The following is a 57,671-nucleotide window of genomic DNA, read 5'->3' on the forward strand; positions in this document are numbered from 1 at the left end:
TAATAACCAAGTAAATTTGTACAACGAAAGATACTTACCCCCATAGTAGTCATTCAAAATACATAATTAAGTTGCATTTCGTATTTGCCGTTAAGTACAGAAAAAAACGCTTAACTGGAAATTTGGATCAAGACATCAAACAAATAATGTTTAATATTTCAAAACAAAAAGGCTTTACAATTGATACGATGCAAACCGATGTAGATCATATCCATATTTTAATGGATATTGCCCCTAGATTATCCGTATTTTATGTAATGCACCAGCTAAAACAAATTGCTACTTTTAGAATTTACCAAAAACATCGGTCTTTTCTAAAATTACATTTTTGGAAAGAGAATACCTTTTGGTCTGGGTACTTTTTTTTTCTACTGGAAATGCATCCACCGAAACAATTCGAAAATATATTGAAACACAGGGGTAAGCACTGTACGTTCGCTTACATCCCCGAGCCTAAAGGCATCGGGGTTTTACGCTCAAATAGATAAATTATATTACTTCTTTTAACATAAACTTCTAAACTGTTCTATTGAAAGAATAAATCAAAATGGTAACTTTGCTTTTTTGCAAAAATTATGTTAGACAAAGACAATACCATTGAAGTTCAAGGCGCTCGCGTTCACAATCTTAAAAATATAGATATTTCAATTCCCCGTGAAAAACTGGTCGTTATTACCGGTCTTTCGGGCTCTGGAAAATCCTCCTTAGCTTTCGACACTATTTATGCCGAGGGGCAGCGCCGCTATGTAGAAACATTCTCCGCTTATGCACGGCAATTTCTGGGTGGTTTAGAACGTCCCGATGTGGATAAAATTGACGGGCTTTCACCAGTAATTGCCATTGAACAAAAAACGACCAGTAAAAGTCCTCGTTCCACCGTAGGAACAATTACTGAGATCTATGATTTCCTTCGTTTGCTTTACGCCCGGGGTGCTGATGCGTACAGCTACAACACCGGAGAAAAAATGGTTAGTTATAATGATGAACAAATCAAAGATTTGATTATTCAGGATTTTAAAGGAAAACGCATCAACATTTTAGCTCCGGTTATTCGAGCGAGAAAAGGACATTATGCAGAGCTTTTCCAACAAATTGCAAAACAGGGTTTTCTTAAAGTTCGGGTGAATGGTGATATACTGGATATTACTTTAGGAATGAAATTAGACCGTTATAAAACACACGATATAGAAATTGTAGTGGATAGAATGGTGATTGATGATACCCCTGAAAATGAAAAACGGCTGACTGAAAGCATCAACACAGCGATGCATCATGGGGAAAATGTATTAATGGTTTTAAATCAGGATACGAATGAAGTACGGTTTTTCAGCCGAAATCTGATGTGTCCAACTACCGGAATCTCCTATCAAAATCCTGAACCCAATTTATTTTCTTTCAATTCTCCAAAAGGCGCTTGCGATCATTGCAATGGTTTAGGAACGGTAAATGAAATTAATACAAAAAAGATTATTCCAAACCCGAAATTATCGATAAAAAATGGCGGTTTTGCTCCATTGGGAGAATACAAATCATCTTGGATTTTTAAGCAATTGGAAATTATAGGAGAAAAATATGGTTTCAAATTGACTGATGCCGTGGAAAACATTCCGGAGGAAGCGATGGAAATGATTCTGAATGGGGGAAAAGAAAAATTCACCATTAACTCTAAAGATCTGGGAGTTGCCAGGGAATATAAAATTGATTTTGAAGGGATTTCACATTTCATAAAAAACCAACATGACGAAAGTGGTTCCACAACTATAAAACGTTGGGCAAAGGAATTCATGGACGAAATAAAATGTCCTGTTTGTGAAGGTTCCCGTTTGAAAAAAGAAGCAATGTTCTTTAAAATTAATGAAAAAAATATTGCCGAATTGTGTGATATGGATATTTCAGATTTAACCGCCTGGTTTTATGATTTAGAAAACCATTTATCTGATAAACAAAAAATTATCGCTACTGAAGTAATCAAAGAGATTAAGGACAGACTGAACTTTTTAATGAATGTAGGTTTGGATTATTTGGCTTTAAGCCGAAGTTCAAAATCACTTTCGGGTGGTGAAGCACAACGCATTCGTTTAGCTACTCAAATTGGTTCCCAGTTAGTTGGTGTTTTGTATATTCTGGATGAGCCGAGTATTGGCTTACACCAAAGAGATAACGATAAATTGATTCATTCTCTGGAACAATTACGAGATATTGGAAACTCCGTAATTGTTGTAGAACACGATAAAGACATGATCGAACGTGCTGATTATGTGATTGACATCGGACCAAAAGCAGGAAAATATGGAGGAGAAATAATCAGCAAAGGAACGCCTGCCGAAATACTGAAACACCATACCATAACGGCGATGTACATGAATGGTGAAATGAAAATTGAAGTTCCTGCAAAACGTCGTGAAGGAAATGGAAAATTCTTAAAACTGACCGGGGCAACAGGAAATAACCTGAAAAATGTTTCGATAGAATTGCCTTTGGGCAAAATGATTTGTGTGACCGGAGTTTCCGGAAGTGGAAAGTCAACCTTGATTAATGAGACGCTCTACCCTATTTTAAACGCATATTATTTCAATGGCGTCAAAAAACCACAGCCGTATAAAAAAATTGAAGGATTGGAACATATCGATAAAGTGATTGATATTGACCAAAGTCCTATTGGAAGAACACCCCGCTCGAATCCGGCAACATACACCGAAGTTTTTACCGAAATCAGAAATCTGTTTACGATGACCTCTGAAAGTATGATTCGGGGTTATAAAGCAGGACGGTTTAGTTTCAATGTGAAAGGCGGTCGCTGTGAAACCTGTGAAGGTTCTGGTGTACGAACCATTGAAATGAATTTTTTGCCAGATGTGTATGTGGAGTGCGAAACCTGTCAGGGAAAGCGGTTTAACAGAGAAACTTTGGAAATTCGATTCAAAGGAAAATCCATTTCAGATGTGTTGAATATGACAGTGGATGAAGCGGTTCCATTTTTTGAAATGATTCCGAAGATCTACAGAAAAGTGAAAACCATTCAGGATGTTGGTTTGGGATATATTACCCTTGGTCAACAAAGCACTACGCTTTCTGGTGGTGAAGCACAGCGCATTAAACTGGCGGGAGAATTGTCTAAAAAAGATACCGGAAATACTTTTTATATTCTGGACGAACCCACAACAGGCTTGCATTTTGAAGACATCCGTGTATTAATGGAGGTAATCAACAAACTGGTTGATAAAGGAAATACGATTTTGATTATAGAACACAATATGGACGTGATTAAACTGGCGGACTACATTATAGACATTGGTCCTGAAGGTGGAAAAGGTGGCGGACAGCTCATCGCCAAAGGAAGTCCCGAAGAAATTATAAAAAATAAAAAGAGCTATACAGCGCAGTTTTTGAAAAAAGAGTTACTTTAGTATTCAGGAGCCTTAACTCTGCTTGAAACACGATCCTTTCGCTGCCATTTTCACAGTAAGGAAAGAGGTGAAAGACAGGAGATAGCTGCTAATTCCTCAAAAAAGGAATCATAAAATAGTTACCAATTTTAGAATAGAAAAAATGAGATTAGAAGATTTTGATAATGACGAAGATAAAGTTATCCAGGACAGACTGAAAAGAAAGACCTGGAACGAAATAAGAACGAATGACAGTTGGGCGATTTTTAAAATCATGGCTGAATTTGTGAATGGTTATGAGAGTATGGGACGTATAGGACCCTGCGTTACCATTTTTGGTTCTGCAAGAACAAAGCCGGAAGATGCTTATTATTTGCTTGCTGAAAAGATCGCCTATAAAATAAGTAAAGCCGGTTATGGCGTGATTACTGGCGGAGGTCCGGGAATTATGGAAGCAGGAAATAAAGGTGCACATTTGGGAGGGGGAACATCGGTGGGACTGAATATTGAATTGCCATTTGAACAACACTTCAACCCGTATATCGACAGCGATAAAAACCTTAATTTTGATTATTTCTTTGTTCGAAAAGTGATGTTCGTTAAATATTCTCAAGGATTTGTCGTGATGCCGGGAGGTTTTGGAACCATGGATGAACTGTTTGAAGCGATGACTTTAATACAAACTAAAAAAATTGCGAAATTCCCAATAATATTGGTTGGAACCAGCTTTTGGTCAGGATTAATCGAATGGATAAAAACGGTTTTAATAGAAAAAGAACACACCGTAAGCGTTGAAGATCTGAATCTGTTCAAGATTGTGGATACTGAAGATGAAGTGGTTGAGGTGTTGGATAAATTCTATAAAAAATATGATTTAACCCCGAATTTTTAATTAATAAGCTGTCTCACCGACAGCTTTCTTTTTTCAGTTAATTTTTTAAGATAGTTTTATTACGTTTTAGCCCAATAAATAAGTATATTTATTTTTTATAATTTTAATGCCAACACTTGAAATCATTATTTAAAATCGTATTTTATGTTTTTGTTTTACTACTGTCGATAAAACAATATGGACAACATCATTCCAAAATGATTGTTGAATTGAATTCAGAGAGTAAGACATTAAATGTTCAGCAAGAAATTACTTTTCTTAATCAGTCAAATGACACCCTGACTTCAATTGTTTTAAACGATTGGAACAATGCCTATTCTGATAAAAATACTCCTTTGGCCAAACGTTTTTCGGACGAGTTTTATAGAGGTTTTCATTTGGCTAAAGAAGAAGAACGAGGAAGTACAAATAATTTAACCATTATTGATCCAAATCTGTTATTTCTTACATGGGAAAGAACGGATAATAATCCAGACTATATTGAAGTTAAATTAAGAGAGCAATTACTTCCTAATCAGAAAACCACGTTACATCTTACCTATATTTCAAAAATTCCAAGTGATAAATTCACCAAATACGGATTTAATTTTAAAGGCGAAATGAATCTTAAAAACTGGTTTCTTACTCCTGCCCGGTACGAAAACCACGATTTCATCCGCTACAGCAACAACAATTTAGATGATATTGCCAATGCTGTTTCCCGTTATGATATCGAGCTGAAAATACCTAAATATTTAGATCTTACCACTGATTTAAATAGTAGTTTGCCAAGCAAGACTGGAAATTTTTCAAACTATAAATTGTGGGGGAATAACCGAACTGATTTTAGTCTTTTTATAGAACCAAAATCCAGTTTCATTAGTTTTAAAAATACTAGTGAAGTACTGACGAATCTCAAAGAAAATAAAATAAGTGCCATTCAAAAAGCAGTTATTGTGCACCGTGTAACGGATTATGTAAATACGCTTATTGGAAAATATCCACATGAAAAGATACTAGTTTCTCAAACTGATTATGAGAGAAACCCTTTTTACGGACTGAATCAATTGCCTTCCTTTTTAAGTCCCTTTACAGACGAATTTATTTTCGAGATTAAATTTCTGAAAACCTATCTGAATTCCTACTTAAAGACTAGTTTGCGTTTAGATCCAAGAAAAGACAACTGGATTTACGATGGGATTCAAGTGTATGCCATGATGAAATACATTGATGAAAACCACCCGAATACCAAAATGTTTGGAAGTGTTTCAAAACTTCGATTATTAAAAAGCTATAACATAACCAACTTAGATTTTAATGAGCAATACAGCTATTTTTATATGCTAATGGCTCGAAAAAACTTAGACCAGCCACTTGGTGATCCAAAAAACAGTTTAATAAAATTCAACGAACAAATTGCCAGTAAATACAGGGCCGGGTTGAGTCTAAGATTTCTGGACGATTATTTGGAGCATGAGGAAGTAAACAATAGTATTCGTCAATTCTATGTCAAAAATAAGGAAAAACAAGTTTCGAGAACCGATTTTGAAACAATACTAAAATCCAATGCGGACAAAGATATTAACTGGTTTTTTAAAACAATAATCGGTTCACGCGAAATCATTGATTACAAATTTACAGGTGTTTCAAAAACACAGGACAGCATTACATTTTCTGTAAAAAATAAAACTAATGTTTTGGTTCCGGTTCCTGTTTATGGACTAAAAAAAGGGGAAGTAGTCTTTAAGAAATGGCTTGACGCCCCTGACTTAGACAGCACTTTTACGGTGGAGAGAAAAAATGCAGATAAAATCGTTTTGAATTACAGCAATGAAGTTCCAGAATACAATTTAAGAAATAACTGGAGAAAATTAGAAGGTTTTTTTCCAAACAATCGCCCTGTTAAATTTGTATTTATGAAGGATTTGGAAGACCCTTATTACAATCAGGTGCTGTACGTTCCTTCCCTTACCTATAATTATTATGATGGACTTAGTCCAGGATTAAGGCTTCATAACAAAACTATTTTAGACAAGCCCTTTATATTTGATATCAACCCCGCTTATTCTACAAAAACAGATAATTTGTCTGGTTCGGCCGCTTTTTCAGCCAATCAAAATTATAGAAACAGCGCGCTGTACAACGTAAGATATTCTGTATCTGGTTCCTATTTTCATTATGCGCCAGATGCCTCCTATCTTAAAATAAATCCAATGGTTCAGTTACGAATCAGGCAAAAAAACTTTAGGGACAATAGAAAACAACAGATCATGTTTCGTCAGGTATTGGTGAATAGAGAAAAGAGCGCCTTAGTTATTGACAATGCAACGGAAAATTATTCGGTTTTTGATGCAAAATACTTCAATACAAGAACTGAGGGCACCAATCATTTAAGTTTCATGTCTGATGTGCAACTATCCGCTAATTTTGGAAAAATTGCGAGTGAAATAGAGTACCGAAAATTATTTGAAAATAATCTACAGATTAATTTGCGATTGTATGCCGGTAGTTTTTTATACAATACAAGCGCTTCAGACTTTTTTAGTTTTGCATTAGACCATCCAACCGATTATCTATTCGATTATAACTATTATGGGAGATCCGAAAGCAAGGGTTTTTACAGCCAGCAATTTATATTGGCCGAAGGCGGCTTTAAATCAAAGCTGGATACCCCTTTTGCCAATAAATGGATCACTACGTTAAACGGAAGTTTCAATATTTGGAATTGGCTGGAACTATACGGAGATATTGGCCTTATTAAAAATAGAAACCAAAATGCGAGATTCGTCTACGATAGTGGAATTCGCCTGAATTTAGTAACAGACTATTTTGAGTTGTATTTTCCTATATATTCTAATAGAGGATGGGAAATCGCGCAAAATAACTACAACGAAAAAATACGATTTGTAGTTACATTCGCTCCAAAAACATTAATCAATCTTTTTAATCGAAAATGGTTCTAATCCAACATATAAACCAGCACGTGTTGAATTATTCTTAAAAAAATAACCATTTAGATACACATAATAAAAAAATACATATGCTAAATAGAAATTGACTACTAATAATTAAATTATATTTCTTTTAAGGAATTATGAAAATAGCTAGTTTTTAATTAAATTTGCAGCACAAAGTTATACTTTCAATTATGATAAAAGAAAAAATCAATACTACCCTGACATTTGAAGATTTCAAAACTGAAGTATTAAGTGACTATAAAATAGCAACAATTAGCAGGGAATGTAGCCTGTTAGGACGCAAAGAAGTATTGACCGGGAAGGCTAAATTTGGAATATTTGGTGATGGTAAGGAAGTGCCTCAGTTAGCCATGGCGAAAGCCTTTAAAAATGGAGATTTCCGTTCCGGTTATTATCGAGATCAAACTTTTATGATGGCCATTGGTGAATTAACCATGCAACAATTTTTTGCGGGCTTGTATGGACATACTGATATTGAACAAGAGCCAATGTCCGCAGGAAGACAGATGGGCGGGCATTTTGCAACGCATAGTCTGAATGAAGATGGAACCTGGAAAGATTTAACCAAGCAAAAAAATTCAAGTGCTGACATCTCTCCTACCGCAGCACAAATGCCCCGATTATTAGGATTAGCGCAAGCATCAAAAATATACCGTCAAGTTTCAGGAATTACCAATGCAGCAAATTTTTCTGTCAATGGTAATGAAATTGCTTGGGGAACAATAGGTAATGCCAGTACGTCTGAAGGATTATTCTTTGAGACTATAAATGCTGCCGGTGTTTTACAGGTGCCTATGGTTATGAGTGTTTGGGATGACGAATACGGTATTTCCGTTCATGCCAGATATCAGACAACTAAAGAAAGTATTTCTGAAATTTTAAAAGGATACCAACGAGAAAATAACACCAACGGTTTCGAAATACTAAAAGTAAAAGGTTGGGATTACGCTGACTTAATTGCCACTTATGAAAAGGCCGCTACTATCGCCCGTGAAAAACACATTCCGGTTCTCATTCATGTAAACGAATTGACCCAGCCACAAGGACATTCCAGTTCAGGATCTCATGAGCGATATAAAGACTCGAACCGATTGGCATGGGAAAAAGATTTTGATTGCCTTCGTCAAATGAAACTATGGATGATAGCTGTCAATGTCGCCTCTCCGGAAGAAATTGAAGCGATTGATTTACAAGCTAAAAAAGATGTTTTTGAAGCTAAAAAAGCGGCATGGAATGCTTTCATTGAACCTATAGTTGAAGAACAAATAGAGCTGGTTTCTTTACTGCAAAAAATAGCTCTAACAAGTAAAAATAAAGAAAGGATACTAAAACTAATTGCTGATTTAAACAGTATAAAATCGCCTTTGAAAAAAGAGATTCTTGTCACTGCCCGAAAAGTGTTGCGTTTAGTACTAAACGAAAAGGGTCAGGAAGAACTATCGCTTTGGATCACTTCGTACACCAATAAAACCCAACAAAAATTCAGCAGTAACCTATTCTCTGAGACGGACTTAAATGTATTTTCAGTAGAGAAAGTTGTACCTGAGTATTCCGAAAATGCTAAAGAGGATACTGATGGCCGCATGATTTTGCGTGACAACTTTGATGCTATTTTTACAAAACACCCTGAGACACTAATTTTTGGTGAAGATGCAGGAAACATTGGTGATGTAAACCAAGGCTTAGAAGGAATGCAGGAAAAATACGGAGAACTTCGTGTTGCCGATGTTGGAATTCGTGAAGCGACTATCATTGGTCAGGGTATAGGAATGGCATTAAGAGGTTTACGTCCTATTGCTGAGATTCAATATTTGGATTATTTATTGTATGCTATTCAAATCATGAGTGATGATTTGGCGACATTGAGATACCGTACTGTAGGAAAGCAAAAAGCGCCTTTAATCATACGCACCCGTGGTCATCGATTGGAAGGAATCTGGCATTCTGGTTCTCCAATGGGAATGATTATAAATGCGGTAAGAGGAATTCACGTTTTGGTTCCAAGAAACATGACTCAGGCAGCTGGCTTTTATAACAGTTTATTGGAATGTGATGAGCCTGCCTTAGTGATCGAATGTTTGAATGGCTACCGTTTAAAAGAAAAAATGCCGTTGAATTATGGCGAATTCAAAACACCAATTGGTGTTGTGGAAACGTTGAAAGAAGGTACCGATATTACACTGGTTTCTTATGGTTCCACTTTAAGACTGGTACAACAGGCTGCAAAAGAGCTTCTCGAGGTCGGTATTGATTGTGAGATTATCGATTTACAGTCTTTATTGCCTTTTGATGTCAATCAGGATATAGTAAAAAGCGTAGCTAAAACGAATCGCCTTTTAGTAATTGACGAAGATGTTCCAGGTGGCGCTTCGGCATATATTTTACAACAAATTATAGAACAACAAGATGCTTATAATCATTTAGACAGTAAACCTCAGACTTTAACTGCAAAAGCACACCGACCAGCTTATGGCACGGACGGTGATTACTTCTCTAAACCATCTACAGAAGATATTTTTGAAAAAGTATATGGAATGATGAATGAAGTAAATCCTTCGGAATATCCAACTCTGTATTAAAACGTAATTATTTATAAATTGAAATCCCAATCTAATTTTAGGTCGGGATTTTTTTATTCTAACTAATCGTTTATTTTAAAAATTAAAATAGTAAATTGTGAATCAATTCAGTAGTCAGTAACCAAAATAAAAAATAAGATGAAAAAAATAACATTATTTTTAGGAATACTATCCATCCTTGCCATTGTTTCCTGTAAGAAAAAAGACGACAAGCCTTTTCCTCCTCAAGTGGAGACTTCAAATGCAAAAACAACTTCCACTCCCGCAGTTTCTGGAGAAGTGAAAGACAGTACCTCTATAAAAGTAGGTACTGATGGTGTAAATGTTACTACTAAAGACGGAGCTACTAAAACCAGTGTCAATGTTTCTGGAGGTGAAGCAAAAATTGAGATTAAAAAGTAACATTCAATTATTCTCTTAATTAAAAGTTATAATGCCAATGTAAATTTTTTATGTTGGCATTTTTTATTTTATTTTAAACCTTATTAAAAAACAATAGAAAATGAACACTTTGGAAACTATTTTAAAAACCATACAAAATGTCAAGGTGCTAGATGATTCCATCGACTATAAAAGTTATTTTCCTTTGGATTTATCAACTCTTAATATTGAATTATCAAAACTGGATGTTAGTAACTCCATTGATTTCGAAAAATATATTGAAAATTATTTAACAGCAAGCAAAACACAAGTCGCTTTTGGAGGATATAACGAAGAACGCAATTTATACAAACGAAGCTCCGTTTTTAATGACCCTAAAACAGAAGAACGGAATATTCATATTGGATTAGATTTATGGACAAAAGCTGGGACTCGGGTATTAGCTGCTGTTGATGGAACCATTCACAGTTTTAATTACAATGCTGGTTTAGGAGATTATGGTCCAACCCTAATTTTAGAACACAAAATAGAAAATCAATTTTTTTATACTTTATACGGTCATCTCTCGTTAGAAAGTATTAGTGAAATTGCAATTGGGGCTATTGTTAAAAAAGGACAACAAATAGCGACTTTAGGCAATTCAGTAATTAATGGAGATTATTCACCACATTTACATTTTCAAATTATAAAAAATATCGGAGATAATTTTGGAGACTATCCGGGAGTTTGCAGCAGAAGTGATTTGGATTACTATCTAGAAAACTGTCCAGATCCTAACTTATTATTAAAAATTACATAAATTATGAAAAAGATAATTCTCATACTAAGCATCATTTTGCTTAATGGTTGTAAATCTAAAACCGTCGTTGCTCCTGTACCTGAAGAGGCCAAGATAGTAAAACTAACATTTTCTGAAGTCAGTGAATCTCAAAAAGACAAAGCTTATCAATTAGGCAAAAGGGTACTGATGACTTGCAATACTTCCAAGTTCAAACCTTTTAACGAAAGTGAAGCAACAGCTTCGGTTATTAAAAATACAACCGAAGAACGATTGACAAAAACATGCACCCGATTCCGTCAATATTATGGCACTTTCAAAGATTTACAATTAGTTGAAATCTATAAAAATAACAGTGACCAAACCACTATTTTTCGTTACAAAGCACTGTATACAAAGAAAGTTGCCAACAAAGAACTTCGCGTTTCAATCAATCAAGAAAACAAGGTTTCGTCTATTAAATCACTTGATTGGGTAGATACTTTTCAAAACAAATAAGTCATTCCGCAATGGATCGCTGCAAGAGTTTTAGCAGCAGATAGGGGTGAAATTGTTCAATGATTAAATGAAACTCTTTTTATATGTTTAAAAAAATAATTAAAGAAAGAAACACCATTGCTATTCACTGCGGTTATATCGCCAAAATTATAGTAGCGCTTTTTAAAAACAGTCGAAGAGTTAGCAACTAGAATGTTATGACCTTTTATCCAAAATTATTGATGCATTTTTAGGCATCAGATAAGATGTTAGCTGTTTGATTCTCTCACTCTCCATCAAGAATACATCACAAAATACTGCATCTAACCTATTTCCGTTTTTCATCACAGCTTGAACTGCGCCTTCAGCAATTACAATATTATCCTCTTCAACTATTCTAAGAATTTGAATCGTTGGAGCACCGACAAAGTTTTCGTTCTCAATTTCTTTAGCAAACTCTTCTTTGCCAACATGTCTATAGATTCCTGCCATTTCCCAAACAATATCTTCAGTTAAACAAGAAAGGATTTTCTCATGATCGTTTTCTATAAAACCTTTCATATATTTTTCTACAATCTTTTTATTTTCTGACATACAATTAAGGGTTGATTATTAATACGGTTTTCTTACGCTTGCAGCTAACATTCCCTTCTACATGAGGATTGGAACTAAAACAAGATTTATTTTTTGGTTGCCACTAAGCTTCCAAATACAAAACCTTGAAATTATTTCAAGAATAGTGCTTATCCCGCCAATACTATTTTATAGAACGAAAAGGCCTCTTTGTCGTCACTTATTTGTAAATTTAAAAAATAAAAAATGATAATCAGATGTAATTGTATTAAAAACAAACCTCATTTGAATTACTCTTTTTTCTCCGAGCCCTCCATTATTAAAGCTATATTGCAATTAATAATGTGTGAATTATATAACTTTATTCGTAAGTTATATAAGTCTTTCTAGCGAAATATATCCGATTTTTACATAATCTGTTAAAAAAAATAATTTGAAACTATACATCAAATACATGGTCAGTAATCGCTGTAAAATGGCGGTAAAAGAGGAATTGAAAAAACTTGGACTACACTTCATTGTTGTTGATTTAGGCGAAGTCGAAATCATGGAAAATATTTCTATGGATCAACGGGGGAAACTTAAATTGTCACTATTAGATTCTGGACTTGAATTGATGGATGACAAGAAAGCGATGCTTATTGAGAAAATAAAAAATGTGATTATTGAAATGGTCCATCATTCCACTGAAAATATAAAAGTGAATTTTTCTGATTATCTAAGTGAGAAATTAAACCACGATTATACCTACTTGTCCAACTTATTTTCGGAAGTGCAAGGAACAACAATCGAGCAATTTATCATCTCCCATAAAACGGAACGGATAAAAGAATTAATTATCTATGGCGAATTGAACATTACTGAAATCGCCTGGAAAATGAATTATAGCAGTGTTGCTCATCTCTCTAGTCAGTTTAAAAAAGTTACGGGACTGTCCCCTTCCCATTTTAAACAATTGAAAGACAAAAGACGAAATCCAATCGAAGAAATTGGAAATGTAAATGAATAAATTGTAAAGTACAGTATGCACAAATCTCAATATACCAGAAATTTAATTGAAGCCAATTTAGGTCCTTTCGTTACTATTAGTTCTGAAGGAAAAATTACGGATGTTAACGAGGCATCGATAAAAATTACTGGACTTTCACGAGAAGCATTAATAGGTACCGATTTTTCTGATTATTTTACAGAACGAAATAAAGCTAAAAAAGGATACCAGCAGGTTTTTGAAAAAGGATTCATCGCCAATTATCCGCTGACAATAAAACATAAAAACGGAAAATTAACAGAGGTTTTATACAACGCTTCCGTTTATAAAGATAAAGAAGGAAATATTCTTGGAATTTTTGCAGTGGCAAGGGATATCACATCTGAAAAATTAGCTTCACAATATCCTCTTAGTCTGATTGAAGCAAGTCTTGATCCATTGGTTACCATCAATACCTATGGCAAGATTACGGATATGAACGAGGCATTGGTGAACATTACGGGCATCTCCCGGAAAGAACTTACCGGGTCAGATTTCTTTGATTATTTTACCGAAAAACAAAAAGCACGGGAAGTCTATCAGGAAGTATTTGAAAAAGGATCTGTCGCTGATTCTCCCCTTACCCTCAGACATAAAAACGGAAAATTGACTGATGTACTATTCAACGGTTCCGTTTATAAAGACAACCAGGGAAATGTACTGGGAGTAGTTATTGTCGCAAGAGATATTGCCGGACAAAAATGGGCATTAGATTTGCAAATTGCTAATAAAGAGCTCGCTTTTCAAAATAAAGAAAAAGAAAAACGCGCTGCGGAACTCATCATTGCCAATCATGAACTACTATTTCAAAACGCCGAGAAGGAAAAACGGGCTGCTGAATTGGCAATTGCTAACAAAGAGCTTGCTTTTCAAAACGATGAAAAAGAAAAACGAGCTAATGAATTAATCATTGCCAACAAAGAACTCCTCTTTCAAAATGATGAAAAAGAAAAACGAGCAGCTGAATTAGCAATTGCTAACGAAGAACTTGCTTTTCAAAACGATGAAAAAGAAAAACGAGCGAACGAATTAATCATTGCCAACAAAGAACTTCTTTTTCAAAATGATGAAAAAGAAAAACGGGCAGCAGAATTAGTTATCGCCAATAAAGAACTTGCTTTTCAAAACGATGAAAAGGAAAAGCGAGCTGACGAATTAATTATTGCCAACAAAGAGCTGCTATTTCAAAATAATGAAAAAGTGAAAAGGGAAATTGCAAACAAAGAGCTTGAAGAATTAAGCTACGCAGCAAAATTAGCTTCACAATATTCTCTTAGTTTGATCGAAGCAAGCAGGGATCCTTTGGTCACAATAAATACCAGGGGGAAAATTACCGATATGAATGAGGCTTTGGTTAATATTACAGGTATCAACCGTGCAATATTGATTGGTTCTGACTTTTTTGATTATTTTACGGAACCGCAAAAAGCCCGTGAAGTCTATCAGGAAGTATTTGCTGAAGGTTCAGTTGCTGATTCTCCGCTTACCCTTCGCCATAAAGACGGAAAATTAACAGATGTATTGTTCAACGGTTCTGTTTATAAAGATGATGGAGGAAATGTATTGGGCGTGGTAATTGTTGCACGAGATGTAACGTCACAAAAATTAGCCTATCAATATGCAAGAAGTCTTATAGAAGCCAGTCTTGATCCGTTATTTACGATTAGTCCGCAAGGAAAAATTACCGATATGAATAATGCATCGGTAAAAGTAACCGGAGTCACCCGGAAGCAATTAATCGGGACAGATTTTTTTGATTATTTTACAGAACCAAAAAAAGCACGTGCAGGTTACCAGGAAGTTTTTGACAAAGGTTTTATTGCCGATTATCCACTAACTATTAAGGATCATAAATCAACCGACATATTATTAAATGGTTCCGTCTATAAAGACTCGCAGGGAAATGTACTTGGAGTTGTTGTCGTCGCAAGAGACATAACTGATCAAAAAAGAATTGCTACTGAATTGATTGAAGCAAGAGTTTTTGCTGAATTAGCTACTGAAATTGCAGAAGAAGCAAAAATTAATGCAGAAAGTGCCACTATTATTGCTGAAAATGCAGTAAAGGCAAAACAGCAATTTTTGTCCAATATGAGTCATGAAATTCGTACGCCGATGAATGCTATTATTGGATTTACAAAAGTGGTGCTAAAAACCGATTTGTCAACGAAACAAAAAGAATATTTAAACGCGATAAAAATGAGTGGTGATGCATTAATCGTGCTTATCAACGACATACTGGATTTGGCAAAAGTAGATGCCGGTAAGATGACATTTGAGAAAACACCCTTCAAAATGAAGTCTTCCATAGCAGCGATGCTTCATTTATTTGAAACAAAAATTCAGGAGAAAAATTTAAGTCTGGTTAAGGAATATGACAGTAAAATTCCCGATGTTCTCATAGGTGATCCCGTTCGTTTGCACCAAATTATTTTAAATTTGGTAAGCAATGCCGTAAAATTTACAACAAACGGAAAAATTACGGTAGGGGTTCATTTATTGCATGAAGATGAAGATAAAGTAGTTATCGAATTTGCCGTAACAGATACCGGAATTGGTATCTCCGAAGATAAAATAGGTAAAATATTTGATAATTTTCAACAAGCATCCAGCGGTACTTCAAGATTGTACGGAGGAACAGGATTAGGGCTGGCCATTGTAAAACAATTAGTAGAACCACAGGGAGGCAGTATTCGAGTAAAGAGCACCGTTAATATAGGCTCTACATTTAGTTTTACCTTAAGTTTCCAAAAAACGAATGCTGATGCTGAATTAGAAAATGAGCTGATGGAATTAGATACAGAAATAAAAAATATAAAAGTGTTAGTGGTTGAAGATATTCCTCTCAATCAATTATTGATGAAAACACTATTAGACGATTTTGGTTTTGATCGTGATATTGCCGAAAATGGTAAAATAGCCATCGAAAAACTAAAAGAAAAGGACTACGACATCATTCTGATGGACTTACAAATGCCTGAAATGAATGGATTTGAAGCTACAGAATACATTCGTAAGACCATGAATTCAAAAATCCCAATTATCGCTTTAACGGCTGATGTCACTACAGTTGATTTAGATAAATGCAAAGCAGTCGGAATGAATGACTACCTCGCAAAACCAGTTGATGAGAGACTATTGTATAGTAAGATAGTTGGTATCTTAAAGAAACCAAAACTTACAAAACTCAGTGCGAAACTGAATGAAAACCTGGATAAAAAAGATGCTACCAAGAAAAAAATAAGATGCATTGATCTGGTGTATTTAAATCAAAGAACAAAATCGAATCCGACTTTAATGATGGAAATGATTTCACTTTATTTAGTGCAGACACCTCCTTTACTCGATACAATTAAACAAAGTTTAGCAGATCAAAACTGGTCTTTATTAGGTGCAGCGGCACATAAAATGATTCCATCTTTTTCAATAATGGGAATCAGTCCTACTTTTGAAAACATAGCAAAAAAAATTCAGGAATTTGCAAATACACAAGAAAAAGCTGAAGGAATAAACGAATTAGTGTTTCAGCTTGAAGAAGTTTGTTTACAAGCCTGCATTGAATTACAAGAAGAATTTAATATAATTAAAAATACCATATAATGAACAATGACAAAAAAGTGAAAATATTTCTTGTAGATGATGATGCACTATTTTTAAAATCTTTAGAAATTGACTTTCTGGAGAATGCTGATTTTATAGTGGAAACCTATCCTACCGGGGAACTTTGTATTGCAAATTTATCCCATAATCCTGATGTAGTAATATTAGACTATCAGCTCGACGGGATTGTAGAAAATGCGATGAACGGACTTGAAACTTTGGATAAAGTGAAAGCTTTCAATCCAGAAATTCCAGTTGTAATGTTGTCTTCGCAGGATAAAATTGAAGTGGCCATAAACTGCATGCATCACAAGGCATTTGATTACGTAGTAAAAAGTGAAACTGCTTTTGTTCGCTTGCAAAAAATAATCACCGCTATTTTTAAATACCAAAAAATGGAAAAAGAATTAAGTTGGTATATGGATCGTATGTAACCTATTTTACAGTATAGCTCTATTTAAATTTCATCAATAAATTAGATTACTCACTCCTGGTTTGGTCAAAATTAAAACCAAATTTATTTAAAAAAAATGCGGTATAAAGACACATCAGATCTGGAAATTTCATTGTTATTGGAAGCCATCTATCGGAAATATGGTTATGATTTCAGAGAGTATTCCCAAGCTCATATCAGGCGTAGGATCATGAACCGAATGGCACTATCGGGATTCGAAGATATTTCTCAAATGCAATCTCAAGTTTTAAACAATGAAGCATTTGCGACCGAACTTTTACAGGATTTATCAATAACAGTAACCGAAATGTTTCGTGACCCTGCTTTTTATAGATCCGTACGAGAAAAGGTCATTCCTATTTTAAAAACGTATCCCTTTATAAAAATATGGCATGCTGGCTGCGCAACAGGTGAAGAAGCCTATTCTATGGCTATCCTTTTGCAGGAAGAAGGTCTGTATGACAGGACCACCATCTATGCTACTGATTTTAACCAGTTGGCTTTGAACCAGGCAAAGGAAGGAATTTTTTCGAACAAAATGATAAAAGAATACACTCGTAACTATCAGTTGTCGGGAGGAAAAGAATCATTTTCAAGCTATTATACTTCTAGTTATGATAACGTTATAATGAATCAATCATTGAAAAAAAATATTGTTTGGGCCAATCATAATTTGGTAACCGACAGTGTATTTGCTGAAGTAAACTTGATACTATGCCGAAATGTGTTAATTTATTTTGGTAAAAATTTACAAAACAAAGTCCAGACTCTTTTCTGCAATAGCCTCGTTAATGGCGGCGTTTTGTGTTTGGGATCTAAAGAAAGTTTACGATTTACCGATTTATATGAGAAATATATTGAGTTGGACACAAAACAACGCGTATTTAAAAAGAAATATTAAAAATGTATTATGAAGCAATTGTTTTAGGGGTTTCTTCCGGAGGTATGAATGCTTTGAAAACCATATCCTCAGCCTTGCCCGCAAATTTCAATACTCCAATTATAATAGTACAGCATTTAAGCGCTCATTCCGATAGCTATTGGATAAACCTATTAAATGAAAAAAGTCCTCTTAATGTAAAAGAAGCGGATGAAAAAGAGAAAATAGAAAAAGGTACCATTTATATTGCTCCGCCAAATTATCATTTGTTAATTGAAAAGGATAAAACATTTTCCCTAACAATAGGCGAACGTGTAAATTTTGCAAGACCATCCATTGATGTATTGTTCGAATCGGCAGCCGAAGCCTATACCAACAAATTAATTGGAATGGTGCTTACAGGGGCTAATCATGACGGTACAAAAGGTATCAAACGAATAAAGGAATGTGGGGGTCTGGCCATTATTCAGGACCCAAAAACAGCAGAATCCCCGTATATGCCAAAGTCAGCAATAGATGCTATTGAAGCTGATTATATTCTGTCGTTGGAGAATATTGTCGCATTGCTGATAAAAATGGATCAACAAAAAGAATAATTTCAACAAACTTTACAAATATTATAGAAATGGAATTGACCCTTGGTAGAAAAATAGTTTTAGGATTTCTCGCTTGTGCTGTGGTGCTTTTAGGAGTTGCGATTTTCTCTTTTAAAAACAGTGCTAAATTTGTCGCTTCAAATGCCCTGGTAAATAATTCCAATCAGGTATTATATGAATTAGAACAAATACTGATGTCTTCCGTTGATGCTGAAACAGGCGTACGAGGTTACGTCATTTCGGGCGATGATGATTTTTTAAAACCTTTTACAACTGCTAATACAAAAGCAATCGAGCAACTTGATAAAGTAAAAGAATTAACAAAAGACAATCCTAATCAGCAGAAGAACATTGAGGAACTTGCAAAAGAACTCAAAATGCGGTTTGATAATTTAAACGAATGCATCTCCCTTCGCAAAAAGGATTTTGAAAAAGCCAAGGAATTTGTTGCTTCAGGAGAAGGAAAACAAATACAGGATGAGATAAGAAAAACAATCGATAAGGCTAAGGAATCAGAACATATTTTACTTACTGAAAGAATACAAACCAGTGAAGACGATGCCAGCAGGTTTAACATAGTTTTTGCCTTTTTATTGTTAATTATTGTCATGATACTTGTCGTGGTGTACACCATAGTTGCTGCAAACTTAAAAGCTCTTAAAAGTTCCGAGTCAGAAACTGCCAGCAAAAACTGGTTGCTTACAGGCAACTCCGAACTTAATGAAAAATTAATAGGAGACCAAAGTATAGCACAGTTGGCAAACAGTACCATTAGTTTTTTATGCAATTACCTGAAAGCCAATATAGGAACCGTATACCTATTTAATGACAAAGAAAATACCCTTATACTCACCGGTAAATTTGCCTTTTCGCCTGCTAAAGACACTAAAGAAATATTTAAATTAAACGAGGGATTAATTGGTCAGGCCGCGTGGGAACAAAAACAAATTTCTTTAACAGCTATATCAGAAGATCAAATACGCATTACTTCATCCATTTTGAATGCAAAACCAAAAAATTTGCTCATCACACCTTTTTTGCTTGAAGGTAAAACCATAGGTGTAATAGAAATAGGTAAACTTACTGATTTCAATGAAACGGAGAAGGAATTCATCAGTGTTTCTATGAACAGTATAGCTATCAGTGTTAATACTGTACAACAAGCTGAAGAAAAAGAAAAAAGAGCAGCAGAGCTAGCCATTGCCAACAAAGAATTGGCCTATCAAAATGACGAGAAAGAAAAAAGGGCAGCAGAATTAGTAATTGCCAACAAAGAATTAGCCTATCAAAATGACGAGAAAGAAAAAAGAGCGGCAGAATTAGGTATTGCCAACAAAGAACTTGCGTATCAAAATGACGAGAAAGAAAAAAGGGCAGCAGAATTAGGTGTTGCCAATAAAGAACTTGCCTATCAAAATGACGAGAAAGAAAAAAGGGCAGCAGAATTAGGTGTTGCCAATAAAGAACTTGCCTATCAAAATGACGAGAAAGAAAAAAGGGCAGCAGAATTAGGTGTTGCCAACAAAGAATTGGCTTATCAAAATGACGAGAAAGAAAAAAGAGCGGTAGAGTTAAGTTTTGCTAACAAAGAACTTTCGAACCAAGCTGAAGAACTTCAAATACAGCAGGAAGAACTCAGACAACTGAATGAAGAATTAGAACAACAGGCGCAAAATCTGAAACAACAACAGGAAGAATTGCAAATGACCAATGAAGAATTGGAAGAGCAAACCCAGTCATTGGAGGAGAAAAACAAGGAAGTTGAAGCTTCAAAAAATGACATTGAACTAAAAACAAAACAACTTGAGATTAGCAGCAAGTATAAGTCGGAATTCCTTGCAAACATGTCTCATGAGTTGAGAACACCTCTTAACAGTTTGCTTATTCTGTCAAAAGATTTATCAGAAAACAGAAAGAAAAATCTGGACGGTCTTCAGGTTGAAAGTGCCGAGATAATCTATAAAAGTGGTCATGACCTTCTTGTATTAATTAATGAAGTACTGGATCTCTCCAAGATTGAAGCGGGAAAAATGTCCATTACCATTGAAAAAATAGCACTGAAAAACGTTACAGATAATCTTCTTCGTGATTTTAAACATCAGGCCGAACGGAAAGGATTGAAGCTTGTTTGCAAATTAGCAACCGTTATACCCGAATTTATCCATACTGATTCGCAACGTTTAAATCAAATACTGAAAAATCTTATATCCAATGCCATAAAATTCACTGAAAAAGGAAGTGTAACTTTAAGCATTACTCCAAATACAGCAACTACTTTGAACATTTCTGTTACTGATACAGGGATTGGAATATCAGAAGACAAACAAACGGCCATATTTGAAGCTTTTCAACAAGCCGAAGGTGGTACCTCGAGAAAATATGGAGGTACAGGATTAGGACTTTCCATTTCACGTCAACTTGCAAAACTATTGGAAGCAGAAATTAAATTGAGCAGTGAATTAAATACGGGATCTACTTTTTCTCTTATTATCCCGCTTGAAATACATCCTGAACAGGAGCCGGTCAACACAGTAACGATAAAACCTATTTTATATACAATACGCTCCAATGATGCCAGCTATCTCAATTATGCTACCATAGAAGATGATCGGGCTTCAATAAATAGGGATGACAAAATAGTTCTCATTATTGAAGACGACAGGAATTTTGCTGCTATACTTTTAAAGCAAGCCAACAAAAAAGGATTCAAATGTCTGTCGGCTGCCACAGGAGAAGATGGTCTGTTACTTGCATCAAAATACAAACCCCAAGCCATCATTCTTGATATGGGTTTGCCAGGAATCAGTGGACAACAAGTATTACACGAGTTAAAAGCAAATCCAGCCGTAAGACATATACCGGTGCATATTATTTCGGCAAATGATCGTTCGATAGAACCAATCAGAGAAGGCGCTGTAGAGTATCTGATGAAGCCCATATCGAAAGATGGTCTGGAAGAAGCCTTCAACCGAATTGAAAATTTTGTCAATAGAAAAATAAAAAACCTGCTGATTATTGAAGACAATGAAAATTCACGAAAAGCAATCAAAATACTCGTTGGTGGTGGGGATGTACAATGTTTAGAAGCAGCAACAGGCAAAGAGGCCTTAGCAATGTATGAGCAAAACAGCATCGATTGCATTATATTGGATATTGGTTTACCCGACATCAGCGGTTTTGACCTTATCCATAAACTGGAGGATATAAAAGGTCACACTATGCCCCCTATTATTATTTACACCGGAAAGGAACTGACAAAAGAAGAAAATAATCTACTTCAAAAATATGCAGAGAGTATTATTATAAAAGGCATAAAATCAGAAGAACGATTACTGGATGAAACCGCCCTTTTCCTTCACCGAACGATTAGCAATTTACCGAAATCGAAACAAATGATTATAAATAATTTGTACGATAAAGAGGCAATATTTCATTCAAAAAAAATATTACTGGTAGATGACGACATGCGAAATGTTTTTGCGTTATCCAAGATATTGCAAGAACGCGGAATGCACGTAATAAAATCCGAGAACGGAAAAAATGCATTAGAGATGCTGGATATACATGCTGACATTGATCTGGTATTGATGGATATTATGATGCCTGAAATGGACGGCTACGAGGCAATGAAAAGGATTCGGTCTCAGGTGAAATTCAGGAACTTACCTATTATTGCGCTCACCGCAAAAGCCATGAAAGATGACAAACAAAAATGTATCGATGCGGGTGCCAACGATTATATAACCAAGCCTATTGATGTGGAACGATTACTATCATTGATGCGCGTATGGTTAAGTAAATAGATAGAACGTCATTGAGGTGGTATATCCCCCGATGTCATTAATATAAACTTGTTTGTTGGTTTTCCAACATTCAAACTTTTATTTTACAATTGAAAATGAAAATAAACAGCCCTGTTAAAATTTTATTAGTCGACGATTTGCCTGAAAATCTGTTTGCGTTGGAAGTAATTCTTTCTAATGAAAATTATTTATGCGTAAAAGCAAATTCCGGTAATGAAGCATTAAAAATTCTGCTGCACCAACAAGATTTTGCCATCATATTAATCGACGTACAAATGCCGCTGATGGATGGATTTGAAACCGTAGAATTAATCCGCCAAATCGAAAAATTGAAACATGTTCCGATTATTTTTTTAACGGCCAGCATGGATAATTCGCTGCACGTTTTCAAAGGGTATCAGGCGGGCGCAGTTGATTATATGATTAAACCGCTTTCACCAGAAATACTAAAAGCAAAAGTGGCTGTCTTTGTAGATTTGCATAAGAAAAATCAGGAATTATTAGTTCAGGCAGAACAGCTGAAAAAACTTAATACCGATCTGACAGCCCAAAAATTACTTTCTGAATATTCTCTTAGCCTCATTGAAGCAAGTCATGATCCTTTATTTGCAATTAGCCCGGAAGGGAAAATAACCGACATGAATAATGCATCGGTAAAAGTAACCGGCGTATCACGAAAAAAATTAATCGGAACCGACTTCTTTACTTATTTCACTGAACCACAAAAGGCCCGTGAAGTATATCAAAAAGTGTTTGAAAAAGGATCCGTTGCCGATTCTCCGCTGATACTCCGCCATAAAAATAATACATTGGTTGATGTATTATTCAACGGATCCGTTTATAAAGATGAGAAGGGAAATGTGCTGGGAGTTGTTATTGTTGCCAGAGATGTAACAGATCAAAAAATAATTGCAACACAATTAACTGAAGCTAAAGTTTTGGCTGAATTAGCCACAGGAATTTCTGAAGTAGCAAAAACAAACGCGGAAAAAGCCACTTTCATAGCTGAAAGTGCCTTAAAAGCAAAACAGCAATTCTTGTCGAATATGAGCCATGAAATTCGTACACCGATGAATGCCATCATCGGATTTACAAAAGTAATACTGAGAACTGATTTGACAGATAAACAAAAAGAGTATTTAAATGCTATAAAAATGAGTGGCGATGCATTAATCGTACTTATTAACGACATACTCGATTTGGCAAAAGTAGATTCCGGTAAAATGACATTTGAGCAAACACCTTTCAAAATGAAGTCTTCCATCTCATCCATGCTTCATTTATTTGAAACAAAAATCCAGGAAAAAAATTTAAGACTCATATCGGAATATGACAGTACTATTCCCAATGTTCTTGTTGGTGACCCAGCTCGTTTGCACCAAATTATTTTAAATCTGGTAAGTAATGCCGTAAAATTTACTACAGAAGGGAAAATTACGGTAAGCGTCGATTTATTACATGAAGATGATGATAAGGTAATTCTCAAATTTGCGGTAACCGATACCGGAATCGGTATCTCCGAGGAGAAAATAGGAACAATATTTGAAAATTTCCAGCAGGCAACCAGTGGAACTTCAAAATTGTACGGTGGAACCGGACTAGGTCTTGCCATTGCAAAACAATTAATAGAACCACAAGGAGGTAGTATTCGTGTAAAAAGTACCATTCATGAAGGTTCCACATTTAGTTTCACGTTACCTTTTCAAAAAACAAATGCCGCTGTAGAATTGGAAAAAGAACTGATAGCATTAGATACCGAAATAAAAAACATTAAGGTACTGGTGGTTGAAGATATTCCGCTCAATCAATTATTGATGAAAACACTTTTGGATGATTTTGGATTTGCTCGTGACATTGCTGAAAATGGTAAAATAGCTATTGAAAAACTTAAAGAAAAAGACTATGATGTTATTCTTATGGATTTGCAAATGCCGGAAATGAATGGATTTGAAGCTACAGAATATATTAGAAATACGATGAATTCTACAATTCCAATTATTGCATTAACCGCTGACGTAACTACTTCTGATTTAGCAAAATGTAAAGTGGTAGGCATGGATGATTACCTTGCTAAACCCGTTGACGAAAGACTATTGTACAGTAAAATAGTGGGTGCCCTAAACAAATCGAAACTTGCAAAAATCAATGAAATTTTGGAAGAAGAACAGCTTACAAGTAAAAAACTAAGATGTATTGACTTGCTTTATTTAAATCAAAGAACCAAGTCGAATCCCAAACTAATGATGGAAATGATATCCTTATATTTAGCACAAACGCCACCATTGTTAGACACAATAAAACAAAGTTTGGCAGATCAAAATTGGCATGTATTAGGTGCCGCAGCTCATAAAATGATTCCGTCTTTTTCAATAATGGGACTCAGTTCTGATTATGAAAATATGGCAAAAAAAATTCAGGAATTTGCAACAGTACAAGAAAAAAAGGAAGGAATACAAGAATTAGTACTACAACTTGAAGCAGTTTGTTTACAGGCTTGCAGCGAATTAGAGGAAGAGCTTAAAATAATTAAAAAAACCATCTAATGAATCTTTGTCATCATGCTCTTTATTTATATTCCATATTCATTGGCGCAATAGGCAATAAATCATTACTATTTATAAATTTATAAAACATATTTCTTACTTTTAAACAAATATTGTATTACATTTCTAATTATAAGATGTCACCAGACCCAGGATGTAACAAAAAATTTATAGTCAATCCTATAAATTAAATACCCATTTAATATATTATGAAATCAGCTAAAAAATCCACTCCGAATAAATTGACACCAGAAAAGGAAAACAAAAAAAACTCCTTTACTGTTGTAGCCATCGGCGCATCAGCCGGAGGACTCGAAGCTTTTAGCCTTTTATTAAAAAAATTACCAGCTGACACCGGTATGGCGTATATTTATGTCCAACACCTAAGTCCTGACCATAAAAGTTTACTGACTTCAATTCTTTCCAAGATTACAAAAATGAAAGTGCAGGAAATTGATAACATGGAAAAAATGGAACCCAATAATGTTTATGTAATTCCACCCAATAAAGTTATTGAGGTAATTAACGGACACATTCGATTGCTTCCCCGCATTAAAAATAACATTCCGAATCTGACGATCGATCTTCTCTTTTCCTCGCTTGCCGAAACTCATAGAGAAAATGTTATTGGAGTGGTTCTCTCCGGTTATGCCAGTGACGGTATGATTGGGCTCAAAGCTATTAAAGATGCCGGAGGAATAACCTTCGCACAGGATGATACAGCTCAAGCCAGTAGTATGCCAAATGCGGCTATTTCTTCAGGCGTAGTGGACTTTATATTATCTCCTGAGGAAATTGCGTCCGAATTAGTGCGCATCAGTAAAAATGGTGTTCCTATAAATGAGGCTAAAGAAAAGGAGCAAACAAAAGAAATTACTGTTGTAAATAACAACTACGATATAAATACCATTTTTGAATTATTGCTCAAAGAAACTGGTGTGGATTTTAGCCACTATAAAATGCCCACTATTAAAAGGCGAATAAGCCATAAAATGCAGCAACATGGAATAAAAACGATACAGGAATATGTACAGCTTTTACTCAAAAAAAATAATGAAATTGAAATTCTTTACACCGACTTGTTAATTAATGTGACCAGCTTTTTTAGAGAAACAGAAACCTTTCAATTTCTAAAGACCACTCTTTTACCAAAGCTTATAAAGAGTAAAACAGCCGAAGAAACACTGCGAATATGGGTTCCGGCATGTTCTACAGGGCAGGAAGCCTATTCTATTGCAATGATTATTGCCGAATTGCAGGATAATAAAACGGATAAAATCCCGGTCCAAATTTTTGCAACTGACTTAAGCGAAGAGGCTATAAGAGAGGCACGCAATGGAGAATATTCCCAAAGTGATGTGGAATCTATTCCTAAAAAATATTTGTCTCGTTTTTTTACTAAATTGGGTGATAATTACCGTATTGTTAAAGAACTTCGTGAAATGTGCATATTTGCACCTCACAATATTTTACGAGATCCTCCTTTTTCGCGCATGGATTTTGTAAGCTGCTGTAATCTCCTAATTTATTTTGATTCAGCCGCCCAGAAGAAAGTCTTCGCATCTCTACATTTTGCATTGAATGACGGAGGGTACTTAATGCTAGGTAAAGCAGAAAGCATCGGAACAACCTCCCAGCTTTTTACTCTGATAAATAATAAATTTAAAATCTATTTCCGAAAAAATAATTTGGGCGTGAGAAAGATACTTGAATTAACACCTCGCTTTACACGTACAACGATATCCAGTAAAAAAACAACTACTCCTTCTAAAAGCGTAAGTGTAAATCAGGAAAGTATTGAAAACGCCATTGATTCAACACTTCTCTCCATTTATATGCCGGCATGTGCAGTAGTTAACAAAGACATGGAAATCCTCCAGTTTAGAGGTCCTGTCTCTTCTTACCTTGAACATACATCGGGTAAAGCCAGCCTTAATATTTTAAAAATGGCCCGACCGGAATTTGCTTTTGAACTCCGCAATGCGATCAATAAAGCAATCGAAACAAAGCAATCTGTGTACAAATCGGGCATTGAAATAAAAATCGATTCCGTTTTACGATTAATGTCTTTTGAAGTTAGTCCCCTAAAAATTGAGTGGGAAGAACCTCTGTTACTCATTGTTTTTAAGCCACAGGAAGCGATAGAAAAATTTATCGAATCTGATTCAGTTAAGAAAAACACTGCAACACTCAAAGACTTAAAAATAAAAAAACTGACTGAAGAACTGAATACAACGCGCGCTGAAATGATTGCTATCATTGAAACGCAAGAAAATATTTATGAGGAATTACAGGCCGCAAATGAAGAAATCGTGTCCTCAAACGAAGAATTCCAGACCTTGAATGAAGAATTGGAGACCTCAAAAGAAGAAATCGAAGCCACTAATGAAGAGCTTGTTTCTACCAACCAGGAATTACAGATGCGCCATGATTTATTAACCGAATCACATGAATATTCAGAAGCAATTATTGCGACCATTCATGAACCAATGCTTATTCTGAATAAGAATTTCCATGTAATATCAGCCAACACGTCTTTTTATAAAAAATTCCTGGTTAATAAAGAAGAAACCGAAGGGAAATTGTTATTTGATTTAGGAAATGAACAATGGAATATTCCAAAACTCCGTGAGATCCTAAATGAAATAATTGCCAAAAATAGTAGCTTCGAAAATTTCGAGGTTACCCACACTTTTTCTGAAATAGGAGAAAAAATAATGTTGCTCAATGCACATCTTATTGTTCAAAAAGTTAATAGCGAACAATTAATCCTCCTTGCTATTGCTGATGTTACCGATATAAGAAAATTGGCAATCGAACTTCAGGCAAAAGAGAACATCGCTTTAGTTGAGCAGCTTGAGGCGGAGAAAAAAGCATTAAAAAGGATTCAGGACAGTAAAAAATACTACCGTAACCTGATTCAGAGTTTACCTGTAGCAGTTTATACCTGTGATAACAATGGATACATACAGTTATACAATAAAGCGGCCGTCGAACTCTGGGGGCGTAAACCTGAGATTGGTAAAGACCTGTGGTGCGGTTCCTTTCAAATTTCAAATACGGATGGCTCTTCTCTTCCTTTAGACCAATGCCCTATGGCAATAGCGTTAAAAGAAGAACGCGCAGTGCTGGAGCAGGAAATTATTGTTGAGCGGCCTAATGGTGAAAAACGTTTTGTACTGCCGAATCCGAGGCCAATTTTTGATGAAGACGGAAAATTATCAGGTTGTATTAACACTTTAATAGATATTACGGACCAAAAAAGAATCGAATCCGAATTAATAGAATCAAAAGTATTTGCAGAACTGGCCACTTTAATAGCCGAAGAAGCAAAAAGTAAAGCAGAAGAAGCCACGCGAACTGCGGAAGATGCAATGAAAGCAAAGCAGCAGTTTTTATCAAACATGAGTCATGAAATCCGGACTCCCATGAATGCAATTATTGGATTTACCAGAGTGATCTTAAAAACAGATTTATCAGAAAAACAAAAAGAATATTTAAATGCAATTAAATTGAGTGGTGATACATTAATTGCATTGATTAATGACATACTCGATTTAGCAAAAGTAGATGCAGGTAAAATGATTTTTGAAAAAAAACCTTTCAAAATGGCGGTTTCCATATCTTCAATGCTCCAATTATTTGAGACAAAAATTCAGGAAAAAAATTTAAAATTAGTTGTCAATTATGATAAAAAAATACCTGATGTACTTCTTGGGGATTCTATTCGATTGCATCAGATTATTTTAAATTTGGTAAGTAATGCAGTGAAATTTACCTCAAAAGGTAGCATTCTGGTTAATGTCAATTTACTGTTTGAAGATGAAGAAAAAGTAATTATAGAATTTGCAATTACCGACAGTGGAATTGGCATTCCAAAGGATAATATAGATTTAATATTTGAAAACTTTCAACAGTCCACCAACGGAACTTCCAGTCTATATGGTGGGACTGGTTTAGGGCTGGCCATCGTGAAGCAGTTAGTAACATCACAAGGAGGAAGTATCCGCGTCAAAAGTAAAATTAATGAAGGTTCTACTTTTAGTTTTACTTTACCTTTTCAAAAAACAAAAAAACGTGCTGAGTCAGAAACTCATTTAATCGGATTCGATACAACAGCCACAAAAAACATAAAAGTATTGGTCGTAGAAGACATGGCGCTCAATCAACTCTTGATGAAAACAATATTGGATGATTTTGGATTTGAACAGGATATTGCTGATAATGGAAAAATTGCCATCGAAAAACTACAGGCAAAATCGTATGATATTGTTTTAATGGACCTCCAAATGCCGGTAATGAATGGATTTGAAGCCACCGAATACATCCGTAATACCCTGAATTCAAAAATCCCGATCATCGCACTGACTGCTGATGTTACCACCGTTGATTTGGGAAAATGTAAAGCAGTGGGTATGGATGATTATATCGCTAAACCAATCGATGAAAAATTATTATTCAATAAAATTGTTGAGTTAACAAAAAAGGCCTAAAAACAAAAACGTTTCCAACGATTATTGTAAAACCCAATCTACAAAAATACCGGTGCCATTAATCTTCATTATCAACAACCTGAAAATGTGTTTTCACTTAAGAAAAGTGTAATGCTATAACTTTTGCCTGTAATCCTATAACATAGTTAAGGATTAAGGATTCACCTTTGTTTTGTGATAAATAAGTCACTAATTAAATAACAAAGTTATGAAATTTAAAAATGCATTACCTACTCTAGCCATACTACTTGTAGTTTTTTTGACTGGCTGCACTAACGAAATGAATGAGGATTCAACCTCTAATGGGGCTGCAGTTGCAAAATCCAACAATCCAACTTCTGCTATAAATGCCGTTAATGAAACGTATACTATAGCGCCAGAAGTTGGTTCATTGACTGGAGTAAATCTTGGTATTGCAGGAGATTTTGCGATTCTGTCAAAAACAGGAATTACAGATGTATACAAATCAGCTATTACCGGTGATATAGGTTCAAGCCCAATAACGGGAGCTGCCATACTAGTAAGATGCACAGAAGTAGTAGGAACAATCTATACTGTTGATGCAGCGGGCCCACTTCCTTGTAGTGTAACGAACGCAACACGATTAACGACAGCGATTGGTGATATGCAGACCGCATATACTGACGCGGCAGGACGAATTAATCCTGATTTTCTAAATTTAGGAGCTGGAAATATTGGTGGAAAAACACTAACGCCAGGGCTGTATAAATGGACAACTGCGCTAAATATTCCAACTGACATAACTATTTCCGGTAGTCCAACTGATGTTTTTATTTTTCAAATAGCCGGAACCCTTAAATTGAGTTCTGCCGTTAGAATGACATTAACCGGAGGCGTACAAGCCAAAAATATTTTCTGGGTAGTTTCAGATGCTGTTACCTGTGGAACTACTAGCCATTTTGAAGGAAACATATTAGGAATGACAGGTATTAATTTACAGACTGAAGCAACAATAAACGGAAGACTTCTGGCACAAACAGCAGTAACATTGCAAATGAATGCTGTTACTCAACCGCAATAGATTAAAAAAAATTAATTTTCAAAGAGGCTGCCCGTATAGTCTTTTTTTATTTCAAGACGGGGACAGACAAATGAATAAAAGAGCGGTGCTAAGTAAGCAGCCGCTTTTTTATTGTCAGAAAACAGCATTGCAAAGACCAGGGGTTATCCCTGTAAAAATCACCCTTACAACCATAACCACTTTAAGACAAACAACTTACCTTTATATTACTAAATTATTTCGTACATTTATTCTTCCAAGGAATTACACCTAATTACGGCGTTTTATTTTATTATTGAGAGTGATGCCGTAACAGAAACATTCATTAAATACTATTTTCAATAATTATAAATCAATAAAACTTCACAAAATGAAAAAAACAACCTCACTACTTTCTGCAATCCTGCTGATGATGGCAGTCCTTACCTCCTGCCCTTCATTCGGACAAATGAAAATGGGAAGCAAAAAAACAGTTTCGGTAGCAAGCGCTGCCACGCTGCGAACAAACATGCGAAAACTTTGGGAAGACCATGTAACATGGACTCGCAATGTTATCTTATGTCTTGTGGATGAACTTCCCGGAACTGATCAGGCAGTAAAGCGGCTGCTCCAAAATCAGGTTGACATTGGTAATGCTATTAAACCATACTACGGAGAAGATGCCGGAAATAAATTAACAAAATTACTCAAGGCACACATCAACATTTCAGCAGAAGTAGTCAATGCGGCAGAAGCCGGAAACACTGCTGCTCTAAATAAAGCTAATAAAAGCTGGTACGCCAACGCTGACGAAATATCAGAATTTCTCTGCAAAGCAAATCCCAAATGGGCTTTAGCGGATATGAAAATGATGATGAATGACCACCTCAAACTAACTACCAATGAAGCAGTACAACGCATCAAAAAAAATTATGATGCTGATGTTATTGCTTACGATAAAGTGCACAATGAAATTCTTGAAATGTCAGACATGCTTGCAGATGGCATCATTAAACAATTTCCAGAAAAATTTAAACCAAGAATCATTACAAAATCTTCAAAATAAAATTGAATATTATTTCAATAAAATTCATATCGGCGGAAAACAAGCAAAGTCATGAAGGTAAAACAAAAAAATATAAAAATACCTTTTGCAAAAAATGAATTTAATTAGAAAAGCCAAGCTTTTATAAACCAGAGAGAAAGATAGCACAATCTTTTTCCGAACTGCACTATTACATCGTATTGAATATGTGAATAATATAACTTATTTTTTAAATTATATAATGCTTTCTTGAACCAGCCGGAATACTTTTACTTAACATCTAAATCATTTTTTATGTCGTTATTCACCGTATTACTTGTACTGATTATTGTAGGCTTTCTGCTTTGGCTTGTCAATACCTATATTCCAATGGATAGTACAATAAAAAAAATATTTAACATTGTTGTGGTGATTGTTGTGATTATTTGGCTTCTCAAAGTATTTGGACTTTTCGATGACCTGATGGGAATACATGTATAAAAATCATACCGCATTATTCAAATAGCGGTTCTGAAATCGAATCGTCTCAAAACAATAATCCTGATGAAAAATTAAATTTAAATAAATCTTAAAACTAAAAATTATGAATCTTAAAAGAATCTTTGGGGCGTTACTTACCGCCCTCGGAATTGGTGGCCTTATTTACACTGCAGTTATCTTTGCTGATACTTCAGGCGAAACGAGAGATGTTAAATCGCTAATTATTTATGGTGTACTCGGTATCATTTTCTTCGTTTCCGGAATTAGCTTAGTACGTACAACAAAAGATGAATCATAGCCCAGTTTCTCTCAGTCCGGTTATAGTAATGCAAAATAGATTTGATCAGACTTGCATAAAAAGATTCTGATTACAATTAATCCCCAACTTTTCTTCAAGAAATGGGACGGATTCCTCCAAATGGAATACTGACAAGTGTAGTACAAAATAAATCTCTCTGAATTTAAAAAAGTTCAGAGAGATTTTATTAAAAATTTGATTCTTTATCAAATTTATTTACTGAAACTCCATTTATTCCTGACTTTTATTTTTTTAAATTTCACTTAAAAAATCAAATTATTTTATTTTTCAACCAAAAAAATTTGATTTCCAAATCTTAAAGACAAAAAAAGTATCAATACATAAAAATGGGAATCATGTAACTCTTTATAAGAATTATATAACACATTTTACGAAAATTAATCTCAACTTAGTATCCTGAATATTAAGCATATGAAAAAAACAATCAACATTCCGAAAATAAATATTGTTACGTTCAAAAAGAAAGAAAAAATTAATTTTCCAGGCCATCCTATTGATCCTCCTATAGAATATGCTTTTAATAAAAATGACCATAAACTGATATTCATCCAGAGAATGTTTCAAAATAAAAGAACCAATTGGTAGCACTTAAAGGAATAAATATAAAATTATACTATGAAAATAGCCGTATTTAGTACCAAACCCTATGATCGCGAATACCTTGATCGGTTTAATATTGGAAATACACATGAACTAATCTATTTTGAAGCACCTTTAGATGCCGATACTACAAATTTGGCTATAGGATTTGAAGGCGTTTGCATATTTGTAAATGATAAAATCGATAAAAAAGCAATTGATAAATTATCGGATATTGGAATTAAACTTATTGATTTGCGTTGCGCAGGTTTTAACAATGTAGACCTTGAAGCTGCTGCAAAACAAAATATTAAAATACTGAGAGTTCCAGCCTATTCTCCGCAAGCCGTTGCAGAACATGCTGTAGCATTAATTTTGACTTTGAACAGGAAAACGCATAAAGCCTACAATAGAGTTAGAGAAAGTAATTTTTCATTGGAAAATCTGACCGGATTTAATCTTTACGAGAAAACGGTAGGTGTAATCGGAACAGGAAAAATAGGCGCTGCTTTTTGCCAAATAATGTTAGGTTTTGGATGTAAAGTCATTGCTTATGACATAACGAAATCCGAGAAATTAATAGCAAAAGGGGTCAAATATAAAGCATTGAACGAAGTAGTTGAAGCCGCTGATATAATCTCCCTCCATTGTCCGCTTACTGCCAATACAAAACATCTTTTTAACAGTGAAGCCTTTTCTAAAATAAAAAAAGGGGCTATGCTTATTAATACCAGCCGAGGCGCCTTAATTAAAACATCAGATGCAATTGAAGCATTAAAAAAAGAACAATTAGGCTATTTAGGAATAGACGTTTATGAACAGGAAGAGAATCTGTTTTTTAATGATTTGTCTGAAAGTATCGTTAAAGATGATTTAATAGAAAGATTAATGGCTTTTCATAATGTTTTGATTACACCCCATCAAGGCTTTTTTACCAAGGAAGCATTAAACCAAATTGCTTTAACTACGTTGAAAAATTTTACAGATTTTGAAAATAGATTACCATTGGAAAATGAGGTGAAACTATAATACTAAAACATGATTAATTGTTGAACTCGCCATGCAATTATGGCGGAGAACAAAATAGCGAATAGGATAACTCTTTAATTAAAAAAGAGGTTGTTCAAAAAAAAGAATTTGATTGCGAAATAATAATGCAGTGGAATAGTTTATAACTGTTTTTTTTATAAAAATCAGCAAAATATAAAACGTACGAATGACAGCGATTTATTTCTGATTAAAAATCAAATTCTTTTTTTACAACCTTTTTTTATGCAAATATGTGAAAGTTGTAATTCATTGTTTAAATTCTGTAAAAGATTAAACAGTTTTAAGACTCAACTTTACACTTTTTAAAATTATACAACAATTAAATAGACACAAATGAAAAGTACAATCACCAAAACTGATAAAGGTAGAGGAAATTCAGAAAACAATATATCGGAGACAAAAGAAAATTGCCGCAACATTTTTGTAGAGGAATTAAAAGAAATTTACTTTACTGAAAAATCGCTTATCATATCCATTCCCGTAATGATTAAAAATGCAGCAACTGATGAATTAAGGGATGCGCTCCAAGTGCACCTGCAATTTACGCAAGAACATATACAACGGTTAGAATTTTTCTTTACTTCTATTGGCCAAGGTGATATTATGTTAAAATACGAAGCAATGTACGGATCAATCGCGCCAGGAAAATAAAATAAATAGAATTTAAATTATTCTAAATAACAAAAAATATATCTCCTAAATTACTAATATAGGCAAAGAAGTAGGCACGAAACGCATTCATTGGTGTTAGCAATCTTTCAAATCCTATATATATATATATAGGCTTGATTATAATAAAAACAATCATACAATTTTGTTAGATAGTATTCTTTTCTGATTTGCCAGATTGGCGAAACGACATCAAGAACATAGGAGCTTTCCAATCTTCCGCCCATGACCAACGAATTGGTACACGAGCTTAATAACGTTAATCAAATCTAAAAAAAGAATGTTATCTAACTTAATTTTTGGAGCGTAATTTAAATAAGATCCGCACCAATTTTAATGAAAGTGACATGCTGCATTTTATTTATTAAGAAATGCTTAGAGGATCTCGTCTAAAAATTATTGTACCAACGAGAAATATAAAACAAAGCTTTATTAATTCTCAAAGTGGATCTCCTGAAAATAAAAAAACTATCCAAATAGATAACAGATTACGCCTTAAATTCTTAGAAACGATTGTGCTTCGTTGGAATGATTTCTAAAAGAAAACATCCTAAAACCAATTGCTCAACTTGGAAATTTTCAATTATCATGGGTTTATTTCATGATTTATACGTCATTTTAACAAGTATTTTAAATCCGTAAGTCATTAAATATAATTACCTTTATAATAGCAATCTAAGAACAAAAAACATGAAAACATACGAACTATTTATACAAAAAAAAGTAGGTTCCTTAACGTTGAAAAATAGAATTGTTATGGCACCTATGACAAGATGCAGGGCTATTGATAATATTCCTAATGAACTGATGTCCGAATACTATAAACAACGTTGCAGTGCTGGATTAATAATAACGGAAGGTACATCACCATCCCCTAACGGTCTTGGATATGCCAGAATTCCCGGAATCTTTAGTGAACTTCAAGTGCAGGGCTGGAAGAAAACAACAACGGCAGTTCATAAAAATGGAGGAAAAATATTTGTCCAATTGATGCACTCCGGACGAATTAGCCATCCCCTTAATATGCATAAAGATGCTCATATCCTTGCCCCTTCCCAGATAAAAGCGGCTGGACAAATGTGGACTGACCTGAAAGGACTGCAAGACTTTGTTGTTCCAAAAGAAATGACCCCTCAGGAAATTTTGCATGCCAGGACAGAATATGTTGCCGCCTCAGAAAATGCTTTATTTGCAGGATTTGATGGTGTGGAATTGCATTCGGCTAATGGTTATTTATTAGAAGAATTCCTTTCGCCTGTAAGTAACATCCGTACAGATAATTACGGTGGAAGTATTGAAAACCGGTGTCGTTTTGTGATTGAAGTGGTAGCGGCTGTCGCAAATGCCATTGGAAAAGAAAAAACGGGTATCCGCTTATCTCCTTATGGAGTGGCTAGTGATATGCCTCACTATCCTGAGATCAACGCCACTTACGATTACTTATCGAAAGAACTCAATAAACTGGACATAGCCTACCTACATCTTGTAGATCACTCCGCTATGGGGGCGCCCCCTGTTCCTTTAGAAATTAAAAAATTGATACGCCATAATTTCAAAAACGCCCTGATTCTTTGTGGTGGCTATGACAGGGAAAGCGCTGAAGCGGAAATTGAAAGCGGACTTACAGACCTCATCGCTTTTGGTCGTCCGTTTATTAATAATCCTGATCTGGTGGAACGATTCAAAAATAATTGGCCTTTATCACAAGATCTTGATACCGATTTATTTTATACTGCTGACGAGAAAGGATATACTGATTATCCGGTTTATAAAGAATAAGCTTGGCTGTAAACAATGTTTAAAAATCCATTCAAATCAAAGTCAAAATGAAAGATATATCCCAATTGTTAGCTTTATTAGGCGATGAAAAAGATTCGTTATTGAATCATAGTTGTAAAACTATTTCGAAAGATCAAATGCATTTACCTAACCCATCTCATATCGATAGTATTTTTTTGCAAAGTAATCGCAATGGGCAAACTATTCGAAGTTTGACACAGCTATACGACAATGGCCGGCTCAGCGGCACGGGCTATATTTCTATTTTACCTGTGGATCAAGGCATTGAGCATACCGCAGGAAGTTCTTTTTCTCCAAACCCCATTTATTTCGATCCGGAAAATATCGTAAAATTAGCCATTGAAGCAGATTGTAATGCAGTGGCATCTACCATGGGCAGTCTTGCGATGTTATCCAGAAAATATGCCCATAAAATTCCGTTTGTGGTAAAACTCAATCACAATGAACTGATGACTTACCCCAATAAATACGATCAAATTTTGTTTGGGAGTGTCCGAGATGCCTGGAACATGGGAGCAGTGGCCGTGGGTGCAACCGTTTACTTTGGCTCCGCCGAATCGGACAGGCAAATTATAGAAATAGCAAAGGCTTTTGAAGAAGCCCATAATTTGGGTATGGCGACAATTCTTTGGTGCTATGCCAGAAATGATGGCTTTATAAAAGACGGTATCGACTATAATACAGCGGCTGATATTACGGGGCAGGCCAATTATTTAGGGGTTTCGATTCAGGCGGATATTATTAAACAAAAATTACCAACTGGCAATGGTGGTTTTACGTCGATAAAATTTGCCAAAACAAATCCGGATATGTACACCAAATTAGCCAGTGACCATCCTATAGATTTATGCCGCTACCAGGTAATGAATTGTTACTCGGGACGCATCGCTATGATTAATTCAGGCGGAGAATCGAAAGGTGAAACCGATTTGGCAGAAGCTATAAAAACAGCAGTGATAAACAAACGTGCCGGCGGAGCCGGAATGATTATGGGAAGAAAAGCTTTTCAGCGGCCCTTTAGTGAAGGCGTAAACCTCATCAATGCAGTACAGGAAATTTACCTGGCAAAAGAAGTTTCAATAGCTTAATCTTTGATTTATAAATATTTCACACTTCTAATCTTTAGATTGTCATCTAAATCGTAAAGTCTGGGCGTTCCGGTAGGAATGCTTATTTTGACAATCGCTATCGGGCTGATATTTTCTAAATACATCATTAAAGCCCTGAGACTATTCCCATGAGCCACTATCAAAATATTTTTACCGGATTTTAGCTTTGGCTCCATTTCCTGCTTATAATAGGGTACAATTCTATTGTAAGTATCTTCTAAACTTTCACCATCAGGAGGACGAACTTCATAACTTCTCCTCCATATTTCCAACTGATTTTCTCCATATTTTTTTGCTACTTCTGCCTTGTTAAGTCCCTGTAAACTTCCATACATTCTTTCGTTTAATGCTTCATTCTTAATGACAGGAATATGAGTTTGTTGCATTGTTTCTAAGATAATTCTTAAAGACTCTCCCGCTCTTTTCAATCCTGAAGTGTAAGCACAAGAAAAATTGAGGTCTTTTAACCTGATTCCTGCAAGCTTTGCTTCCTCTTCTCCCAAAGAAGTCAGCGCTACATCCAGATTTCCAGTAAAACGATTCTCCAAATTATAAGCAGACTGCCCGTGCCGAATAAGTGCCAATAAAGCCATATTTTGTTATTTACTGTTTCATTTTTAGAGGAAACATTACTAAACACGCAAAAAAAAATTAAATAATCCTCAAAAAAACATAAAAACTAATGCTCTTTTATAGCATACCAATATCGGTATTATAACGGTAAAAAACTATTAATCTATTTTTATTAGACAAAAAAAATCATGCTTATCAAAAACTAAAGCATCGGAAAACAAATTATAAAATACTGATTATAAATACCATATAAGTATAAAAAAAGGCTTCGTGTAATTTATTTTTGTAAATTTATAATGCTATTCGTTAGAAATACAATCCAATTAGAAGTGAACCCTTTTTTAGGTGAAACAGAATAAAGCGGTCGAATATTAACACAATAGAAACGCTCCAAAATGAATACTCTCGACACAAAGAAATATTTATTTTCAAAAGGAATTGATTCCTATTTAGAAGGCGTTCACAAAGGCTATCAATTTACAATTCGTTTTTTTAAAGAAGCATTTATACTTCCTTTTCATTGGCGTGAAATTATTAATCAGTGTTTCGAGATTGGATTAAAATCCCTTTCTCTAATAACATTGACCGGTTTTATTGTAGGTGTTGTTTTTACAAAACAATCACGGCCTTCATTGGAAACTTTTGGAGCAGTTTCCTGGTTGCCATCCTTAATCGGGATCGCTATTGTTAGAGCTTTAGGGCCATTGGTAACAGCACTTATTTGTGCAGGAAAAGTGGGTTCCAGTATCAGTGCCGAATTAGGTTCCATGAAAGTTACGGAGCAAATTGAAGCGATGGAAGTTTCAGCAATTAATCCTTTTAAATACTTAGTGGTTACCCGGGTAATTGCTACAACAATTTCTATCCCCGTACTGGCATTGTATTGCAGCTTTATAGGGCTACTGGGTTCGTATTACAATGTTCATAATGAAGAGATGACAAGTTTGGAAATTTTTTACAAAAATGCTTTTTCTAATATTTCTTTTCTGGACATTTTTTCATCGGTAATCAAATCTATTGTTTATGGATTTACAATAGGAATTATAGGCTGTTACAAAGGTTTTTTTGCAACACAAGGAACCCGTGGCGTTGGCAAAGCAACCAATCAAGCAGTTATACTTGCCATATTTCTTATCTTTTTTGAAGAGGTTGTCATTGTACAGGTGGTTAATTGGATCCGATATTTTTAAAGATGGAAAAAGACAAAATACAACATAGTATCAATAAAGAAGAATCCGTTATAACCATCAAAGGATTGTATAAATCCTTTGGCGAACTGGACGTTTTAAAAGGCATTGACTTAAACATCTACAGAGGCGAAAATATAGCCGTTTTGGGCAAATCCGGCTCTGGTAAATCAGTATTAATCAAAATTATTGCGGGTTTATTAAAACCTGACAAAGGAGAAGTAACCGTATTAGGAAAAAAAATTACTGAATTAAATGGGAAAGAATTAGATGAACTGCGGCTACGCATTGGCTTTTCATTTCAAAGCAGTGCTTTATATGACAGTATGGATGTCTATCAAAATCTGGCATTTCCATTAACTATGAATGTAAAACACCTCACTCGAAAACAGGTAGATTATGCAGTAGAAGAGGCATTGGATGCAGTGGGTTTAAAAGATAAAATAAACGAACTTCCTGCAGACCTTTCCGGAGGACAGCGCAAAAGAATAGGCATAGCCCGTACTTTGATTTTAAAACCCGAAATAATGTTGTATGACGAACCTACATCAGGTTTAGATCCAATTACGTGTGCTGAAATCAATACGCTTATTATCGCGGTACAACAGCAATATAAAACCAGCTCCGTTATTATTACCCATGATCTTACCTGTGCAAAAAATACCTGTGACCGCATTGCCATGCTAATCGATGGTACGTTTTCGAAAGTAGGAACATTTGAAGCCGTTTTAAGCACAGATAATGAACAGGTCAAACAGTTTTTCGCTTATAACTTTATACAGTAAACCATGAATGAATCACCAAATAAACGCGCTGTAATTGTAGGTCTTTTTATTTTTTTAGGATTAGTATTTCTAATAGTTGGGATTCTAATGGTAGGCAATTTGCATGAAACCTTCAAAAAGAAAATGGAGCTGGTTGCGCTGTTCGATAATGTAAATGGACTGCAAAAAGGCGACAATGTTTGGTTTTCAGGTGTAAAAATAGGAACGGTAGGCACTATAAATATCGATAGGAAAACGCATGTTTTGGTGAGCTTAGAAGTGGAAAAAAAAGCACAAGATTATATTCGCAAAGATGCGAAGGCTAAAATAAGTACCGATGGACTCATAGGAAATAAAGTCATCGTTATTTATGGAGGCACTCCGCAATTCAATGCTGTCAAAGAAGGAGATACTTTAGCGGTTGAGAATTCATTTTCTACAGAGAATATTTTGAATACTTTACAGAAAAACAATGAAAATCTGTTGGCAATCACAACTGATTTTAAAACAATCAGCAAAAAGCTAACCACAAGTGAAGGAACCGTTGGAAAATTACTGAACGACAACACCTTGTACAACAATGTAAATTCAGCGACAGTATCACTTAATGATGCTTCCACAAAAGCAAAGCAACTAATCAGTTCCCTGAATGATTTTAGTTCTAAACTAAATAACAAAGGAACTCTTGCCAATGAATTAGTAACCGATACAATCGTTTATAGTTCGATAAAAAAATCAGTTTTGCAATTACATCGAATTACTGAAACTGCTAATTTATTTGTGAATAATCTCAAAGAAGCAGGCAATAATCGCAACACTGCTATCGGTGTTTTGTTAAACGATGAGGAATCAGGAGCTAATTTAAAAAAGACCATAAAAAATCTGGAAAGCAGTTCTGAAAAACTAGATGAAGATCTTGAGGCGGTCAGACATAACTTTTTATTGAAAGGCTATTTTAAAAAGAAAAACAAGGAAGCTAAAAAGAATGCGATGGAAAAATAAAATGTGAGAATCTTGTAAATTCTTTAAAAAGTTATGTAACATTTCCTCTTCCCCCACTTCTCATCTTTGCAATATGAATTTTTCAGTGTTGATCTCTCGTGAATTTAAAAACGCAAAGACAAGAATTTAGAAATTTATCGCTATTAAAAACACTATTTTAACGTAAATAAAATTCAGAAAATATGAAACCACAAATTGGAATTACGGAAGAACATTTAAAAAAAAGCACTACGATTCTTTCTTCAGTTTTAGCAAATGAAATGACGCTATATATCAAGTTAAGAAAATTTCATTGGAATATATCAGGCGAAAGTTTTATGGAACTTCATAAATTATTTGAAGGCCAATACAGACAATTAGAAGAATCAATCGATGAAATTGCGGAGCGTATCGGCAAATTAGGCGGAAAAACTATTGGAACAATGAAAGAGTTTTCGGATATCACAATACTTAAAGAATCTCCAAATCAGTATCCTCCTCAAAAAGACATGCTGACAGAATTATTAGAAGATCATGAAACGGTTATTGTTCATTTACGAAAAGATATTGACCTAAGTGCGCAACAAAATAAAGATGCCGGAACTGCTGACTTCCTAACAGGTTTAATGGAATTACATGAAACAATGTCCTGGACTTTAAGAAGATATTTAGAATAATTTAAATTAAAAAATTAACCCCAAATAAAATGGAAAAATCAGAAAACGAAATTTACTCAGGCTCTAAGAGTTATTGTAAAGTTGGTAAAATTACAGCAAAAAAATATTTTGAAGAAGATAAATCAATATCAGAAACTGACTTTGAGAAATTTGATGAAGACCTCTCTTGCGTGATGCTTTAGTCATTTACTTCATTCAAATTCTTACGCTTTTTTTGAATATTTAAATTAGAACTATTATAAAAACATATTCCTAGCCTCACTCCCAGAGCGGTTAGAAAATTAGTTTTTTAATAGTTCTTTTTTTGAACTAAAAACACAAAAATCAAAATGTGGGAATCATGAAACTTATTGACAAAGTTCTATAACAATATACGATTCCATCTTAATCACCTTTGTATTAATTAATAAAAACAATAATTAAAATGAAAAAAATCCTACTACTTTGTACTTGTTTAGCATTTACAATAGCCTCAAAAGCACAGACTGAAGACAAAAAATGGAATATCGGTCTTCATAGTGGTATCACACAATACCAAGGGGATCTTGGTAATAATTTTTACAAAACGGATAAAGCGTTTTATGGTTTTGGCGGTATATCTCTATCGAGGTATTTAGGCCGTTATTTTGATTTAAATTTTCTGGCTTCAAAAGGAACAATTGGTTACAATAGTCTTTCAGGAAGTTTCAAGAGTGATTTCAATTCAGTAGCATTAAATTTAAGATTTAATATGACTGGACCAGAATCTATAGTAAGACCTTATGCATTTGTAGGAGTTGGCGCTATGTTATTTGATAAAGATTTAAATTTTGACCAAGATAGAATTGATTATGCCTTACCTACTGCAGGGGGTGGATTAAATTTCAGATTGAGTCCTGGAATCATGCTTAATCTACAAGAAACCTTCAGTTTTTCAAATAAAGACAGAAGAGATGGCGTTATTGCAGGCAAAAAAGACGCTTACTTATCACACATGGCTGGTTTGACTTTCAATTTTGGGGACAAAAAAGATGCTGATAATGATGGCGTTTCGGATCGTAATGATACTTGTCCTGGAACTCCGGTTGGTGTTTCAGTAGATGCAAATGGATGCCCTTTAGATAATGACAAAGATGGTGTGGCCGATTATTTAGACGGCTGTCCGAATGTCGCAGGAACTGCTGCCTTAAATGGTTGTCCTGATACTGATAATGATGGCGTTACTGATAGCAACGATAAATGTCCTGATACTAAAATGGGAACTAAAGTTGATGCCACAGGTTGTCCAATGGATAATGATAAAGATGGAGTAACAAATGATTTAGACCGTTGTCCAGATGTTGCAGGTCCATTAAGTTTAAATGGATGTCCTGATTCTGACGGTGATGGCGTAGCTGATAAGGATGACCGTTGTCCTACTGTTAAAGGAACTATCGAAAATAAAGGATGTCCTGAAATTACTAAACAAGACATACAAAGAATTACCTATTTAGGTAGTAAAATTTTCTTCGAAAACAATAGTGAAAAATTAAAAGTTGCTTCCTTAGTTCAATTGGACGAATTAGTAAACTTAATTAATAAATATCAAGCTTCTAACTTGGTAATCGAAGGACATGCCGATAGCAATGGTAGCGATGCATTCAATTTAGAATTATCTCAAAAACGTACCGAATCCGTTAAAAATTATTTAATGGAAAAAGGTATTGCAGCCTCTAGATTGACAGCGATAGGTTATGGTGAAAGCAAACCAATTGCCAGTAACAAAACTGCTTTAGGTCGTGCCAAAAATAGAAGAGTAGAGTTGAAAATGAACTACTAAAGAATATAAGATTAGGTTGGGTTTTTTTGGTTAGGTAAGGGCTGTTGGTGACAACGGCCCTTTTTTGTGTCCAGAAATTAAAGGTGTTGGCTTTTTGGATAATTATAACATTCTCACCATTTTAAAAACTGTGAATAGTACAACAAATTAGAGAAGTTGTATAACACATTTAATCGATAAGAAACCGATCTTTATATTTCTTTGTGAACAATATGTATACTTAAAAACATTATTTTTACTTAAGAATTATTAAAATAATCTTTTCACACCATTTTACGATGATAGCAGTAAAAAAAGAAGGTATTATAATTCAAAAAACGCTACTCAATTTTGAAAATGAAGGTGTCCTAAATCCTGCATCAATAAAAGAAGGAAATACGGTGCATCTTTTTTACAGGGCGGTGAGCAATGGCAATTTTTCGAGTATTGGTTACAGCAAATTAGATAGACCACTTACTGTTGAAAATCGAAGTGACACGCCCATTATTATTTCTGAATTTGATTATGAATCTCATGGTGTTGAAGATCCGCGCATTGTAAAAATTGATGATTTATATTACCTTACCTATACAGCCTATGATGGTACAAATGCATTGGGCGCTTTAGCATTATCCAAAGATTTAATCGAATGGGAAAAGCAGGGTGTTATAGTGGCCCAAATAACCTATCACGAATTCGTTAAACTCTCCGAAGCTAATGAACCAAAAAGCGAAAAATATTTTCGTTATAACCGGCAGAAAGGGGTTCGAAAAAAAGACGGAGAAAAAGTGCTCCTTTGGGATAAAAATTTAATTTTCTTTCCGAGAAGAATTAATGGAATGCTGTATTTTTTACATCGAATTAAACCCGATATCCAAATCGTTGTTGCAGTAAATGAATTAGTGGAACTCACTCCTGAATTTTGGAAAAATTATTATATTGGTTTTGAAGACACTATTGTTTTAGCACCACAATATGACCATGAATCAAGCTATACCGGAGGAGGCTGCCCTCCTATTGAAACGGAATTGGGTCGGATATTAATTTATCATGGTGTAGAAGATACCATAAAAGGCTTTGTTTATTCAGCTTGTGCATCATTACTTGACTTACATGATCCCCAGAAAGAAATCGCACGATTGCCCTATCCCCTGTTTAAACCTGAACTAAGTTGGGAATTAAAAGGAGAAGTGAATAATGTATGTTTCCCTTCCGGTACTGCTTTATTTGGAGATACGCTGTACATCTATTATGGTGCCGCAGATGAGCGTGTAGGCTGTGCCTCACTTAAGCAGTCAGAATTACTTAAAGAATTAATGCTAAACACAATAAATAATGATAAATAAAATCATCGTTAAGCGCCAAAATATGCAATCAGTTAGTATTCCAAAAAAAAAGTATGGGAACGAGTTAAATAACGTACTGCCTTCAGATACAAAAAATGAATTGCCTGAAATTTTATTTATTACAACATATCCTCCAAGAGAATGCGGTATTGCGACCTATTCCCAGGATTTGATTAAAGCACTGAATAATAAATTCAAGAATTCTTTTAAAATAAAAATCTGTCCTTTGGAATCGAATAATGAGCAACATGCTTATACCGATGCTTTACAATACATCCTCAATACAGATCATTCTAATGCCTTTATCAATTTGGCAGATCAAATCGATACCGATGCTAATTTACAAATGGTGTTGATTCAGCATGAATTTGGATTATTTAAAAACAATGAAGCCGATTTAAAACAGTTTCTAAAAGTACTTCAAAAACCTGTTATCATTGTTTTTCATACCGTATTACCAGGACCTAATCCATCCTTAGAAGCAAATGTTCAAGAAATAGCCCGAGAAGCACATGCTGTTGTTGTAATGACGAATTCAGCTGCAGAGCTATTAGTCAGAGATTATGGTGTTGCAAGAGATAAAATAACAATAATTCAGCACGGAACCCATTTGGTTCCGCATTCTGATAAAGAGGAATTGAAAATCAAATACAAATTAAAAGGAAAAAAAGTTCTAACGACTTTTGGATTATTAAGCTCCGGAAAAAGCATAGAAACTACTTTAGAAGCATTGCCTGAAATAGTAAAAAAGAATAAAGATGTACTGTTTTTAATTATTGGAAAAACCCATCCTTCTGTAGTAAAAGAAGAAGGCGAAAAATACCGTCTGATGCTTCAAGCTAAGATTGAAGATTTACAACTGCAGAAACATGTTCAATTTGTAAATCATTTTCTGCCTTTACCCGATCTTTTAGAATATTTACAGCTCACGGATATTTACTTATTTACTTCCAATGATCCTAATCAAGCAGTAAGCGGAACCTTTTCGTATGCTATTAGTTGTGGTTGCCCAATTATTTCAACCCCAATTCCCCACGCACGTGAAGTACTGATGCATGATGTCGGCATTATTATTGATTTTGGCAATCCTAAACAATTAGCTGAAAAAACAAATGTGCTATTGCTTGATGAGCGGTTGCGAAAAAACATGGGTTCAAACGGGTTGCATAGAATAGCGCCTACCGCTTGGGAAAATGCGGCAATTGCTCATGCCATGCTATTTGAAAAAATTGCAGAAGAAAACTTGAGCTTGCATTATAAACTTCCAAAGATCAATCTGGATCATATAAAAAAGCTAACCACTCCTTTTGGAATGATTCAGTTTTCGATCATTAATCAACCGGATATTGATTCGGGATACACTTTAGATGATAATGCCAGAGCCATGGTAGCCATGTGCCAACATTATGAATTGACAAAGAACAAAGAAGATTTAAAATACATCCGAATTTATTTCGATTTTATAAAATATTGCTTGCAAAGGGACGGATACTTTTTGAATTATGTAAATGAAGAACACCATTTTACGGCACAAAATAATGCTACAAACCTGGAAGATTCTAATGGGAGAGCGATTTGGGCTTTGGGCTATCTAAATTCAATTGGTTCTATTCTTCCCATTGAACTAGCGAAAGAGGCTGATGTTACCATGCAACAGGCCTTATTAAAAATGCTTGAAATTCATTCCACACGAGCGATGGCTTTCATAATCAAAGGAGTATATTATTACAATACGAAAAGAGTGTCAGAGCAAAACATTTCTATAATTAAAAAACTAGCCAACAGGCTGGTACAAATGTATAAACACGAAGCGGAAAAGAACTGGAACTGGTTTGAAAGTTATCTTACGTACGGTAACAGTATTTTACCCGAAGCGATGCTTTGTGCCTGGTTAGCTACAGAAAAATTAATTTATAAGAAAATTGCAAAAACATCTTTTGACTTTCTTCTTTCTAAAATTTTTATAGAAAACAGGATTCAGGTAATTTCCAATAAAGGATGGCTTGACAAAGAAAATCAATTGACACAGTGTCCTATCGGCGGTGAACAACCCATTGATGTTGCTTATACTATTCTTGCCTTAAGCAAATTTGCTGCTGTATTTAAAAAGGAGCAATACCGCCAAAAAATGGAAACCGCATTTAATTGGTTTTTGGGAAACAATCATTTACAACAGATTATTTACAATCCTTGTACCGGTGGATGTTATGATGGACTGGAAGAGGATTCTATAAATCTAAACCAAGGTGCGGAGTCAACAGTGAGCTATTTGATGGCACGATTAACAATAGAAAAATCTTTAAAAAAAGAGAAAAAAACATTCCTAAACATATTGGAAATGCAAATAAGTTGACAAAATTTCCTTCATTCAAAATGGATCTTACCCATTAATATCATTTGCAAATATGTAAATTATATAATTTTTACCTAAAGTTGCATAATGATTTTTAGGAATAAATTGCTGACCTTTAGCGAATTGTAATTATTATAATTAGCTAATCAGTATAATCTAAAAAAGTCATTATGAGAACAACAAAAAAATTAGGCATTTGGATGGATCATTCCATTGCTCACTTAATGGAATTTACATCAAAGCATTTTGAAATTGAGACTATTGAATCAAAGTTTACAAATGAACAGAAAAATAAACGTTTAGCGCAGCGCGAAAGCCTACGGTACAGTAAAGAGAAACGACAGCTTTTTGATTATTACAAAAAAATAGGTGAAGCTATTAAAAATTATAAGCGAGTAATTCTTTTTGGCCCTACAGATGCAAAAATCGAGCTGTTTGATCTTTTGAGTGAAGATGAACGCTTTTTAAAAATTAAATTTGAAATTAAAAATACCGATCAAATGACCGAGAATCAGCAACATCAGTTTGTAAAAGAATATTTCTCAAGAGCCTGATCACCTTTTTAAAAATTTTAAACATAACCCTTTTAAATAAAACAAAAATGCAAACAAGAACCATAGGAATAATTATGACTGCAATCGGAATACTAATGCTGTTATATAATAGCTTCAATTATGTAACTACCGAAAAAGTAGTTGACTTAGGTCCAATCCAAATAAATAAGGAAGTAAATCATCCGCTAGAATGGTCGCCTATCGTAGGTATTGTACTTGCAGTGGTTGGCGTTATTTTGATTCTGCGCAAAAACAAGTAATTCACCTTATGATTAAACAAAAAAAAACGTGAATAATATAATTTTTTTATAAAGTTATGTAACACTTTTTGTTTCCTTTCTGCCCACCTTTACTATCTCTAACTTAAATGAATAAGAATAGCGAATCAATAATCTAAAAAATTAACAAAATGAATATAGATAAATCAATTGAACTGCTAAATACACTCATCGAAATTAATAACGACAGAATTGAAGTATATGTAAATGCTTCAAAGGCGACAGAGAAATATGGCTTAAAAAAAATATTTTCTGAATTTCAACAGACCAGTCAAAAATGCAAATTGGAACTGATAAAAGAAATTGAAAAATTAGGAGGGATTCCAATTGTCAGAACTAAAATTAATGGTTTCATTAATTTTTGGATTACTATAAAGACCTTATTTATTTGCAAAGATTGTAAGGACGTAATAAATACCTGTGAATCCAATGAGCATAAAGCGGAGCAACAGTATAATAACATATTAATTCATAAATTTGAAAACCTAAGTTTTGACCAACAGATTATGCTACGAAAGCAATATCTTTTAATCAATTCAGACAACAATAAAGTCCGGGTTTTGAGAGATATTTTAGTAGAAAATAAATATTTTCATTAAATAATAATTTTAAATTCACTAAAGCTCTTTTGAAACGGTGCACACAAATAGATGCTGTTTTTTTCAAGCACCAAAGATTCTTTTCAGAACCTAACCCTCATAAAAAAATTGGTTTGTCAAACCAAAAATTGAATTCTACCTCCTACACCACCCTCTTGCTTCCGGCAGCCTAAAAATCATGAATACCATGAGTATAATTTTGTTCTACTCAAAAATCGATCAACCATATACCATTCATCTCAATTAACACATACTATTTTGATTATTTATTTAAAAAATATTTTTAACGATATTGGCAAAGTGACGTTGTTTGCAGCACAATTTTTTCGTGAAGTTTTTAAACCTCCTTACGAAATGAGAGCGTTTATTAAGCAATGCTATTTAATTGGTTACAAATCTTTGCCCTTAGTGACTATAACTGGTTTTATAATGGGATTAGTATTGACGCTCCAGTCAAGGCCAACCTTGGCAAAATTTGGGGCCGAATCCTGGTTACCGGGTATGGTAGCACTTTCCTTGATCAGAGAAATTGCACCCGTAATCACAGCCCTAATTTGCGCTGGAAAAATTTCTTCCGGAATTGGCGCAGAGTTAGGCTCTATGAAAGTAACAGAACAAATTGATGCCATGGAAGTTGCAGCGATCAATCCTTTCAAATACTTAGTAATTACACGGATTTTGGCTACAACGCTTATGGTTCCGGTTTTAGTGATTTTCGCCGATGGTATTGGAATTTTTGGAGGATATATAGGCGTAAATATGCACAATGATGTTAACCTGACCCGATATAGCTCACAAGTTTTTGAATCGCTGACTTTTTTAGATATTATACCAGCTACTATTAAAACATTTTTCTTTGGATTTTTTATCGGAATGATTGGGTGTTACAAAGGTTACACTGCTGAAAACGGAACAGAGAGCGTAGGTTTAGCGGCAAACTCAGCGGTAGTCACGGCGTCACTTACTATATTTATTATAGACATGCTTGCGGTACAATTAACTGATTTATTCTTCTAGAAATGATATACGAAAAAATAAATATAGCTGCTGATAAAGCGACAACTGAAAACGCTCCTATTATAGAAATAAAGGATTTGCATAAAACTTTTGGGGACAATGAAGTATTAAAAGGTGTTAATCTCTGCGTCAATAAAGGGGAGAATTTAGTAGTGTTAGGTAAGTCAGGATCAGGCAAATCAATAACGATAAAATGCATAGTAGGATTAGTAATTGCCGATAAAGGCGAAATAAATGTCTTCGACACCGATATTACCAAAATAGATACTATTGAACTCAACGAAATCAGGGTAAGGATTGGATTTCTTTTTCAAAATGCGGCTTTATATGACTCGATGAGTGTTAAGGAAAATCTCGGTTTTACTTTAAAAAGACATGTAAAGGGTTTGTCAAAACAAGAATTAGGAGACCAAATCGTAGCAGTATTGGAAAGCGTCGGTTTAGCTGAAGCCATAGATAAAATGCCTTCAGAATTATCAGGAGGTATGCGAAAAAGAGTTGGACTTGCAAGAACACTTATTTTAAAACCTGAAATAATATTGTATGATGAACCTACAACTGGCTTAGACACCATTACATCCCGAGAAATAAGCGAATTGATATTGGATCTCCAGAAAAAAAATAAAACGAGTTCCATCATCATTACTCATGATATGGCGTGCGCAAAACACACTAGTGACCGGGTAGTGATTTTAAAAGACGGTGTAATTCATGCTGAAGGCAGTTATGAAACATTAGAGAAAAGTGACGACCAATGGGTGCGTTCCTTTTTTATATAAAAAAATGAATTAAAAAAAATAAATCAAAAATTATGAATAAAGAATCTGGGTTCCAATGGAAATTGGGAATGTTTGTTATAATCGGATTAGTGCTTTTTGTCGCTACCATATATTTCGTAGGAAAACAAAAAAATCTATTCGGTTCAACATTTCATCTAAAATCAAACTTTAGATCCGTAAGTGGTCTTGAGGTCGGAAATAATGTACGCTTTTCAGGAATCAATATAGGTACTGTAAGCGAAATCGAATTAATCACAGACTCTTCTGTGGTTGTGAATATTGTAATAAAAGATGAGGTTCGCAAGTTTATTAAAACAGATGCAATAGCCAGTATTGGCTCGGATGGTTTAATGGGTGATAAAGTATTGACCATTTCTCCGGGAATTAAATCCACGAAAATTGTTGAAGACAATGACATTATTGCTTCAAGAAGACCTATTGATATGGAAGATGTCATGAGCAGTGTGAAAAAAAGCGTAGATAATGCCGGCATTATTACTGCTGAACTTGCAAAATTTAGTTCCAACATGAACAGCGGAAATGGTATGGTATCCAAATTGATGACCGACAAAGAGTTTGCTAATACCATAACACACACGCTTGCGAACTTGGAACACAGTTCCAATGAATTTGCCAATTTCACTACCAAAATGAATAGTGGAAAGGGTGCTTTATCGAAATTGGTCACCGATGAAAAAATGGGACGAACGATCGATTCAACCTTAACTAATGTCAAAACAGGAACAGAGGGACTCAACGACGTTATAGAAGCTGCGAAACATAATTTTTTATTGAGAGGCTATTTTAATAAAAAGAAAAAAGAAGAAGATAAAAAACTGGGGGAGCTAGATAATCAGCAAGAATTGGAAATGAAGAAAGAATTAAAAATTATTGATGAAAATGAAGCCAAAAAATAATGTTACCAATAACATTAATAGTAAAATAAAATAGCTATGGAAAAACATATCATTAAAGTAAAATCGATAAAAAACATAACACATGATGTAGTACAAATTGTCGCAACTAAGCCTGAAAATTATGTCTTTTCTCCAGGCCAAGCCACTGAAATTTCAATAAATAAAATGGGCTGGAAGGATAAAAAAAATCCTTTTACTTTTACCAGTTTGCCTGAGAATGATTATCTGGAGTTTACCATAAAAACATATCCTTCACACAAAGGTGTAACCAATGAACTTTTGAAACTAAAAAAAGATGATGAATTGATTGTACACGAAGTCTTTGGCTATATTACTTATAAAGGCGAAGGGGTATTTATCGCTGGTGGCGCAGGGATTACCCCTTTTATATCTATTTTCAGAGATCTCCAATCAAAAAAAAAAATAGGAAACAACACCCTTATTTTCGCAAATAAAACGAAAGCCGACATAATATTAGAGTCTGAATTCAAAAATATATTAGGTATTAATTTTATTAATATTTTGTCTGACGAAAAACTGGAGGGATATGCGCACGGACAAATCACAAAGGATTTCATTAAAATTAACACTGATACACGCGATAAACTATTTTATATATGTGGACCACCGCCGATGATGGAAGCAATAGAGAGGCAATTGATAGACTTAAATGTCAGTAAAAAATCAATAGTTAAAGAAAAATTTTAAAACATAAGAAAACACTTCGTTTTTAAAGTGTGAATCCTACAACTTTATACTAAAATTATGTAACATTTCGTTTTATAGTCCCTATTATCTTTACATAATTAATAAATATTTTATAATCTTAAAAAAAATGAAAATGAAAAAAATGAAAATTATTCTGTCTCTCATCATGCTTGGATTTTTAATAATTTCATGTAACAATGATGATACTAAATCAAGTTATCCCTATGCTGTAAGAATGACTGATGCCCCAGGCCCATATGACAAAGTAAATGTAGACATACAAGGTGTAGAAGTAACTGGAGATGCTGGACAAACAGTTGCGCTAAATGTGCATAAAGGTATTTATAACTTACTTGATTTTTCAAATGGAGTGAATACGCTAATTGCTACTGATTCGCTGGAAATTTCTAAAGTTAAGCAAATTAGACTTATACTAGGAACAAATAATACAGTAGTAATTAATAACGTAAGTTATCCTTTGAGCACACCAAGTGCCGATCAATCAGGATTAAAACTTCAGGTACACCAAACGCTTCAACAAGGAATATTGTATAGTGTCCTGCTTGATTTTGATGCAAACAAATCTATTGTTAGCACAGGAAACGGAGCTTATAAATTGAAACCGGTTATCCGAACAATTGAAGCTGCGATAAGTGGTTCCATAAAAGGTAAAATTAGTCCTGCTGGTAGTTTGGCTGTAGTTACGGCTGTTGATATTCTTACCAATTTATCTTATTCAACCAACGTAAATGCAAGTGGCGAATTTTTAGTTATGGGACTTCCTTCAGGGACGTATAACGTAACGGTTACGCCTGTGTTGCCTTTAGCGCCAGTGACTAAAAGCACTATTGTAGTAACAACAGGTAATACAACTGATTTAGGAACTCTAATTCTTCTATAAAAGAGTACCGTTTTCTATTAAAAATTAAGTGGTTTATCAGAAGAAAATAAAAAATTAAACTATTTAGAAGCATCCTTTCATTGAGCGATACTTTTAATAGTTTAATTTTTTTTAGTATTCAAAAAAAGCCATAATTAAATCAACTAAAAAATAATATTATGGAAACCGAAAAAGAGCTTAATGATGCTATCCAAAAAATGACTTTAAAAATACGAAATGAATATCCTGAACTATTAAAATATTTAGTGGAAATGCCAGTGACAATACCGGATAGTAATCATCCTGGAATTGATATTAAAATATTGAAAGATTATTACGAATCACTGGATTCAATACTAAAGAAATATGCTCCAAATCATATAGCAATAGAAAATAAATAATATTCATTTATTAAAACACTTTTAATCCCATTAAAATTATTATTTTTAATAAATGAATCTAAAAGAACTTCTTCATGATAAAGATATACAGCAATTTAGAGCAACTTTTTGAAAAACTAACCTCAATTGCAACAACTATACTTGGTAATTCAATTACATTTATTATTGCACTGTGTTTGGTTCTTTGGTGGTGGATCAACAATCTATTTACAACCCGGGACGTACATCAAATCATTGGAGATATTATTTTTGGAGTAACTTTTTTAAGTTTATTTATTATTCAAAAATCATTTAACCGATTTTCGGCTTCACTCCATTTAAAAGTAAATGAGCTGGTTTCATCCCATGAACCAGCCAGCAATGCCGTTTTAAACGCCGATGTAAAAACAGAAAAAGAAATTACTGAACTTTCAAAAGAATATAGCGAATTAGCTGAAAAAATAAAAGAATTAGACGAAGAAATATAATCAGTACTCATTTTAAAACGATTTATCCCAAAACAAACCTGTGAATAATATAAGTCTTCGCTAAAATTCTATAAGTCACTTTGACGTCAATTCCCTCAACTTTGTAAAGTGATGAATATTTTTTCAACACTTAAATAAAAAAGCAATGAATAGTACAGAACTTGAAGGAAATTGGGAAGAGCAAAAAGGAAAATTAAAACAAAAATTTGCTGCTCTGACTGAAAATGATTTGCTTTTTAAAGAAGGTATGAAAGATGAAATGATCGGAAAACTTCAAATAAAATTAGGTAAAACCAAAGAGGACTTACTTAAAATTATTAAAAACCTGTAAATGACTGTATTTAAAGGTCTGCTTTTATTTACCTCTATTTTCATTAAAAACACCTTGTTTAACACCTTTATAATTCAAACCAGCACAACCAGGACACTCTGATTATGCTGGTTTTGAATTATAAAACAGTGAGAAAAAACGTTTAACACTTTCAAAAAATAAAACAAAACACATATGAAAAAAACAATCTATACACTTGCTCTAACGACATTTATGGCAGGAACAGTATTAGTAGGATGTCAGACTTCCACTAAAAAAGAAGAAATAGCTAAAGATAAAATAGCTAATGCTCGAGAAGATGTACAGGAGGCCACAGAAGAATTGATCGATGCCAGAAAAGAAGCAACTGCCGAAGAGTGGAAAGCATTCAAAGACCAAACTAATGCAACAATCAGTGAAAATGAAATGCGCATCGTTGATTTGAAAGCCAAAATGAAAAAAACCGGAAATTCAATTGATGTGGTGTATGCAAAAAAAGTAGCCGAACTGGAACAAAAAAATAAGGATATCAAATTTAAAGTTGAAACCTATAAAAATGACAGAAACAGCGATTGGCAATCTTTTAAACGCGAATACAACCATGACATGGACGAATTGGGTGATGCTTTAAGAGACATTACTGTTGACAATAAAAAGTAATACAAAATTATAATTTAAAAAGGCGCGTTTTTATAACGCGCCTTTTTTGTTAAAGCTCTTTTATAATATAAACTACCTGATAAAAAACACATTAGAATGAATAGGTGTGAATAATATAAGTTTTAGAAAAAGTATTGTAACACTTTTCTTCTATATCATTCTCACCTTTGTAAAGTATAAAATCTACACTAAATTAAAATCTAATAAAAAAAATAATGAAAAAATCAAAATCAATAATTTATGCCTCGCTAGTATTGACTTTTATGGCTTTTAACAGCTCTAAGGCACAAGAAAGCGGAACAAAATTTGGTATAAAAGGAGGTGTAAACTTCTCCAATTTATACACTGATAATGTGGATGACAATAATGTGCTAACCGGATTTAACGTGGGTCTGTATGCTAAAGTACCGCTTGCAAATAACATCTCTTTACAACCTGAAATCGCTTATACTGGAAAAGGAGCGGAACTAGTTTATAATAACGCCTTAGTAAGCGGAACTGCACAATTTAAATTAGATTATATCGAAGTGCCTCTTTTATTGGTAGTAAATGTTACAAAGAATTTCAATATTCACGCCGGTCCTTACGCTGCGTATTTAATTAGTGGTAAAACGACTGACAAGTCTGATAATGGCAATTATAACTTCGAAGATAATATTAATACCGATGACTTCAACAGATTTGATGCAGGTCTTGCCGGAGGTGTTGGTCTGGATTTCGAACCTGTTAGTTTTGGGGTACGTTACAATTATGGATTAACTAAAATTGGAAAAGATAATTCATCAAACGGCTTTACTTCTCCGGATGCTAAAAACAGTGTATTGAGTTTCTATGCCGCCTTTTCATTCTAATTAATAAAAAACAACAGAATAAATTAAATATAAGTTAAAAAATATTTTTACACATTACAAAACACTGTAAAACTGTATTTTATGATTTATTTTATTTCTAACTTTACTACACTTATCTTAAATAACTAATCATTAAAAATAAAAATCATGAGCAATCTCCTTTACACAATCGCAGTAATTTTAATCATTTTTTGGGCAATCGGATTCTTTGCATTCAGTGCAGGATCAATAATACATGTACTTCTTGTCATAGCGGTTATAGCTATTTTATTGAGACTTATTCAAGGAAGAAGATTATAAAAAAACAATAGCATTTAAACAATAAAAAAAAAATTATGAAAACAGATAAAGTAATATTAGGCGTTTTAGGTGGTCTTGCAGCTGGTGCAATATTAGGAATTATGTTAGCTCCGGACAAAGGCGACAAAACAAGAAAAAAAATTATGGATAAAAGTAACGACTATGCTGATGAGTTGAAAGACAAATTGGATACGTTATTAGGCACCATAAACAAAAAATACGAAAAAATTTGGAGTGAAGGTGAAAACATAATCGCTTCAGGAAAATCCAAATTGTATGACGCAAAAAACGAAGGCGAAAATTTAATCGCTGAAGGCAAAACAAAATTTTATGATGCAAAAAACGAAATTAAAAATACAAGTATCTAAAAAGATGCTTCACTATTAAAATTTCAATTGTAAGTACGATTAAAAAATTAAATCATGGACAACTTTACAGCATCAATAGAAACGCTTTTTGAAAGAGCAGAGGACTATACGAGAACAAGCGCCGAGCTGGTTAAGCTCAAAGCCATAGATAAGTCAGCGGATGTTTTATCTTCTCTGCTCTCCAGGTTAACCGTAGCTATTTTTGCTGTTATGTTTGTTCTATTATTAAATATTGGCCTTTCCATATGGATAGGAGAAATAATAGGAAAACCTTATTTGGGCTTTTTTATTGTATCAAGCGTTTATCTGGTAATTTCAATTACACTATATTCTTTTAAAGACCAATGGATTAAAATTCCGATCAGTAATTTTATTATAACCAAACTGCTTAAAAAAAAATAGTATGAAAAAGATAAACCAAACCGACTTACTTGATGAAACGATTCTCTATTTAGAAAACAGGCAGGCTTTAGAATTATATGCTTTAAAGGAACAGTTTGAATTAACTTATGAAAGTTTAAAGCCTTTAAACCTAATCAAAAGTGCTTTTACTGAAATGACTACTTCACCAAATTTAAAAGGGAACATCATTAACAATATTGTAGGAATGGCAACAGGTTACTTAACAAAAAAAGTTTTGGTAGGATCAACCCATAATCCATTCAAAAAAATAATAGGAACACTATTGCAATTTATCATAACGAATGTGGCTACCAAACATTCCGATACTCTAAAATCTTAAAATCTCCAATTCATAGTAATTGCAAATTAAATTCTGGTAATAAATAATTTAGTTTTTTTTATAATCAGACTGAAAACTATTAATTACTTTTAACTGAAAAAGAATTAATAGACTTTCACAGTTAGAGTAATTTGTGTTTTTAAAATATCACCTCATTTTTTCTTAAACCTTTGAATCGGAAGAAAATGAATACCAGAATAAAAAAGGAAGCGCTGATAATTACAAATAAGGAACTTGTTTTTCAAAACGAAGAGAAAGAAAAACACGCTGCAGAGTTAATTATTGCTAATACTGAACTTGCCTTTCAAAATGAGGATAAAGAAAAAAGAGCTGCTGAATTAATTATTGCCAATAGGGAACTTATTTTTCAAAATACAGAGAAAGAAAAACGTGCTGCTGAATTAATTATTGCCAATACTGAACTTGCCTTTCAAAATGAAGAAAAAGAAAAAAGAGCCGCTGAATTAATTATTGCCAATACGGAACTTGCTTTTCAAAATGAGGAAAAAGAAAAAAGAGCCGCTGAATTAATTATTGCCAACAGGGAACTTATTTTCCAAAATGCGGAGAAAGAAAAACGAGCTGCTGAACTAATTACTGCCAACAGGGAACTTGCCTTTCAAAATGAGGAAAAAGAAAAAAGAGCTGCTGAATTAATTATTGCTAACCAAGAACTTGCTTTTCAAAACAAAGAGAAAGAAAAACGCGCTGC

At 34.1% G+C, this 57,671-nt stretch carries 53 protein-coding genes (1 of these 53 running past the window's edge); 51 read left to right on the forward strand and 2 right to left on the reverse strand.

The window, feature by feature from the left end; genetic code table 11:
- The first annotated feature begins 14 nt into the window (after window positions 1–14).
- From tnpA to ACNQGH_RS11155, 8 genes are all read left to right on the forward strand, one after another.
- Window positions 15–488, forward strand: coding sequence for an IS200/IS605 family transposase (tnpA, locus tag ACNQGH_RS11120; protein WP_417956238.1), 474 nt, complete (start codon window positions 15–17; stop codon window positions 486–488).
- A gap of 87 nt (window positions 489–575) precedes the next feature.
- A complete protein-coding gene (uvrA, locus tag ACNQGH_RS11125) occupies window positions 576–3,407 on the forward strand; it encodes an excinuclease ABC subunit UvrA (RefSeq protein WP_417956081.1) in 2,832 nt (943 codons plus the stop codon).
- A gap of 142 nt (window positions 3,408–3,549) precedes the next feature.
- Window positions 3,550–4,278: an LOG family protein gene (locus tag ACNQGH_RS11130; protein WP_417956082.1), complete on the forward strand. Its 729-nt coding sequence runs from the start codon at window positions 3,550–3,552 to the stop codon at window positions 4,276–4,278.
- 197 nt (window positions 4,279–4,475) lie between these two features.
- The gene (locus ACNQGH_RS11135; protein ID WP_417956239.1) at window positions 4,476–7,220 is read left to right on the forward strand and encodes a gluzincin family metallopeptidase; all 2,745 of its coding nucleotides are present in this window, start codon (window positions 4,476–4,478) and stop codon (window positions 7,218–7,220) included.
- Between the two features lie 185 nt (window positions 7,221–7,405).
- Entirely contained in the window at window positions 7,406–9,814 is a 2,409-nt protein-coding gene (locus tag ACNQGH_RS11140) for an alpha-ketoacid dehydrogenase subunit alpha/beta (RefSeq protein ID WP_417956083.1), read from the forward strand.
- Between the two features lie 138 nt (window positions 9,815–9,952).
- Window positions 9,953–10,216, forward strand: coding sequence for a hypothetical protein (locus ACNQGH_RS11145; protein ID WP_417956084.1), 264 nt, complete (start codon window positions 9,953–9,955; stop codon window positions 10,214–10,216).
- Window positions 10,217–10,316: 100 nt separating this feature from the next.
- A complete protein-coding gene (locus ACNQGH_RS11150; RefSeq protein ID WP_417956085.1) occupies window positions 10,317–10,994 on the forward strand; it encodes a peptidoglycan DD-metalloendopeptidase family protein in 678 nt (225 codons plus the stop codon).
- 3 nt (window positions 10,995–10,997) lie between these two features.
- Window positions 10,998–11,471, forward strand: a complete 474-nt coding sequence (locus tag ACNQGH_RS11155; RefSeq protein ID WP_417956086.1) for a hypothetical protein — start codon at window positions 10,998–11,000, stop codon at window positions 11,469–11,471.
- A 195-nt stretch (window positions 11,472–11,666) separates the two neighbouring features.
- Here ACNQGH_RS11155 and ACNQGH_RS11160 read toward each other — a convergent pair whose 3' ends face one another.
- Complete coding sequence (locus ACNQGH_RS11160; RefSeq protein ID WP_417956087.1) at window positions 11,667–12,044, reverse strand: nuclear transport factor 2 family protein; 378 nt, start codon at window positions 12,042–12,044, stop codon at window positions 11,667–11,669.
- 433 nt (window positions 12,045–12,477) lie between these two features.
- Here ACNQGH_RS11160 and ACNQGH_RS11165 point away from each other — a divergent pair, with 433 nt between their 5' ends.
- The 17 genes from ACNQGH_RS11165 (at window position 12,478) to ACNQGH_RS11245 (ending at window position 37,449) form a co-directional block, all read left to right on the forward strand.
- Window positions 12,478–13,032 carry a helix-turn-helix domain-containing protein gene (locus ACNQGH_RS11165; RefSeq protein WP_416849935.1) on the forward strand — a complete coding sequence of 185 codons (555 nt, stop codon included), beginning with the start codon at window positions 12,478–12,480 and terminating at the stop codon, window positions 13,030–13,032.
- A 15-nt stretch (window positions 13,033–13,047) separates the two neighbouring features.
- Complete coding sequence (locus ACNQGH_RS11170; RefSeq protein ID WP_417956088.1) at window positions 13,048–16,650, forward strand: PAS domain-containing hybrid sensor histidine kinase/response regulator; 3,603 nt, start codon at window positions 13,048–13,050, stop codon at window positions 16,648–16,650.
- Complete coding sequence (locus tag ACNQGH_RS11175) at window positions 16,650–17,084, forward strand: response regulator (protein ID WP_417956089.1); 435 nt, start codon at window positions 16,650–16,652, stop codon at window positions 17,082–17,084. The genes ACNQGH_RS11170 and ACNQGH_RS11175 overlap by 1 nt, the downstream gene beginning before the upstream one ends.
- A 96-nt stretch (window positions 17,085–17,180) precedes the next feature.
- Complete coding sequence (locus ACNQGH_RS11180; protein ID WP_417956090.1) at window positions 17,181–18,005, forward strand: CheR family methyltransferase; 825 nt, start codon at window positions 17,181–17,183, stop codon at window positions 18,003–18,005.
- A 2-nt stretch (window positions 18,006–18,007) separates the two neighbouring features.
- Complete coding sequence (locus tag ACNQGH_RS11185) at window positions 18,008–18,580, forward strand: chemotaxis protein CheB (RefSeq protein ID WP_417956091.1); 573 nt, start codon at window positions 18,008–18,010, stop codon at window positions 18,578–18,580.
- A 29-nt stretch (window positions 18,581–18,609) separates the two neighbouring features.
- Window positions 18,610–22,383 (forward strand): response regulator, encoded by a 3,774-nt coding sequence (locus ACNQGH_RS11190; protein WP_417956092.1) that lies wholly within the window; start codon window positions 18,610–18,612, stop codon window positions 22,381–22,383.
- 95 nt (window positions 22,384–22,478) lie between these two features.
- Window positions 22,479–24,926 carry a response regulator gene (locus ACNQGH_RS11195; protein ID WP_417956093.1) on the forward strand — a complete coding sequence of 816 codons (2,448 nt, stop codon included), beginning with the start codon at window positions 22,479–22,481 and terminating at the stop codon, window positions 24,924–24,926.
- A 209-nt stretch (window positions 24,927–25,135) separates the two neighbouring features.
- On the forward strand, window positions 25,136–29,419 hold the full coding sequence (locus ACNQGH_RS11200) for a CheR family methyltransferase (RefSeq protein ID WP_417956094.1): 4,284 nt from the start codon (window positions 25,136–25,138) through the stop codon (window positions 29,417–29,419).
- A 208-nt stretch (window positions 29,420–29,627) separates the two neighbouring features.
- Window positions 29,628–30,461, forward strand: coding sequence for an ice-binding protein (locus tag ACNQGH_RS11205; protein ID WP_417956095.1), 834 nt, complete (start codon window positions 29,628–29,630; stop codon window positions 30,459–30,461).
- 349 nt (window positions 30,462–30,810) lie between these two features.
- Entirely contained in the window at window positions 30,811–31,485 is a 675-nt protein-coding gene (locus ACNQGH_RS11210; protein ID WP_417956096.1) for a hypothetical protein, read from the forward strand.
- Between the two features lie 273 nt (window positions 31,486–31,758).
- Window positions 31,759–31,944 (forward strand): Thivi_2564 family membrane protein, encoded by a 186-nt coding sequence (locus tag ACNQGH_RS11215; protein ID WP_417956097.1) that lies wholly within the window; start codon window positions 31,759–31,761, stop codon window positions 31,942–31,944.
- A gap of 103 nt (window positions 31,945–32,047) precedes the next feature.
- The gene (locus ACNQGH_RS11220; protein WP_417956098.1) at window positions 32,048–32,242 is read left to right on the forward strand and encodes a hypothetical protein; all 195 of its coding nucleotides are present in this window, start codon (window positions 32,048–32,050) and stop codon (window positions 32,240–32,242) included.
- 432 nt (window positions 32,243–32,674) lie between these two features.
- Window positions 32,675–32,848, forward strand: a complete 174-nt coding sequence (locus ACNQGH_RS11225; RefSeq protein ID WP_417956099.1) for a hypothetical protein — start codon at window positions 32,675–32,677, stop codon at window positions 32,846–32,848.
- A gap of 30 nt (window positions 32,849–32,878) precedes the next feature.
- Window positions 32,879–33,871, forward strand: coding sequence for a 2-hydroxyacid dehydrogenase (locus ACNQGH_RS11230; RefSeq protein WP_417956100.1), 993 nt, complete (start codon window positions 32,879–32,881; stop codon window positions 33,869–33,871).
- 354 nt (window positions 33,872–34,225) lie between these two features.
- Complete coding sequence (locus tag ACNQGH_RS11235; RefSeq protein WP_417956101.1) at window positions 34,226–34,543, forward strand: DUF892 family protein; 318 nt, start codon at window positions 34,226–34,228, stop codon at window positions 34,541–34,543.
- Between the two features lie 708 nt (window positions 34,544–35,251).
- Window positions 35,252–36,340, forward strand: coding sequence for an alkene reductase (locus ACNQGH_RS11240; protein WP_417956102.1), 1,089 nt, complete (start codon window positions 35,252–35,254; stop codon window positions 36,338–36,340).
- Window positions 36,341–36,387: 47 nt separating this feature from the next.
- A complete protein-coding gene (locus ACNQGH_RS11245) occupies window positions 36,388–37,449 on the forward strand; it encodes a class I fructose-bisphosphate aldolase (protein WP_417956103.1) in 1,062 nt (353 codons plus the stop codon).
- 8 nt (window positions 37,450–37,457) lie between these two features.
- On the opposite strand, the gene ACNQGH_RS11250 is transcribed toward ACNQGH_RS11245, so the two are convergent.
- On the reverse strand, window positions 37,458–38,063 hold the full coding sequence (locus tag ACNQGH_RS11250) for a 2,3-bisphosphoglycerate-dependent phosphoglycerate mutase (RefSeq protein WP_417956104.1): 606 nt from the start codon (window positions 38,061–38,063) through the stop codon (window positions 37,458–37,460).
- Between the two features lie 375 nt (window positions 38,064–38,438).
- Here ACNQGH_RS11250 and ACNQGH_RS11255 point away from each other — a divergent pair, with 375 nt between their 5' ends.
- The 26 genes from ACNQGH_RS11255 to ACNQGH_RS11380 form a co-directional block, all read left to right on the forward strand.
- The gene (locus ACNQGH_RS11255) at window positions 38,439–39,233 is read left to right on the forward strand and encodes an MlaE family ABC transporter permease (RefSeq protein WP_417956105.1); all 795 of its coding nucleotides are present in this window, start codon (window positions 38,439–38,441) and stop codon (window positions 39,231–39,233) included.
- Window positions 39,234–39,235: 2 nt separating this feature from the next.
- Window positions 39,236–40,015, forward strand: coding sequence for an ABC transporter ATP-binding protein (locus tag ACNQGH_RS11260; protein WP_417956106.1), 780 nt, complete (start codon window positions 39,236–39,238; stop codon window positions 40,013–40,015).
- Between the two features lie 3 nt (window positions 40,016–40,018).
- A complete protein-coding gene (locus tag ACNQGH_RS11265; protein WP_417956107.1) occupies window positions 40,019–40,996 on the forward strand; it encodes an MlaD family protein in 978 nt (325 codons plus the stop codon).
- A 182-nt stretch (window positions 40,997–41,178) separates the two neighbouring features.
- Window positions 41,179–41,652, forward strand: a complete 474-nt coding sequence (locus ACNQGH_RS11270) for a Dps family protein (RefSeq protein ID WP_417956108.1) — start codon at window positions 41,179–41,181, stop codon at window positions 41,650–41,652.
- Window positions 41,653–41,681: 29 nt separating this feature from the next.
- Window positions 41,682–41,834, forward strand: a complete 153-nt coding sequence (locus ACNQGH_RS11275) for a hypothetical protein (RefSeq protein WP_417956109.1) — start codon at window positions 41,682–41,684, stop codon at window positions 41,832–41,834.
- A 242-nt stretch (window positions 41,835–42,076) separates the two neighbouring features.
- The gene (locus ACNQGH_RS11280; RefSeq protein ID WP_417956110.1) at window positions 42,077–43,450 is read left to right on the forward strand and encodes an OmpA family protein; all 1,374 of its coding nucleotides are present in this window, start codon (window positions 42,077–42,079) and stop codon (window positions 43,448–43,450) included.
- Between the two features lie 278 nt (window positions 43,451–43,728).
- Window positions 43,729–44,775: a glycoside hydrolase family 130 protein gene (locus tag ACNQGH_RS11285; RefSeq protein WP_417956111.1), complete on the forward strand. Its 1,047-nt coding sequence runs from the start codon at window positions 43,729–43,731 to the stop codon at window positions 44,773–44,775.
- Complete coding sequence (locus ACNQGH_RS11290) at window positions 44,765–47,128, forward strand: glycosyltransferase (RefSeq protein WP_417956112.1); 2,364 nt, start codon at window positions 44,765–44,767, stop codon at window positions 47,126–47,128. Before ACNQGH_RS11285 ends, ACNQGH_RS11290 begins: the two co-directional genes overlap by 11 nt.
- 170 nt (window positions 47,129–47,298) lie before the next feature.
- Complete coding sequence (locus ACNQGH_RS11295) at window positions 47,299–47,682, forward strand: hypothetical protein (protein WP_417956113.1); 384 nt, start codon at window positions 47,299–47,301, stop codon at window positions 47,680–47,682.
- Window positions 47,683–47,729: 47 nt separating this feature from the next.
- Window positions 47,730–47,942, forward strand: a complete 213-nt coding sequence (locus ACNQGH_RS11300; protein ID WP_417956114.1) for a YidH family protein — start codon at window positions 47,730–47,732, stop codon at window positions 47,940–47,942.
- 149 nt (window positions 47,943–48,091) lie between these two features.
- Window positions 48,092–48,559: a PA2169 family four-helix-bundle protein gene (locus ACNQGH_RS11305; RefSeq protein ID WP_417956115.1), complete on the forward strand. Its 468-nt coding sequence runs from the start codon at window positions 48,092–48,094 to the stop codon at window positions 48,557–48,559.
- 258 nt (window positions 48,560–48,817) lie between these two features.
- Window positions 48,818–49,576: an MlaE family ABC transporter permease gene (locus tag ACNQGH_RS11310; RefSeq protein WP_417956116.1), complete on the forward strand. Its 759-nt coding sequence runs from the start codon at window positions 48,818–48,820 to the stop codon at window positions 49,574–49,576.
- 2 nt (window positions 49,577–49,578) lie between these two features.
- Window positions 49,579–50,355, forward strand: a complete 777-nt coding sequence (locus ACNQGH_RS11315; protein ID WP_417956117.1) for an ABC transporter ATP-binding protein — start codon at window positions 49,579–49,581, stop codon at window positions 50,353–50,355.
- Between the two features lie 32 nt (window positions 50,356–50,387).
- Window positions 50,388–51,272 (forward strand): MlaD family protein, encoded by an 885-nt coding sequence (locus ACNQGH_RS11320; protein ID WP_417956118.1) that lies wholly within the window; start codon window positions 50,388–50,390, stop codon window positions 51,270–51,272.
- A 36-nt stretch (window positions 51,273–51,308) separates the two neighbouring features.
- Window positions 51,309–51,980 carry a ferredoxin reductase domain-containing protein gene (locus tag ACNQGH_RS11325; RefSeq protein ID WP_417956119.1) on the forward strand — a complete coding sequence of 224 codons (672 nt, stop codon included), beginning with the start codon at window positions 51,309–51,311 and terminating at the stop codon, window positions 51,978–51,980.
- A gap of 133 nt (window positions 51,981–52,113) precedes the next feature.
- Window positions 52,114–52,881 carry a DUF4382 domain-containing protein gene (locus ACNQGH_RS11330; RefSeq protein ID WP_417956120.1) on the forward strand — a complete coding sequence of 256 codons (768 nt, stop codon included), beginning with the start codon at window positions 52,114–52,116 and terminating at the stop codon, window positions 52,879–52,881.
- Window positions 52,882–53,039: 158 nt separating this feature from the next.
- The gene (locus tag ACNQGH_RS11335) at window positions 53,040–53,261 is read left to right on the forward strand and encodes a hypothetical protein (RefSeq protein WP_417956121.1); all 222 of its coding nucleotides are present in this window, start codon (window positions 53,040–53,042) and stop codon (window positions 53,259–53,261) included.
- Window positions 53,262–53,335: 74 nt separating this feature from the next.
- Window positions 53,336–53,728 carry a low affinity iron permease family protein gene (locus ACNQGH_RS11340; protein ID WP_417956122.1) on the forward strand — a complete coding sequence of 131 codons (393 nt, stop codon included), beginning with the start codon at window positions 53,336–53,338 and terminating at the stop codon, window positions 53,726–53,728.
- A gap of 145 nt (window positions 53,729–53,873) precedes the next feature.
- Complete coding sequence (locus ACNQGH_RS11345; RefSeq protein ID WP_417956123.1) at window positions 53,874–54,059, forward strand: CsbD family protein; 186 nt, start codon at window positions 53,874–53,876, stop codon at window positions 54,057–54,059.
- Window positions 54,060–54,233: 174 nt separating this feature from the next.
- A complete protein-coding gene (locus ACNQGH_RS11350; RefSeq protein ID WP_417956124.1) occupies window positions 54,234–54,698 on the forward strand; it encodes a sll1863 family stress response protein in 465 nt (154 codons plus the stop codon).
- A 215-nt stretch (window positions 54,699–54,913) separates the two neighbouring features.
- Entirely contained in the window at window positions 54,914–55,549 is a 636-nt protein-coding gene (locus tag ACNQGH_RS11355; RefSeq protein ID WP_417956125.1) for a porin family protein, read from the forward strand.
- A 147-nt stretch (window positions 55,550–55,696) separates the two neighbouring features.
- Window positions 55,697–55,849 carry a lmo0937 family membrane protein gene (locus tag ACNQGH_RS11360; protein ID WP_417956126.1) on the forward strand — a complete coding sequence of 51 codons (153 nt, stop codon included), beginning with the start codon at window positions 55,697–55,699 and terminating at the stop codon, window positions 55,847–55,849.
- Between the two features lie 35 nt (window positions 55,850–55,884).
- On the forward strand, window positions 55,885–56,217 hold the full coding sequence (locus tag ACNQGH_RS11365; protein ID WP_417956127.1) for a YtxH domain-containing protein: 333 nt from the start codon (window positions 55,885–55,887) through the stop codon (window positions 56,215–56,217).
- A 54-nt stretch (window positions 56,218–56,271) separates the two neighbouring features.
- Window positions 56,272–56,619 carry a zinc ribbon domain-containing protein gene (locus ACNQGH_RS11370; RefSeq protein ID WP_417956128.1) on the forward strand — a complete coding sequence of 116 codons (348 nt, stop codon included), beginning with the start codon at window positions 56,272–56,274 and terminating at the stop codon, window positions 56,617–56,619.
- Window position 56,620: 1 nt separating this feature from the next.
- Window positions 56,621–56,959 carry a hypothetical protein gene (locus tag ACNQGH_RS11375; RefSeq protein WP_417956129.1) on the forward strand — a complete coding sequence of 113 codons (339 nt, stop codon included), beginning with the start codon at window positions 56,621–56,623 and terminating at the stop codon, window positions 56,957–56,959.
- 185 nt (window positions 56,960–57,144) lie between these two features.
- Window positions 57,145–57,671 carry the beginning of a coiled-coil domain-containing protein gene (locus ACNQGH_RS11380; protein ID WP_417956130.1) on the forward strand. Its footprint extends 607 nt past the window's final position, so only the first 527 of its 1,134 coding nucleotides appear in the window; the start codon lies at window positions 57,145–57,147; the stop codon falls past the right edge of the window.

This window comes from Flavobacterium kochi, assembly GCF_048286715.1.
Lineage (GTDB): Bacteria > Bacteroidota > Bacteroidia > Flavobacteriales > Flavobacteriaceae > Flavobacterium.

Coding starts and splice junctions, on each gene's coding strand:
- uvrA (WP_417956081.1), top strand. CDS start 576: ATGTTAGACAAAGACAATACCATTGAAGTTCAAGGCGCTCGCGTTCAC.
- ACNQGH_RS11130 (WP_417956082.1), top strand. CDS start 3,550: ATGAGATTAGAAGATTTTGATAATGACGAAGATAAAGTTATCCAGGAC.
- ACNQGH_RS11135 (WP_417956239.1), top strand. CDS start 4,476: ATGATTGTTGAATTGAATTCAGAGAGTAAGACATTAAATGTTCAGCAA.
- ACNQGH_RS11140 (WP_417956083.1), top strand. CDS start 7,406: ATGATAAAAGAAAAAATCAATACTACCCTGACATTTGAAGATTTCAAA.
- ACNQGH_RS11145 (WP_417956084.1), top strand. CDS start 9,953: ATGAAAAAAATAACATTATTTTTAGGAATACTATCCATCCTTGCCATT.
- ACNQGH_RS11150 (WP_417956085.1), top strand. CDS start 10,317: ATGAACACTTTGGAAACTATTTTAAAAACCATACAAAATGTCAAGGTG.
- ACNQGH_RS11155 (WP_417956086.1), top strand. CDS start 10,998: ATGAAAAAGATAATTCTCATACTAAGCATCATTTTGCTTAATGGTTGT.
- ACNQGH_RS11160 (WP_417956087.1), bottom strand. CDS start 12,044: ATGTCAGAAAATAAAAAGATTGTAGAAAAATATATGAAAGGTTTTATA.
- ACNQGH_RS11165 (WP_416849935.1), top strand. CDS start 12,478: ATGGTCAGTAATCGCTGTAAAATGGCGGTAAAAGAGGAATTGAAAAAA.
- ACNQGH_RS11170 (WP_417956088.1), top strand. CDS start 13,048: ATGCACAAATCTCAATATACCAGAAATTTAATTGAAGCCAATTTAGGT.
- ACNQGH_RS11175 (WP_417956089.1), top strand. CDS start 16,650: ATGAACAATGACAAAAAAGTGAAAATATTTCTTGTAGATGATGATGCA.
- ACNQGH_RS11180 (WP_417956090.1), top strand. CDS start 17,181: ATGCGGTATAAAGACACATCAGATCTGGAAATTTCATTGTTATTGGAA.
- ACNQGH_RS11185 (WP_417956091.1), top strand. CDS start 18,008: ATGTATTATGAAGCAATTGTTTTAGGGGTTTCTTCCGGAGGTATGAAT.
- ACNQGH_RS11190 (WP_417956092.1), top strand. CDS start 18,610: ATGGAATTGACCCTTGGTAGAAAAATAGTTTTAGGATTTCTCGCTTGT.
- ACNQGH_RS11195 (WP_417956093.1), top strand. CDS start 22,479: ATGAAAATAAACAGCCCTGTTAAAATTTTATTAGTCGACGATTTGCCT.
- ACNQGH_RS11200 (WP_417956094.1), top strand. CDS start 25,136: ATGAAATCAGCTAAAAAATCCACTCCGAATAAATTGACACCAGAAAAG.
- ACNQGH_RS11205 (WP_417956095.1), top strand. CDS start 29,628: ATGAAATTTAAAAATGCATTACCTACTCTAGCCATACTACTTGTAGTT.
- ACNQGH_RS11210 (WP_417956096.1), top strand. CDS start 30,811: ATGAAAAAAACAACCTCACTACTTTCTGCAATCCTGCTGATGATGGCA.
- ACNQGH_RS11215 (WP_417956097.1), top strand. CDS start 31,759: ATGTCGTTATTCACCGTATTACTTGTACTGATTATTGTAGGCTTTCTG.
- ACNQGH_RS11220 (WP_417956098.1), top strand. CDS start 32,048: ATGAATCTTAAAAGAATCTTTGGGGCGTTACTTACCGCCCTCGGAATT.
- ACNQGH_RS11225 (WP_417956099.1), top strand. CDS start 32,675: ATGAAAAAAACAATCAACATTCCGAAAATAAATATTGTTACGTTCAAA.
- ACNQGH_RS11230 (WP_417956100.1), top strand. CDS start 32,879: ATGAAAATAGCCGTATTTAGTACCAAACCCTATGATCGCGAATACCTT.
- ACNQGH_RS11235 (WP_417956101.1), top strand. CDS start 34,226: ATGAAAAGTACAATCACCAAAACTGATAAAGGTAGAGGAAATTCAGAA.
- ACNQGH_RS11240 (WP_417956102.1), top strand. CDS start 35,252: ATGAAAACATACGAACTATTTATACAAAAAAAAGTAGGTTCCTTAACG.
- ACNQGH_RS11245 (WP_417956103.1), top strand. CDS start 36,388: ATGAAAGATATATCCCAATTGTTAGCTTTATTAGGCGATGAAAAAGAT.
- ACNQGH_RS11250 (WP_417956104.1), bottom strand. CDS start 38,063: ATGGCTTTATTGGCACTTATTCGGCACGGGCAGTCTGCTTATAATTTG.
- ACNQGH_RS11255 (WP_417956105.1), top strand. CDS start 38,439: ATGAATACTCTCGACACAAAGAAATATTTATTTTCAAAAGGAATTGAT.
- ACNQGH_RS11260 (WP_417956106.1), top strand. CDS start 39,236: ATGGAAAAAGACAAAATACAACATAGTATCAATAAAGAAGAATCCGTT.
- ACNQGH_RS11265 (WP_417956107.1), top strand. CDS start 40,019: ATGAATGAATCACCAAATAAACGCGCTGTAATTGTAGGTCTTTTTATT.
- ACNQGH_RS11270 (WP_417956108.1), top strand. CDS start 41,179: ATGAAACCACAAATTGGAATTACGGAAGAACATTTAAAAAAAAGCACT.
- ACNQGH_RS11275 (WP_417956109.1), top strand. CDS start 41,682: ATGGAAAAATCAGAAAACGAAATTTACTCAGGCTCTAAGAGTTATTGT.
- ACNQGH_RS11280 (WP_417956110.1), top strand. CDS start 42,077: ATGAAAAAAATCCTACTACTTTGTACTTGTTTAGCATTTACAATAGCC.
- ACNQGH_RS11285 (WP_417956111.1), top strand. CDS start 43,729: ATGATAGCAGTAAAAAAAGAAGGTATTATAATTCAAAAAACGCTACTC.
- ACNQGH_RS11290 (WP_417956112.1), top strand. CDS start 44,765: ATGATAAATAAAATCATCGTTAAGCGCCAAAATATGCAATCAGTTAGT.
- ACNQGH_RS11295 (WP_417956113.1), top strand. CDS start 47,299: ATGAGAACAACAAAAAAATTAGGCATTTGGATGGATCATTCCATTGCT.
- ACNQGH_RS11300 (WP_417956114.1), top strand. CDS start 47,730: ATGCAAACAAGAACCATAGGAATAATTATGACTGCAATCGGAATACTA.
- ACNQGH_RS11305 (WP_417956115.1), top strand. CDS start 48,092: ATGAATATAGATAAATCAATTGAACTGCTAAATACACTCATCGAAATT.
- ACNQGH_RS11315 (WP_417956117.1), top strand. CDS start 49,579: ATGATATACGAAAAAATAAATATAGCTGCTGATAAAGCGACAACTGAA.
- ACNQGH_RS11320 (WP_417956118.1), top strand. CDS start 50,388: ATGAATAAAGAATCTGGGTTCCAATGGAAATTGGGAATGTTTGTTATA.
- ACNQGH_RS11325 (WP_417956119.1), top strand. CDS start 51,309: ATGGAAAAACATATCATTAAAGTAAAATCGATAAAAAACATAACACAT.
- ACNQGH_RS11330 (WP_417956120.1), top strand. CDS start 52,114: ATGAAAAAAATGAAAATTATTCTGTCTCTCATCATGCTTGGATTTTTA.
- ACNQGH_RS11335 (WP_417956121.1), top strand. CDS start 53,040: ATGGAAACCGAAAAAGAGCTTAATGATGCTATCCAAAAAATGACTTTA.
- ACNQGH_RS11340 (WP_417956122.1), top strand. CDS start 53,336: ATGATAAAGATATACAGCAATTTAGAGCAACTTTTTGAAAAACTAACC.
- ACNQGH_RS11345 (WP_417956123.1), top strand. CDS start 53,874: ATGAATAGTACAGAACTTGAAGGAAATTGGGAAGAGCAAAAAGGAAAA.
- ACNQGH_RS11350 (WP_417956124.1), top strand. CDS start 54,234: ATGAAAAAAACAATCTATACACTTGCTCTAACGACATTTATGGCAGGA.
- ACNQGH_RS11355 (WP_417956125.1), top strand. CDS start 54,914: ATGAAAAAATCAAAATCAATAATTTATGCCTCGCTAGTATTGACTTTT.
- ACNQGH_RS11360 (WP_417956126.1), top strand. CDS start 55,697: ATGAGCAATCTCCTTTACACAATCGCAGTAATTTTAATCATTTTTTGG.
- ACNQGH_RS11365 (WP_417956127.1), top strand. CDS start 55,885: ATGAAAACAGATAAAGTAATATTAGGCGTTTTAGGTGGTCTTGCAGCT.
- ACNQGH_RS11370 (WP_417956128.1), top strand. CDS start 56,272: ATGGACAACTTTACAGCATCAATAGAAACGCTTTTTGAAAGAGCAGAG.
- ACNQGH_RS11375 (WP_417956129.1), top strand. CDS start 56,621: ATGAAAAAGATAAACCAAACCGACTTACTTGATGAAACGATTCTCTAT.